Below are 57,671 nucleotides of genomic sequence, written 5' to 3' on the forward strand. Positions count from 1 at the left end.
GAGCTTTTAAAGGAATTAAGCCATAATCTTTCTATGATCATGGTGACACACAATATGCAACAAGGCAAACGCGTGGCTGATTTTGTAGCATTTTTTCATTTAGGAGAGCTTGTAGAATTTGGTGAAAGCAAGGAATTTTTTGAAAATCCAAAAGAAGAAAAAACCAAGGCTTATTTAAGCGGTGCTTTTGGGTGAGATTTTTAATATTAATTTTTTTATTCCATCTATAAACCTTATTTGACAAAGACTTTTTTATAAAATAGGGGAGGGTAAGATAAATTTCTCTTTCCTTATTTTAAAGATAAAATAATATAAATTTAAATCCTTATTTTTTGAAAAATAAAATAAACTTAAAATTTGAAATTTAAAAATTTTTAAATTAAAAATTTATTGTTTTGATGTGTTTATAATAGCATTTGTTTTTATTGTATTAAAATTATTACTTGTAGTATATAATTTTGTTACTTGGAAATTTTTCAAATATTTGGAGAAACAAAATGAGCAAAAAAAGAATTACACGAAAAGCTAATATTTGCTATTGAGTGTCAAGATGTTGAAGGTGTCATTGAAGCTATTAGAGAGGGTGCTGAAGTAAATGATAAAGTCATTAATAGAGCTTATGCATTTTTAGAAAGTTTAGAAATAGAATATGCCGATGATAAAGCCCTTTATGCTGGCCGCACTGCTAAAAATTCAGATCAAGATTATATTTATAGAATTGTTACAAGATATGCTAAGGGGCAAAAGCTTGATACTATAATAAATACCATGTTTAATAGAAAAACTAACCCTCTTAAAAGTAAAGGGGAAATAATTACACCTAAAATAAAAGAGAACTCATAAAACTAATGAATAAGAAAAGACAGTATTTAGGTGATATTGATATTTCAAATATTAAAGATTTTTCAGAATTATTTACAGGTGTAAATAGAACAGATTTTGGTGGAATAGAACTTTGGGATACAAGCCATGTAGTAAATATGTATGGTATGTTTGAAGGGTTTGATTTTAGTGAAATTAAAAGCGACAGTCCTTTATTTGACTGGATAAGCAATATGGATACTTCCAATGTAAGTGATATGGGATATATGTTTTCTAAATCAACTGGTTTTGATACTGATATAAGCAAATGGAACACTTCCAAGGTATTAAATATGAGCTATATGTTTTTAGAAGCAGAAAGTTTTAATCAGGATATTAGTTCATGGGATACTTCTAATGTATTATGTATGGTACATATGTTTGATGGGGCAAAAAGCTTTAAACAAAATATAGATAACTGGGATATTAGTGGCATAAATAAAGATTACAGGAAAACTAATGAGAAAAAATATAATTTCTTAAATAATGAACAATTATGTGACTATAAACCATATGAAAATTGCCCTACACAGCCTAAATGGCTGAAACCATGTAAAAAAGAAAATGGTAAGTATAAACCTGATACAAAACTGGAATTAATAATACTTGTAAAAGATAAAAATATAAATCTTGGTGATATTGATATATCTAATATTGATGATTTATCCCTATTGTTTATAAACTGTGAAAGAGATTTTAGTGGCATAGAATCATGGAATACAAGCCATGTGGTAAATATGAGCCATATGTTTGCATATAGCAATATGAACCAGGATATTGGTATGTGGGATACATCAAAAGTAACATATATGGACGGTATGTTCCAAAATACACCTTTTAACCAAAATATAAATAACTGGAATATATCTAATGTAAAAGATTTGAGCTCTATGTTTTATTGTGCAGAAGATTTTAATCAGCCTCTTGATAAGTGGGATACAAGCTGTGTAGAAAGTATGCATGACATGTTTTGTAGAGCTGTAAAATTTAATCAAGATATTGGCTTGTGGAACACATCAAAAGTGAAAGATATGAGTGATATGTTTAGTAATGCAGTAAGCTTTAATCAAAATATTAATAACTGGAATGTATCTAATGTTAAAAATATGTCATCTATGTTTTTCTATACAAAACAGTTTAATCAGCCCCTTGATAAATGGAATACAGGCAAAGTTACAAATATGGAGTCAATGTTTCAATCAAGCAAAAGATTTAATCAAAATATCAGCTCATGGAATGTATCACATGTTAAAAATTTTTCATATATGTTTAGCGAAACAGAAGATTTTAACCAGCCTCTTAATGGGTGGGATATAACAGGTACAACATCATTGAGATATATGTTTAGTGAGGCAAAATCATTTAATTCACCACTTAATGAATGGGATACATCTAAAATAAAAGATATGACTGGCATGTTTCAACTAACTGAGAAATTTAACCAACCACTTAGTGACTGGGATGTATCAAATGTAGAAACTATGCATGCTATGTTTTCTGAAAGTAAAAGCTTTAATCAAGATATAAGCAGCTGGAATTTAAAAAGTATAAAAGATTTAAGCTATTTTTTACATAAAGCAGAAGCTTATACATACAGCCTTAAAAGCTGGCGACTTAATAAAAGAGTTGTTGATAAATATTATATAGTAGAAGGTACAAATATAGAAGAACCTACATGGTATTGATTTTAAAATAGATTTGTTGCACATAAATATTAATAAAATAACATAAAATGAAGATTGTATAAAAATTTTTATTACAATCTTTTATTTATTTTAAAACAATGTCAAGATTGTGGTGTTTAAATAAGATAAATATTTGTAAATTTATTTATGGACTATATGCAAAATTTCAAAAATGTTGACACTATTATCATAGCATTTAAAAAAAACATTCATAAAATTCTTAAAAAATTATTATAAAATCATCACTATAAAAAATAAATTTTTAAGCTAGAAAAGATACAACAATGCTTTTTTTCTTTTTAAGTTTTTAGCACATCTTTGAGTATAAAATTTGTCTAGATAAGTTTAAATTTGATATAATCTCAGATTTTAGAAAATTTATAAAGAATAATCATGGTAAAAAAACAACTTTCTCTAACAAGACTTAGTCTTCCTATTTTTGGAGATTTACTTTCAAAGTATTTAACTATCATCATCAATACCGCCATGGTTTCGCATTATTCGAATTTTTTAGTCGGTGCTATGGGGGCAGGAAATCAAATTTTAGATCTTTTTATAACGATTTTTAGCTTTTTAAGCGTGGGTTGTAGTGTAGTGATCGCCCAAGCTATCGGTGCAAGAGATTACGCATTAGCAAGAAAAGCTATTCATCAAAGTTTATTTTTAAATGCACTTTTGGGTTTTGTGTGCGGTAGTTTGATTTTATGGCACGGAGAGTATTTGCTTTATCTTTTAAAAATTCCACAAGAACTGCTTAAAGATAGTGAAATTTATTTACATATGCTTGCAATTTGTTTGTTTTTTGATGCGATAGGCATTGTATTAGCAGCTATTGTAAGGGTTTATAATATGGCTTATTGGGTTATGTTTATAGGCTTTTTGATGGATGTAGTTGTGATTGGGGGAAATTATTATGTCTTGCATTTTACAAATTTAGAGCTTTTTGGAGTAGGGCTTAGCAATATCGCAGCAAGAATAGTCGCCATCGTTGCTTTGTTTGTGATACTTTTTTATAAACTAAAAATTCATCTTAAAATCAAAGAAATGATAGCTTTAGAAAAGGCAGTTCTTAAGAAAATTTTAAATATAGGTGGCTTTTCAGCAGGAGAAAATTTACTCTGGATCGTGCAATACACCATAGCTTTTTCTTTTGTGGCAAGTTTAGGCAAAGAGAATTTAAGTGTGCAAACGATTTATTTTCAAATTTCTATGCTTATTATGTTAATAGGTCAGGCCATTAGCATTGCAAATGAAATTATTGTGGGTAAATTAGTTGGTGCAAGATATATAAATATCGCTTATAAACATGCTTGGCGTGCTTTATATTTTAGCGTGATAGCCAGTGCTTTGGTAGCGATAGCTAATTATGCTTTAAAAGATTTTACTATGGATTTTTTAGATCTAAAACAGGTGTTTAGAGAATTAATGCTTCCATTGTTCGCACTTTCTATTTTTCTTGAAATTTCACGCACTTTTAATATAGTAATGGTAAATGCCTTAAGAGCAAGCGGGGATGCTAAATTCCCATTTTTTAGCGGACTGGTTTTTATGATGGGTGTTTCTTTACCGGTGGGTTATGTGCTTTGTTTTTACGCAGGACTTGGAATTTTAGGAGTTTGGATAGGTTTTTGTGCAGATGAGTTTTTGCGTGGGCTTGTGAATGCTTATAGATGGAAAAGTAAGAAATGGCAAGGCAAAGCTCTGGTGTGAAAAGTTTTTATTTTTTAGATAAAGAGTTTTTTTATCAAGTAAAAAATATAAAATCTTTGCGTTTAAAACTTAACGAAAAAGGCGAATTTTACTTAAGTATTCCTAAATTTTATCCTTTAGAAAAGGTAAAAGAATTTTTAGCTAAAAATGAAGATTGGATACAAAAAACTTGGCAGAATTTTGAGAGCAAACAAAAAAATATAAACGAAAATGAAATTTATTTTTTAGGTAAAAAATATCTTTTAAATTTAAATGAAAATTTCAAAAAAACACAGATTTTAAAAGGTGAAATCAAAAGTGCCTCAAAAGAGGATTTTGAAAAATTTTTGCGTATGAATGCTAAGATTATTTTTTCTTTTTATCTTCAAAAATGGAGTGAAAAAACAGGACTTCATTATACGCATTTAAGCATTAAAAAAATGAAAACGCGTTGGGGGTCTTGTAACCATAAAAAAGGCTATATTAATCTAAATTTAAAACTTTTAGAAAAAAGCTTAAAAGCGATTGAATATGTGATTTTGCATGAACTAGCACATTTAAAATTTCCTAATCACAGCAAAGAATTTTATGGTTTTATTTTTGAATTTATGAGTGATTTTAAAGATAGAGAAAAAATGTTTAAAATAAGTTTTAAATAAATAAAAAATTGTTAAAATAAGCACTCAAAAATTTAGGAAGATAATCATGAAACGAAGAGAATTGTTAAAAATTGGAGCTTTAGGGCTTGGAGCTTTGGCTTTGCAAGGTTTTAGTATAGAAGCACAACGCAATGTTATCGATAGAAGCAAGGTAAATGCTTTATTGCTTTCGAGTTTATCTTATAATGGAATGGCTTATTTTGAGCACGCTAAAACTTGGTTTATAGATTTTGTTCAAAAAAATCAACTTCAAGGTAAAAAAATTACTTTTATCCCTTATGGTGTTTTGAGTGAAAATTTTTCAGCTTATGAGAAATTTATCCAACAACAACTTGCTTTTTTAAATGTTGAAATTAAAAGTATTCATCATGAAAATCCTATACAAAGCATTAAAAATGCTGATGCTATTGCTATTGGTGAAGGAAATTTGTTTGTTTTAATGCGTGATTTATATGATAGTGATATTATCCGTTTAATTAGAGAAAAAATTTTTTCAGGAACTCCTTATATTGGTTGGGGGACGGGTGCTGCAGCAGCTAGTGATACCATTAAAACTGCTACAGATATGCCTATTGTAGAAATCAAGACTTTTAATTGTTTAAAAATGCTTCCTTGTCAAATTACTCCGCATTTTTATTCTAAAACTATGGAATCAAATAGTGGACAAAAAAAACTAGAGGATTATTTAAATCAAAAATTTTCTTACAATATTACTTCTTATGTTTCAAATTCAAACACTCAAAATAACGAGCAAATCGGTACTTTGGATTATGAAGAAAAAATAGGTGAATTTTTAGCTTTAAATCAAGATGGTAAAGTTTATGCATTAAAGGATAGCGCAGGACTTTTAATAGAGGGTCTAAATGCTAAGGCTTTAAGTGCCGAAGATGCGGGTGTATTTAAATTTGAGCATAAAAAAGAAACTCAGGCTTTAGAGAACGAACAAGATTTTGTTTATTAAAATGACTCGAAAAAAGCATAAATTTTTTATGCTTTTTCATTTTCACTTAGCTTTTTGTTATCCATAAAAAACCATTCGTATTTAAAAATCCACTCCCCGTTTTGTGAATTTCTTAAATCTTTAAAATTTACCCAGCCAATGATTTGTAAGATAAGTCCCACTATGCCAATAATAACACCAATCAACGCGATAAAAATAAATAAAGATAAAAATGCAATACTTTCATTATTGTATATGTATGTAGCTAAAAATACAAACACAGATATTGTCATCAAACCAAAACCTAAAACGCTTAATATATAACCCAAAAATAAAAATTTTTGATTAGTAATAAAACTTAACTTTTTATAAACAAAATACAAAAAAATAGTAGCCATTAACAGTAAAATTAAAGCAAACATTATATAAAAAATCAGCATCGAAAGATCAAGATTGAAGATGATTCTTTCAAAATCAGTATCAAAACTTTCAGCATCAAAAGTTAAAGTAAAAACAATTCCAAGTAAGCTTAAAAAAGCATTACAAGCAAGAACAACAAGGGCATTTCTAAACAAACTTTTGCTTTGTGAAAGTTTACTTAAATCATAACAAAACATAAATTGTGCCACCATAGCACCTATAGCAAAGATAAAGCCAAGATAAGGCGTACCCGATAAAACACTTGAGACATAAAAAATTGCAACCTTTTGTTTTACCTTTTTGATGTTTGAATACATTGTTAATTTTTCATCCATTTATACTCCTTTTAAAAATAAAAAGCAAGATTATATCAAAAAATTAAGGTTTTTTAAGCACCGCACTCACTCTTTGAAATTTATCAAATTTGTTTAAGCTAAGTCTTATTATAGAATCTTCTAAAGCACTTAAAGAATGAGGCACATTAGCATTTAGACTTATCATATCTAGTGTATTTAATTCTAGTTTTTGATTCTCTACTTCGAAAATAATTTTTCCGCTTAAAACTTGCACATGGATAGAAAATGGGGCCTTATGCTCTTTCATTATACTTCCTTTGGCAAGTAAAATTTGGATTTCTTTACCACTCTTATTATCGATTAAAACATTGATTTTAACTTCATTTGGACTAAATTCGGCCTTGCTCCAATTTGTAATTTTCATTTCTTCCCTTTAATTTTGATAAAATAGGCTAAATTTTATCAAAATGGAAAAATAAATATATAGACTTGTGTTAATATTTTTTATATTTTTAAATTTAAATGTAAAAGATTTTACTTGCGATAAAGAGTTAAAAGCACATTCGCAAGAAAATATGCAAGAACAATTTGATTTTTATAAAAATTGTTTGAGCAAAAGGCTAAATTTAGATAAACATTATTATAAAGTATTGCTTTGCAAGAGTGATGAAGAGTGCTTGCAAAAAAAGGTAGAGACTCATATCATCCTATTGTCTTTAACATTAAAAAAGTTCGTGAAAAACAAATCGATTTTAAGCTTTTAGCTACAAATTTTAAAATCAGCGAAAACACAAAAACCATCGATATTTCCAATTTAGTTGCCACTAAAGGCGATAAAGAAAGTGTGAAAATATATGTATTTGATAAAAATACCAACAAGCTCTTTATACCGCTTGTTTTTTGATGAAAATTGTTATAATCTAACAGATATGGATAGAAAATTTCGTCTTATTCAAAAGATAAAATCAAATTTAGGAAATTTTGAGTTTGATAGCATAAAACTACCCAAAAAAGCAAAAAAACACTAGCATAGAAGAAATGATAAAAGATATTCCTCTTGGAGAAATTAAAGCCAATCTTAGCTCTTTAACAAAAAATAAAATAAGCAACGCAGATAGAATAAGTATGAAAATAACTTACAAATACTACCGATATTCTATGGATTATACTTACTACATAGAAGCTTTTAATTTAGAAAATCAAATTTATCTTATATATGTGAGCTTTAAGAGTAAAAATCACTCAAGGTATCGCCTGCTCTAATTTTGCGAAAATTCTTTTTAAGTTTTTTGCCTATTTTAACTTCTCCACCAAAAATCTTGCTCAAACTCACTTCCTATTTCATAAGCTTCACCCATTTTTGGCGTGATAAGTGGTAAATTTAGGTTTTCATAAAGAAATTTTACAACTTCATTCCACGCGTGAGTTCCTGCTAGAAATCTCCCCCAATGTATAGGCATTAAAGCTTTTGCATTAAGATCTTTAGCTTCTTTTAAAATTTGCTCAGGAAAAGAATGAGAATATGGCCAAGCAGTATTAAATTGTCCGCTTTCAAGGCAGACTAAATCAAAATCACCAAAAAAGGTGCCAATTTTTTCAAAATGCGTAAAATATCCTCCGTCCCCACTAAAAAATACTTTTTTATTTACGCTTAAAAATTCTATCACAAAAGAAGCCCAAAGGCTTTTGTTTTTGCCATCACCTCTACTTGAGTTGTGCTGTGCGGGTGTTGCGGTGATTTTTATATCATTAAACTCTATCCCACTCCACCAATCAAGCTCGATGATTTTTTTCTCACTCACTCCATAGCTTTTTAGATAATTTCCCACTTTTAAAGGTGTGATGAAAAATTGTGCTTTTTCTTTTAGGGCTTTTACGCTTTTTTCATCTAAATGATCAAAATGCGAATGCGTGATAATTACAGCGAAAATTTCATCAAAATCATTTGCGCAAAAAAGCGGTGCATTTTTAAAAGCCTTGTTGATAAAAGAAAAAGGCGAAGCATGGGTATTAAAGACAGGATCGATTAAAATTTTGTATTTTTTATAACTCACAAAAAGCGATGAGTGTCCAAGCCAAGTGATGTGTGGAGTATGAAAATGACTTAAATTGGGTTTTAAAAAAGGAAGTTTAAAAGTAGCAATAGCATCTTTTGGATAAAGATAATAATACTTTAAAACTTCTTTAAAAGACACTTTAAAATTATGAGAAAGCTCGTTTTCATTAAGAAATATTTCGTATTTTTTACCTTGTATTTTTTTGGCTTTTGGGCGTTCATTGCTAGAAAGATCGAATGATTTAAAATTCATTAATAGTCCTAAAAATATAATTTTTATAATAATAGATATATTTTATTAAAAAAATCTTGATTTCTACTTCAAATCATAAATAATAATTTTTATTAAATTAAAATAATAATTTTTAAATAAAATAAATTAAAATTAAAAATTTATTTAAATAGTTAAACTCATTAATTAACTATTTATATTAATTTAATATTTAAAATGATAAAATTATCTTTATATTCTATAAAAATGCTTTAGTATAGGGGCATATAAGCAATACCCCCCCCCATATTAATGTTAATGTAAATATTTAATTTTTATTTGGAGGATTTTATGCCAAAAAAACTAAATTTAAAAAGACATCTTATACTTAGCTTTGTAGCAAGCTCTATGCTTTACAGTCAAGCACTCGCTTTACCATCAGGTGGAAAATTCGTTCAAGGTGGTGGAAGCATCACTAGTGGTGGTGGAAATATGAATATCCACGGTAACGGCAAAGATCAAAATCATGTCATCAACTGGGGTGGTGGTTTTAACATTGGCAAAGATGAAAGCGTTAATTTTAGTGGACAAGGACACCACAAATTCTTAAATCTTGACTATAGCAAAAACGCATCTCAGATTTATGGTCAATTAAACGGAAATGGTCATGATATTTTCTTAGTTAATCCAAATGGAACAATTATTGGCAACGGCGCAGTGATTAATACGGGGAAATTTGGTATTTCAACTGGAGCGATGAATGAAGCACAAATCAAAGAATTTGCAACAAGTGGTAAATTCTCTCCGGTTTTTTCTCCGGCTCAAAAAGGCACTATCACTATACAAGGTGATGCGATTTTAAATGTTAGTAACCTTCAGCTTGTGGGCAATAAAATCGTATTGAAAAGCGAAGAGCAAAAAAGCCCAAATATCACAAGCAAAGAAAAATTTGAACTCTTTGCAAATTCTATAGAATTAAACTCTGGCAATATCAAAGCAAACACAGTAAATTTAAATACCAACTATAATGAAACCTTAAACGGACAGATTCGAATCAATGGTGCAAATTTTGATACCACAAGTATGGATTTAAACTCCAAACTCATCCATCTTGGCAATAGCACAGTTAAAAACGGCGATAATTTTGCAAAAGTAAATGCTAATGCCGAGCAAATCAATCTTAACGGCACATTTAGTGCAGGCGATACAAACTTAAAAGCCACAAATATCATTGGCGATAATAAGGGAAATTTTGATATAAAAGGCACCTTAAGTCTTGATGCAAGTCAAAATATTTCTTTGCTTAGTACTACTTTAAACGCTACAAATTTAAGTCTTTTAAACGCAAATTATATCGAGCTTGAAAATGCAACACTTAAAGCAAACGCCTTAACATTAAATGCTAGTGGAGATAGTAGTCTAATTCGCGTTATAGGTTCAAATTTAGAAAGCGCAAGTTCTTTGGATTTAAATGCAAATGAAATTAGATTTGGCAAGCATGAAAATCAAAATTCCACCATTAAACTTACAGGCGATGAAACTACGGCAAATATTAAAACCAACGATAAACTTGCTTTAGATGATACGCAAATCACAGTTTCAACAAAGGCTACTTTAAACCTTGAAGCAAATAGCCAGCTTTCGTTTTCAAATTCGAGTTTTAGTGGTGGAAATAATAGTGAATTTATGGCTAAAACTGCTGAAAACGGCGTTTTGATTTTAGAAAATTCAAAATTAGACAATCTAGCAAATTTAACTTTAACAGCAAATCAAATCAAAATTTCTAATGACAACACAGCACAAAATACCATAAAAACAAAAAATGCAACCCTTAATGCCACAGATAAAATCATCGCTAATAATGCAAATTTTGATATTTCAAGTGGTTTAAATTTTAGCGCAACAAATTACATTTATTTAAATGGTAGTAATTTTACACTCGGAAGCGATGGATCTTACATTTTTAGCGCAAATCAAACTAAAATTGATAATGCGAGTTTTAGTGCCACGGGGGGGGGCAATCAGAATTTAGAATTTAAATCAAATGCAGAAAATTCGCAAGATTCTGTAATCGAAGTTAATAATATTAATTTTAAAGATGAAAATATCGCAAATGTTAAATTTAATGCCCATTATCTAAACATTAAAAGTGGTAATATCAAAGCCGCTTCAAAGCTTGATTTTATAGGCGATAGAATCGATCTTGGTTCAAATGAAACTCTTAGCCTAAAAGCAAGCGAGTTAAAAGCAGATGCTAAGCAACTTTTTATCAATAATGCGAATTTAAGCGGCACAAGCATTACTTTGGATGCAGAAGAAGTTATAAGCATTGATGGAGAAAAAACCACGATAGGAAGTGATACCACGACGACTTTGCAATTACTTTCTAAAAATTTAATCGAACTTAAAAACGGCACTTTAAAAGGCACAAATATTACTCTAAAAGCCCTTAATGATGATAACACAAAGGGCGTGATTGATCTAAAAAGCGGAAGCATTGCAGCAAATGATAATGGCAAAATCGATCTTGATGCGATGGATATTAAATTTGAGGGTGCAAATTTATCTGCTAAAGAACTTGATGCGAATGCTTTAAATTTGCTTGCAATTTCAGGGCAAGGCGAGATTAAAGCCGAGACTTTGATCTTAAAAGGCACTAATAAAATTGCCATTAGTGGAAATTTAGGCGATGAAAATTCAAATATCACTTTGGATACTAATGGACTTTTTGCAGTGAGCGGCGGTTTACTAAAAGCGAAGACTTTTGGTGTAAATGCTGGGAAAATCGACTTTAAAAATGCAAATTTAAGTGCAAGTGGCAATATCGACTTTAAAGCGCAAAATAGCATTATCATTTCACAAGATGCGAATAGTCAAACAAGTATCACTAGCACAGGCGGAAGCTTAAATTTAGGTAAAAAAAGCTCAAGTAAAGCAAATGATGAAGCTGAAGTTGGCTTTGTGATCGATCTAAATGGCGGCACTCTAAGTTCTGTGGATACTAAGATAAACGCCGATGAGATCAATATAAATGGCGCGACTATAAATGGCGGTGCTTTAGAGCTTTTAGCTAAAAGAATTCTTGCAAGCAGTGGAAATATCAATGTAAACGGCGATGCGTATTTGCTAGCTACAAATTTGATAGAACTTGGAAGCGAAGATGCCAAACTAAATTTTGTGGCTAAAAATATCAAGATCAATGACAAAACAGGTGAAGCTTATAATGCGTTTAATGGCGCAACTTCGGCTGTGATTAGTATCAAAAACGCTACTTTAGAAGCCAAAGAAAATAATACTAAAGGCGATATTATCATCAAAGGCGCGGATATTAAAACCACTCACTCAAATTCCATTTTCAAAGCTAAGAATATCACTTTAGATGCAGAAAATAAAATTGAAATTATCAAAGGCGACTTGCAAGCTGATAGGACTTTAAGTTTAGATGGTAAAAAATTGGTCCAAGTGGGCCTAAAAGATGATAGTGGGGTAACTATGCCTGTTTTAAAAGGTACTAGCATAAGCCTTATAAGTGAAAATTTAATCGATCTTCAAGGTGGAAATTTTACAGCCACAAATAATATTAATTTAACCTCAAAAAATGGTAACAAAGGCACGATTTTATTAAGCGGTGCAAATTTAATAGCAAATGGAGAAAACGACGCAATCGCCATCAGCACTCAAGATTTTCTTATGTCTGGTGGAAGCCTAAAAGCTAAGAGTGGCAATATCAAAGCCGATGCGGATAATATCATAGAAATCACAAAAGGCGCTTTAGAAGCGAAAAAAATCACTCTTGATGGAGCAAATCTTGTAAGCGTAAGCGGTGGGGAAAATGGAGCAAGCATCACTTCAAGTGATATAGAATTCATTACAAATAAATTGCTCGAACTTACAGCTTTAAGTTTAAGTGGAGAAAATTTTAAATTTGAAGCCGATCAGATTAATATCAACGGTGGAAGCATTATAGCTACTGGCAAATTAGAACTTTTAGCTACAAAAGGAAGCGAGGCAAATAAAGGCGGAAAGTTAAATTTAAGTGACGGCGTAAATTTAAGCGCCAATGAACTTAACCTAAAAGCCAGAAACGATATCATCTTAAATAATGCAAATCTAAGTGCAACAACAAGTGCAAATTTACTTGCAAATAATTACATAGAAATGACAGGTGGTAAGATTAATTCCGCTAGCATTGTTTTAAAAGGCTTAGATGAGGGTAAAACACTAAAAGAAATTAAAATAAGCGGTGCAAAATTAGCAAAAAACGATAGCGAAAATGCCACTAACATTGATCTTAGCGCAAGTCAAATTACTATAGAAAATAGCAGTGATTTAAAAGCCAATACTATAACTCTTAATGCCAAAGATAGCGATGCAAGCAAAGGTGGCGTAAAGATAGATAATTCAAGCTTGAGTGCAAATGATTTGACTTTAAAAGGCGATAATCACATTGTATTAAGCGGAATAACTTTTACCATTACCAATGCTTTAAAACTTCTTGCGGATAATTATATACAAATGAATTCAGGCAGTATTAATGCAAAAAGTTTAACGATAAAAGATAGCAACGAAGGCGAGAATTTAAAATTTGTCGAGCTTATAAAAGGAGATATTACCTTAACAGGCACAACAGATAGTAAAGGTGCTTTTGATATCATCGCAGATCAAATCAATATCGGACAAGCAAGTGCAAAAGCGCAAGATAAAATTAACTTCACTTTAGAAAATATCACAGCAAATTTAAAAGCAAAAAATCAAATTTTAATTAATAACGCAGATTTTAGCTTACAAACAAGCACTTTTGATTTAAGCGCAGTAAATAAAATCGCCCTAGAAAGCACTAAATTCCAAAATGATACAAAAGATAGCACGCTAAAACTTAACACTACAAGTCAAGAAGATGGTAAAGGTATCATCGTAGTTAAAAATTCGCAAATTAGTGGCTCAAGTCTTGAGGTAGAGGCTAAAATCGTTGATTTGCAAGGTTTAAGCATAAATGCAAACAGTTTGGCTTTAAAAGCGCTTGATAAATTACTTATTCAAGCTTCAAGTAATTTCACTATAGAAAATACCATAGCACTAGAAGCAACAAATAATCTTTTCATCAAAAATTCCAATATCACTTTTAATTCTGCTTTGCAAAATGGTGATAATGATAAGTTTGAAATCAAAGCTGCCCAAGTGCTTTTAAATACAGCAAATCTTACTTCAAAAGGTGGAAAATTTAGCATCACAGCTACAGATACAAGCGGACTTTTTAAAGCTAACAATTCGCTTATTGATGTGCAAGGGGGAAGTTTTGATTTAAGTGGAAAGCAGATAGTTTTTACTGCTGATAAATTTAGTAAATTGCATGAAACATTCAAAACAAGCTCAGGTGTTGTGACAAATATTAGCGCAAGTGATTTTATTGGGCTAACAAATGTTAAATTTACTTTAGCAGGCAATGCAACATTTAAAGCCACAAATGATATCACCACAAATAATGTTTCGCTTATGGCTGATTCTCAAACACTCAGTTTTGATACTAAAATTTTTAATGCAACAAATGGGCTTGCGGTGACTAGTGATACTTTGGAAATCAAGGGCGCTGATGTAAATTTTGATGACTCTATGCATGGAATCACTGTAAATCATTTTAATATCGATGCTTCGAATAAAATTTCTATTAATGGTGGATGGTATGTGATTAATGAGTCTTTAAAATGGCTAGCGACTAATCATATCGAGGTAAAAGGTGGCTCTAGGTATGATAATGTAGAATTTGCCTTTGGTAATACTGGAAATTATATTTTCAGTGCAAAATATCAACAATACCAAAATACAAATTTTAATGGCGGCGTTATGTCGAGCCCAGATAGCAAAAATGCTAATGTAAAATTTGGTGTTTGGAGTGAAAATGGTGGTAGTGGCACTTTAACTCAAGCTGAATACATCAAGCTTGATAGTTCAAATATTTTTGGTGATATGGCAGATCTTAGCATTAAAGCTAAAACCATAGAATTTGGTGCACAAATGGGCGAAAGTTATGATCCAGCTAATATAGGTAATGTTGATTTGGAAGCTGATAGTTTGGCTTTAAATGGCTTTGATTTTAGCGGTATTGATAATTTTACCTTTAAGGGTACAAAAATGCTAAGTCTTAGCAATATCACTTTTACGGACATTACAAGCGGTAAATTTTTAAGTGATAATCTCATTAAATTAGAAAATATCACAGCCACTAACTCAAATATTGTTTTTGATAGTGCGAGAAATTTTGAATTAACGGGATATTTGGATATTAGTGGAGCTTCAACTCTTGATTTAAAAGCGGCAAATCTTTTCAAAGCAAATAATGCTAATATTATTGTAAATAATGGAAGCACCTTAAAAATCGATGGTGGTAAGCAAATTACTTTTAATACCAGTTCTTTAGCCGGAGAAGGCACTATAGAACTTAGCACAAGCAAGGCAAGCACAAGCGATCTTATAAGTGATGGTTTGATAGAATTTGTCAATACTTTTGGAACCATAGGAACGCTTAAAGTTAGCAATGCAAATCAATTTACTATTATAGGTGATAAATTTACTACTTTTGATATCGAGAATGCAGACTGGAATTTAAGAAATAAAATCAGACTTCAAGATACTAAGTTAAGTATTGGTAATAAATTTATAGCCAATGCCGGAAAAGATTTTATTATTAATAGTTCTAATATTGAGATGAATACCAAACAAGATTCAAACTTAAACGCAACAAATATCTATATGAATGATACGGTTTTTTCTTTACAAAATAGCACAGCTAAATTTACTTTAGGTAGTGATACAACAGAGCTTATTAAGTTAGAAAATGAAAATACTGAAGGCTTTCACGGTTCAAGTGATTTAACTGAGCTTAAGGCAAAATATATCCTTGCAAAAAATATGGATTTTAGTGGCGGTATGAAATTTAATGCTAGTGAAGCCATTAGTATGGAAAATGTTGATTTGTCAAATCCAACCATTAATGGTTCTTATGATTTTTATGCTAAAAATTATATTTCTTTGAAAAATTCTACCATTACGGCGGTGAGTGTAAAATTTGAAACTATGGCGGATGGCAATACAGGTTATGGAGTTATTAATTTTAATAATGTAGGCATAGATATAAATCAAGGTGATTTTACTATGCTTGCAAATGAGATTAATTTCGAAAATACTGATAAGAGTTATTCGGTTGATACTGCTAATATAAACTGGGAAGCTAAAAATAATATGACTTTAAAGGGCTTGGATATTTATGGTAATAGCGACTATACATTAAGCCTTAAGGCAGGCTCAAAACTTAGTGCTACAGATGTAGATTTTGGTAATAGTTTTGGTACATATGGGAATTTTAAATTTGATGCAAATTATTTGGTATTTGATAAAGTGCATATTGAAAATGGTAAGGTTGCAGGCAAAGAGCCTCAGACTGCTTTTAACAATGTCGCACAGCTAGACTTTAAAAATGTAAATTTTGAATTTGCTGGTAGAGTAAGTGGGCTTGATGAAAGTATCACAATTAGTAATAATATGACTACAGCTTGGGGAAATGGCGGAAAAGACACTGATACAAACTATACTTTCAATGAGCCAACTTGGAGTGATGGTACTTGGGATAAAGAGAAAAACGAATGGAGTGGCGGAACAAACGAAGACACTAAACATATCGTTGATGATGGCAATGGCGATATAGGCGATGGTGGTAAATGGGAAGTATCAACAGACACAGGTTCTTCAAAAGGTGAAGCCATACAAGAAGGCGATAAAAATTATAGTGATAATGTAAGTGATGGTGAAAAAGATAATATTGCTAATGACTCTAAAATTTCTATAGATAGTATCGAGAAAAAGGATATAGCAAAAGTGGGCTATGAAACAGCTAAAGACACTGGCTTTGGAAAAGATATCATTGCTGGCGAATTTGATCCATTTGAAAAAGAAACTGAGTCAGGATATGAAAAAATAGAAACAATTAACATTGCTCATAATGATGAAGTTGTGCTTGATAGTAATTTTGGCGCAAAAAGGGCTTTTGATACTATTGATTTTAATAATAATATCAGCGATGAGGTGATTTTAGATGCGAGTGATTTTGATGCTGCGGTGCTTGAAGCTATTTTGGGCGATATATTAAAAGAGCTTTATAAGCTTAATATCGCCGATCTTGAAAAAGCTTGGGGCTATATCAATAATAAAGAATACGAAAAACTTGGTGCTTTATTTGGCTTTGATAAGGAAAAAACCGAAAGTTTAAGACAGAGTTTTGATTTCTTAGATGCTTTTTATGGCAAGGGAGCTGGAGATAAACTTGCTGGTTTTGGCGGAGAATTAGCTAAATTTGATAGCAAGTATCAAGAGTTTAAAAAAGCAAGAGAGAGTGTGAAGGATGATACTTTTGGAAACGGTGGCATTATGGGTGAGTATAAAAATTTCGATGAACTATATAAAGCCTTTAGTAAGCAACTCGAGCAATTTAAACAGTATATCCAAGATCTAAAAGATGGTAAATATGGAGAACCTGGAAGTGTTGAGTATGATAATGCCTACGCAAAATATGAAAATATGCATGCTAATTTAGAAAAAATGAAAAATTCTTTAGTAAGTATGTCAGATGAAATTATCAGTAATATCAATAAAGTTTATAGCAATAGTGGCAATAAGTTTTTAATTACTTATGATGGAACTCAGATTGGCAAAGTAGGAGGCGTTGATATCCCAAGTTATGAAAAAGAACAAGGTGGTGGCGATGAAGGTCCAAATTCAAGAATTTTTGCTGAAGATAATATTTATGAAGAAGATGAAAATTCGGCACAAAATAGTAAAAAGGGTGAGATTAATGAGACTGCAGGTAAGCAAAAAGCAAGAATTTGCATAGTAAGTGATAACGCTAAAGCTATGAATCCTTGCTTGGCTCTAGGAGATTAAGGCGAGTTTTTCGCCTTTGGCTTTTTGCAAAATCAGCGGTATTTTTTTGTCATTTTTATCATACTGAAGCGCTTTTTTGTTATGCTGAGTGAAATTTACTGTCATATTGAGCGAAGCGAAATATCTCTATGTAACAAGAAAGCAAATTGATGAAATTGGCAGTAAATTCAATAAAGATTTTTTCATAGAGATTCTTCGCCTATGGCTCAGAATGACAGTTTTAATGAGTTGACTTAGAATGATAGATAAACTAACTATAAAATAAATAAAACTTAAATATTAAATTAAAAATAACAAGATATATCATCATTTGAGATGATGGTTAAAAAACCATCATTTTTTAGAAATAATATTTTCTGTGATTTTTGCAATTTGTAATTCTTCATCGGTAGGAATGATAAAGATTTTAACTTTGGAATTTGGTGTGCTAATTAGAGTTTCACCGTTTGCATTGTCATTTTTTTCTGTATCGATTTCAAAACCAAGATGCTTTAATCTTTCGCAAGTTAATTTTCTCACTATACTGGCATTTTCCCCAATACCTGCAGTGAAAATCAAAGCATCAGTGTGTGGTAAAATCGCAAAATAAGAGCCTATATATTTTGCCAAACGATAGCAATACATATCTAGAGCTAGCCTTGCTAAATCATTGCCGTTTTGAATTTCATCAATAATATCTCTAAAATCATTAAAACCACAAACCCCATAAAGTCCGCTTTGTTTATTCATCACAGCATCTAATTCATCAGGATTTAAATTTCTAGCTTTAGCGATAAAAGGCATGGTTGCAGGATCAATATCGCCGCATCTTGTACCCATCATCAAACCTTCAAGTGGAGTAAAGCCCATCGAAGTATCAATGCTTTTTCCATTTTCTATAACACAAACGCTTGCTCCATTACCTAAATGTGCACTAATGGCGTTAAATTCGTTATGATTTTTACCTAAAATTTCAGCAGCTTTAGCACTCACATACGAATGTGAAGTGCCGTGGAAACCGTATTTTCTGATATTATATTCAGCATAATAATCATAAGGCAAGGCATACATATAAGCATAATCAGGTAAGGTTTTATGAAATGCTGTGTCAAAAACCGTTACATTAGGCACTTTTGGTGCCGCTTTTATCATGGTTTTAATGCCTGCTAGGTGTGCTGGGTTATGAAGCGGAGCTATAGCACTTACGCGATCAATTTCTGCTAAAACAAAATCATCTACCAAGCAATGCTCGGTTAAATTTTTACCCCCATGGACTATCCTATGTCCGCATCCATCAATATCGTTTAAATCATGCAAAATACCAGATTCTTGAAATAATTCATTAATCAGCTTTAAGCCTTTTTCATGATCTGCGATATAAGTATCGCGTCTTAATTTTGTTCCTGTTTTGGCATTTTTGAGTTCGATTTTAGATTGGTTATTGCCAATTTTTTCAACCAAGCCACTTGCTATAGCGACTTGATCTTCAAAAAGTTTAAATTTAATAGATGAAGAGCCCGAATTTAAAACTAAAATTTTCATTTTTTCTCCTTTATTCTGCTTGAATTGCGCTTAAAATTACTGTATTTACAACATCATCAATCAAACAACCGCGACTTAAGTCATTAACAGGTTTTTTAAGTCCTTGTAAAACAGGACCCACAGCCAATGCGTTTGCAGTTCTTTGAACGGCTTTGTAGCAAATATTTGCCGCATTTAAATCTGGGAAAATATAAACATTTGCTTTTCCTGCTACTTCTGAATTTGGCATTTTGCTTTTGCCTGTTTTTTCATCATAAGCAGCATCAAATTGTATCGGTGCTTCGATTTTTAAGTCTTTATAGCGTTCCGTTGCGATTTTAAAAGCTTCTTTAATTGCATCTACACTTGGCCCACTTCCGCTATCTCCGCTTGAGTAAGAAAGCAAGGCGACTTTTGGATCTATACCGAAAGATTTGGCGGTATTTGCGCTCACATAGGCAATTTCTGCGATTTGTTCTGGTGTAGGATTTGGTGTTACAGCACAATCTGCAAAAACCAGTACCTTATCTTCTAAACACATAAAAAATACCCCAGAAACTAAGCTTACACCTTGTTTGGTTTTAATCAGTTGCAAAGCAGGACGCACAGTTTCAGCTGTGGTTGTAGAGGCCCCACTTACCATAGCATCAGCTTTTGCAGTATGTACAAGTAAAGTGCCATAATAAGTTCTATCACAGACTAATTTTTTTGCCTCTTCTTCGCTCATACCTTTTGCTTTTCTTGCTTCATAAAGGGTTTTAGCAAATTCATCATTATAGATAGAATTTTTAGGGTTTAGAATTTGCGCTCCTGTGATATTAAGATTTAGCACTTTGCATTTTTCTTTGATTTTATTTTCATCGCCAAGTAAAATGAGATTTACCACTTCGCTTTTAAGTAAAATTTCACTGGCTTTTAAAATTCTTTCATCATCACTTTCAGGTAAAACGATGGTTTTTTTATTTTGTTTTGCTTTGCAAATGAGTTCATAGCGAAACCTTGAAGGGGTTGTAAATTGATAGCTTTTTTCTAGCAAGTTCAAATTCTCATCAACGAAAGCAAAATTTTCATTTTTTAAAGCATTTTTAAGATAATTACTAAGCATTATTTTGTTTGAAATTTCGCAATCAACAACGATAAAAGCGTTAAATTCTTTTGCAAATTTGATATTGAGTTCTAAAGTTCCTAAAACTCCAAATTCATTAAGTCCTAAAACCACGACGCAAGAATTTTCTTTTTTAAATTTTTCAAAATCTTGTAAAATTTTATTAAAAAAAGCATTTTGATCTGTATTGTAAAGTTCAAAAGCTTGGTTTTGTGTTTCAAAACTACAAGAAATTTTATGCTTTGAAGAAAGGGTTTTGAGTAAATCTGAAACTACGACAGAGTAAAAATTTACCGAAGAATATTTCTTTTCAAGATAGTCCAAAAATTTTTGACTGACCGATTTTTCTTTATCTTGGATAAGATAGAATTGCATATTTTCTCCTTTATTTAATTTTGGAACTATAATTGCTTAAATGAAGCAGATTATTTTAAATTATAACCGAAAGAATAAAATATCATATGATAAAGGAGTTGATATGAAAAAAATTATATATTTTGCGTTACCTTTTGTATTTTTTGGTTGTAGTGCGAGTTTAGATCCTGAAATTTCTATGAAGCCGCCTGCTTATGTAGAGGAATTAGCGCCTAAGCAAAGCAATAACACTCAAGTTGCGCCAGGATCGCTTTTTGGTAAAGGTGATAATCCTTTGTTTTCTGATAAAAAGGCGATGAATGTTAATGATTTAGTCACTGTGGTAATACAAGAAAATACAAGCCAAAACACTCAAGCCGCAAGAACAACTGCAAGAACAAATAACGCAGCTTTAGGCGGTGGAACGCTAACTGGTGGTGCGGGGTTTGGCGGTGCTGTGGGAGAAATTAATAAATTTTCAAATTTGGGATTTCAAACTAATAGCACAACAAATTATAATGGTACCGGCACACAAAGTAGAAGTGAGAGTTTTAATACAACTATTTCTACACGCGTGATTAAAATTCTTTCCAATGGAAATTATTTCATAGAAGGCTCAAGAGAACTTTTAATCAATGGAGAGAAGCAAATCATACAATTAAGCGGTGTTATAAGACCTTATGATATAGGACAAGATAATACCATAGATAGTCGCTATATCGCTGATGCAAAAATTCTTTATAAGACTGAAGGCGATGTTGCAAAAAGCACTAAGAAACCTTGGGGAACAAGTTTATTTGAAAGTATTTGGCCTTTCTGATAATTTAAAATGCCTTTAAAAAAGGCATTTTAAATTTTTACTACTAAAAATTGATAATGTATCAAAATCACACAATAAAAGTGAGAAAGAAATGAAAAATATTATTTTACTTGGTGGAAGTACTTTTTTATGTTAAATGGTTTTTTAAAGGCATAAAATAGAAAGCCATATGGGTGGAGGCATTTAGAAGTTTATAATTTTGTTTTAAGGGGGAACTTCAAGCATACAAAATTTGTATGAAATCAAAAGAATATGCAATCAAGATATCATTTCAAACACAGAACTTATCATAACAAATTCAAATGTCAATAATATTCATATTAATCACTGTCAAAAAAGTGAGCTTTCATTAGATATGGTTCATAGGGATGCTTTTTGGCTGTATCAAGAGCTTTATTTTTTAAATAAAAAAGTTTTGGTTATTTTGCTTCCGTGCGAAATAGGGAATTTTAAAATTGTTAATAATATCCACAGAAGTTTTTGTCAAAAATTTGGTTTTAATATAATTGATATGCAAAAATACTATGAAAATAAAGATTTAAATTATTTTGATTTTACTTTTGATGGGGCTCATCAATTTCATTTTATCACTCAAGAATTAGCCAAAAATATCATTCAAAATATTGATAATTTTTATTTACCCAAAAAACTTCATATAAAAAATAATAATCCTAAAATTAAAATTTGTACTCCTAAGGAGATGAAATTTCAAGGACTATTACAGGAAAATCATCTTAAAAATTCAAAATACGATGAATCGTGTTATAAATTTTTATGATGGCACTAAACTTTATTTTAACGAGCAATTTAAGGACTATTATCTTATAGCTTTGCATACTTGGAATGATTATGATGTTGATCGGGTTTATTGTAATTTAGAAATTTACAATGCAGGCGTGGTAATTGAGAAAGAATGTGGCTTTCGTAATTTTGTTTTTAGTTTTTTTAATAAAATTAAAATCGATGATAAAACGATGCTAAGTCTTTCTAAAAATCAGCATGCAAAAATAAAAGAGTATTGCAGAGGCGTTTCGAGCGATGAAAAGGCTATGAAATTAAGCGAATGTAATCTCATCGCATTTTTCTTAGCTTCTTCGTATGGGCTTAGCAGTACGCAAAATTTTAGTTTTGAAAAATTTGTTAATGAAGAATTTATTATTTCAAAAGAATATGATTTTGACTTTCTTATACCACCCATTGATTTTTATGCAAGGATTATAGATACTTATATAAAGACACAAGAATTTAGAAATAAAGGTTTAAGTATCAAAACGAGGCAAGATTACATTAAGGCTTTAAAAAGAACTTACACTCTTATAGAATGGCTAGGAATTGCATTGATATATTCAAAAAGAATATGGTATAAAGGTGGTTTTATTTGGATATGGTTTGAAGCAAAAAGATTGAAAAGAAAATTCAAAAAAAGCTCCAAATAGAGCTTTTTTATTTTTAGCAAGAATAGCAGGTTTTGAATTCATAAGCTGTAGGTCTTGCTTCTACAGGCCAAACTTGGGTTTCAAATTTCATGTGCTGATAATCATCGATGAAAATATCAGTCATTACAGGTTTTAAGTAAGTATTGTGACGGATCAAAGCTTCAAGACTGCCTCTTAGAGTGTGTGGCAATTGTTCTATACCTTTTTCACGAATTTCATCTAAAGTAAGATCAAATAAATTTTCATCCATAGGTCCAACAGGAATGGTTTTGTTTTTAATGCCATCAAGTCCTGCCATTAAAAGAGAAACAAAAGCTAAATAAGGATTTGCAGTGCTATCTGGGAAACGAATTTCAACGCGAGCCGAGTTTTTACCTATGCCATAAGGCACGCGACAACTTGCGCTTCTGTTTTGGCAAGAATAGGTTAAAATACAAGGTGCCTCAAAGCCCGGAACGATTCTTTTGTATGAATTTGAACTAGGATTTGTAAAAGCTGCAACTGAGCGAGCGTTTTTTAAGATCCCACCTATATAATGTATAGCGCTTTGACTAAGTCCGCCATAGCCGTCTTTATCATAAAACAAATTTACTCCATCCTTCCATAAACTCATATGCACATGCATTCCGTTTCCATTATCCCCATAAAGAGGTTTTGGCATAAAGGTTGCGGTTTTGCCGTTTAAATGTGCTACCATTTTTACTACATATTTATAAATTTGCACATTATCAGCCGCTTCTACAAGAGTGCCAAAATTTACTCCAATTTCTGCTTGTCCTTGTGCGACTTCATGATGATGGACGAAAGTTTTAAGTCCTACTTTTTCAAGAGTTTGCACTATTTCGGAGCGAATATCCACTAAAGAATCAATTGGCTGGACTGGAAAATATCCCCCTTTATTCCTAGGACGATGACCGGTATTGTAGCTATCAACAAAGTCTTTATTGTCATTCCACTCACCTTCTTCGGTATCGACTTCATATTTGGAGCAATTAGAACTATCAACAATTTTTACACTATCGAAGATAAAAAATTCATTTTCAGGACCAAAATAAGCAGTATCGGCTATACCACTATTTTTAAGATATTCCATTGCTTTTTTAGCTATACTTCTTGGACATTTTTCATACATTTGTCCTTTATAAATATCATACACATCGCAAAATACTACAATAGTTTGGTCCGCAGTAAAAGGATCTAAAAAGGCACTATTTGCATCCGGTTTTAATATCATATCGGATTTTTCTATAGGTTGCCATCCATGAATTGAACTTCCATCGAACGGAATTCCATTTTCAAAACTCTCTTGATTGATAGCGTGAAGATTATAAGTAATATGATGCCAAGCACCTATCATATCCGTAAAGCGAAAATCTACAAAAAGCACTTCATTGTTTTTACAAAAATCAAAAAAATCATTAATACCATTGACAAATTTTCCCATTTTTTCTCCTTGGTTTAAAATAATTTTATTATTCTATCAAAAAATTATTAATTTAAGTTTTAGTTAATAAAAAAAAGTTAGTCAAATAAAAAATATAATATTTAAGCAAGTTTTATTCTATATTTGGCATTTTTTAAATATAATAAGCGAAGTTTTTATATTATTAAGGATAAAAAATGACTCAAGAAGAGCTAGATGCATTGATGAGTGGTGATCTTGATTTGGATGATGTCCAAGAAAATGAGCCAAAAACAGAGGAAGTTTCAAAAGATCAAGAGGATAGTCAATATGGAGAAATAGTAGATGGAATAAAGTCAAATGATTACACTCCATCACCAAATATCGCATGGCCGCCTCCACCGCCTAATAAAGAGCATAAAGTTGTTCATCAATTAGATGATGTAACAAGAGATAGTGAAGAAAAAGCTACTGAAATGATCGATAAATTAGAGTCTATAGGAGGAAATTTTTCAGATTCTGAAAAGATGATTAAGGAAGTAAATTTAGGTGTTGACAGAAATATAGAAATTTTTACTACTTTAAAAGAAAAATTTCCGCATGTAAAGACTTTTGAAGAAATTTTGGAAGCTAATCTTGAAATCAAGAAAAAAAATTCTCAAATTATAGAAAATTTACAAATAGGACAAGATGAAGTGATGATGGCAATGGATGCGATGCAATATCAAGATATTCATCGTCAAAAAATAGAACGCGTTATTAATGTTATGCGTGCTTTAAGTCGTTATATGAATTGTCTATTTGAAGGTAGGATTGATGATAAAAAACGCGTGGGTTCTGCGGTGCATATAGAAGGCGACACCACAACTGATGTGGTGAGTAATGATGATATCGAAGCTTTAATAGCAAGCTTAGGAAAAAAATGATTGTTCCTGAAATTGTGGCTCCTGCGGGAAATTTTACAAAATTAAAAATTGCTTTGGCTTATGGGGCTGATGCTGTTTATGCAGGAGTGAATAATTTTTCCTTGCGCTCTCGCACTGCTAGAGAATTTAATTATGAAACTTTTGAAGAAGCGATTAAATACACTCACGATAAGGGTAGGAAAATTTATGTTACCTTAAATGGTTTTCATTTAGGTGGGCAAATTGAAGGCTTAAAAAAACACATTTTAAAACTTAAAGAAATGAAGCCTGATGCTTTTATCGTGGCTTCTGTTGGCGCGATGAGCTTGGTAAGAGAATTGGCTCCTGAAATTGCTTTGCATGTTTCAACCCAAGCTAATGTTTTAAATTATCTTGATGCAAAAGTTTATAAAGATATGGGTGCAAAACGCGTAGTTATAGCTAGAGAATTAGGGCTTAAAGATGCAAAAAATTTAAAAGAAAATTGCGATATAGAATTAGAAGCTTTTGTGCATGGATCAATGTGCTTTGCTTATTCTGGGCGTTGTTTAATAAGTTCTGTTCAAAGCGGTAGAATGAGCAATCGTGGCTCTTGTGCGAATGATTGTAGATTTAATTATGAGCTTTATGCCAAAAATCCTGAAAATGGCACATTATTTCGCTTAGAAGAAGATGAAAATGGCACACATATATTTAATTCCAAAGATTTAAATTTGTGTTCTTATATAGAAAAAATTATGCAAGAAAATTGCATTAATGCTTTTAAAATAGAAGGACGCACAAAAAGTGAGTATTATGTAGCGCTTACAACAAGAACTTATAAAATGGCTATACAAGATGCTTTAGCAGGAAAATTTGATGCTATTAAATATGAAAAAGAGATTGCTACGCTTAAAAATCGTGGTTTTACCGATGGTTATTTGGTTTCTCGCCCTTTAGAAAAAACTAATACACAAAATCACGCTACGAGCATAGAAGAGGGCTCTCATCAAGTGCATGCTATTGTTGAAGATGGTGAGTATTTTAAATGCAAGGGCAAAGTTGTGTTAAATACTGCTTATGAGATTTTAAATCCTCTAGGAGAAGAGATTTTAGAATGTGATAATGAAATAGGTAAAATTTATCGCAAAGACAATAAAAATTTTGTGGAATTTAAAAAAATTATTGCTAAAAATAATAAAGAATTCAGCGAAATTCACAGTGGTAATGAAAATGAGATAAAAATGCCAAGTAAAATTAGTGAATTTAGCTTTTTAAGAAAGGAAATTTAAATGAAATTTGTTTCAATTTTAATGGGAAGTAAAAGTGATTATGATGTGATGAGTGAGTGTGCTAAAACTCTTGAAAAATTTGGTGTTCAATATGAGTTAATTATCACTTCAGCACATCGAAGTCCAAAGCGTACTAAAGATTATATTAAAGAGGCTGAGAAAAAAGGTGCGAGAGTTTTTATTGCAGCAGCGGGTATGGCGGCACATTTAGCAGGTGCGGTAGCAGCTTATACGACTAAGCCTGTTTTAGGAGTGCCTATGGCTGGAAGTAACTTAGCAAGTATGGATTCTTTATTTTCAACCGTACAAATGCCAAGTGGAATTCCTGTAGGAACTTTGGCTATAGGTAAAGCAGGTGCACAAAATGCGGCTTATTTGGCAATGCAAATTTTGGCCTTAGAGGATGAAAAATTATCTTTAGCACTTAAAGAAGATCGTAAAAATAAAGAAGAGAAATTAATCGCTGATTCTAAAAGCGTGGAAGTTTTATTATAAGGCGGAATTATGCAGACTTTTTTAGAGCTTAAGGAATTTTGCAAACTTGTGCATTTAAATGAAGATGTGGTTAAAGGTATGATGGCAAATGGTGCTTTAAATTTTAAAGAAGAAGAAGGTAAAATTTACATTGAAGCTAATCAAGGTACCTTTAGCGTTGTCCCAAGTGCTGTTAATTCAAAATCTGCCATGATAAATTCAATGACTTTAGCTGGCGAGAGTTTTATAGAAAAAACTATAGGAACCATTTTAAATTTACATGAAAAAGTTTTAGATGCAAAAGATGAGACTTTAGAAGCTTTAAAAAATGAAAATAAATTTTTAAAAGATGCACTTTATTCGATGCAAGAGCTTTATGAGCAAGATAGAAAAACCATAGAAGTTTTAAATGAGCAATTAAAAAATGCACGCGAAGATGCTGAATTTATGAAAAGAAAATATAAATTAATGTGGAACAAAACCATAGAAACTTTTGGTGATGCACGCAGTCAAAAAATTAATCAAGATAATTCACAAAAAGTAGATTAATAAGGATTTGAAATGACTTTTTCAAAAATGATTTTAACTTTACAAGAGTATTGGCAAAAACAAGGTTGCGCCATTATGCAGCCTTATGATATGCCAGCAGGAGCAGGAACTTTTCATCCGGCAACTTTTTTAAGAAGTTTAGGTAAAAAGCCTTGGGCGACAGCTTATGTAGCGCCAAGCAGAAGACCAACCGATGGAAGATACGGCGAAAATCCTAATCGCTTGGGGGCTTATTATCAATTTCAGGTTTTGATTAAACCAAGTCCTGATAATATCCAAGAGCTTTATTTAAAAAGCCTTGAAAATTTGGGTTTTGATTTAAAAAGCCATGATATCCGTTTTGTTGAAGATAATTGGGAAAGTCCAAGTTTAGGTGCGTGGGGGCTTGGCTGGGAAGTTTGGCTCGATGGTATGGAGGTGACTCAATTTACTTATTTTCAGCAAGTGGGCGGAATTGCAGTGGATTTAGTAAGTGCAGAGATTACTTATGGGCTTGAAAGAATTGCCATGTATCTTCAAAATGTTGATAATGTGTATGATATAGTTTGGAATGAATTTAATGGAGAAAAAATCAAATACGCTGATGTTCATAAACAAAGCGAATATGAATTCAGTAAATATAATTTTGAAGTAAGCGATGTGGCGGTATTAAATTCTCAATTTGAAAATGCTTACAAAGAATGCAAAAATATTTTAGAACAAGGTTTAGCTTTGCCAGCATATGATTATTGTATGCTTGCAGCACATACTTTTAATTTGCTTGATGCAAGAGGTGCAATTTCGGTAGCGCAAAGACAAGATTATATGCTAAAAATTCGCGAGCTTTCTAAGACTTGTGCTCAAATTTATAAGAAAAATTTAAATGAAACTGAGTGAAATTTATCATTTTTTAGACAAAATTAGTCCATTTGATACTCAAGAAAGTTGGGATAATAGTGGTCTTTTACTAGGAAATTTAAATGATGAAATCAGCAAAGTTTATGTGAGTTTGGATGTAGATAAGGATTTACTTTTAAACGCAGAGGAAAATTCTTTATTTATCACTCATCATCCACTTATTTTTAAAGGTTTGAAGCATTTAAGTGGAGAGAAATATCCTAACGAATTAATCACTTTGATGATTAAAAAAAATATAGCTTTAATTTGTATGCATACTAATTACGACTTAAGTCATTTAAATACTTATTTTGTTGAAGAAATTTTGGGTTTTAAAATCACTTATAGGGATAATTTTATTGCTTATGTAGATATGAATATTGATTTTTGGGATTTAGTATCTTGTATTAAACAAAGTTTGAAATTAGATGTCATAAAAACAAGTTTTTGTGGAAAAACACAAATTCAGCGTATAGGAATTTGCACTGGTAGTGGTGGAGATTTAATTTGTAATGTTGATGCTGATTGCTTCATAAGTGGAGATTTTAAATATCATCAAGCTTTTGAATGCTTGCATAATAATTTAAATCTTATTGATGTAGGACATTTTGAAAGTGAGAGATATTTTGCAAATTCTTTAGCAAAAGAGTTGCAAAATTTGTCGTTAAAAGCTATAATATCAGTTTCAAAAAATCCATTTCAATATTTTTAAGGAAATACCCCATGAATAAATATTTAGAACAAGTTGTGCTTTTATCAAAAATTGATCAAGAGATTGATAGTTTTGAACCAAAAATTGAAAATATTACCAAAACTCTTAAAGAAGCAGAAGGTAAAATTGCTAAATTAGAAGAGGAATTACGCCGTTGTGATAATGAAATTTCAGAGCTTCAAACCCAAAGAATGCAAAACAATGCTCATATTGCCGAATTTTCAGCAAAAATTAAAGAATTATCCAAAAAAACAAGTGCAATAAAAACAGAAAAAGAAGCTAATGCATTAAAAATAGAAGAAGATATTGCAAAAGAACAATTAGATTCTGCTAATGATGAAGTGATTAGGCTTGAAAAAATTTTAGATGCCAAAGAAAATTCCAAAAAAGAATTTCTTGAAGAAAAAGAAAAGCAAGAAGAAGCCTTGGTGGAAATTAATACTCAAATCCGTAAAGAAATGGAAGTTTTAGAAAAAGAAAGAATGGGTGTATATGATAAAAAGTCTAAGCTTGTTTCAGAAATGAATCAAAAAGTTTTAACTTTTTATGAAAAAATTCGTAAATGGGCTAAAAATACAGCTGTTGTTCCTGTGAAAAAACAAGCTTGTTATGGTTGCTTTATGAAAATTTATGATAAAACTTATTTAGCCATTGCTCGCGGTGAAGAGATTGTTACTTGTCCGCACTGTGGTAGAATTTTATACAAAGAGTTGCAAGAAGCGCAAAATTGATCATTTTATATTATTGTTTAGCTTGGATGATTTATCTCATTCAAGCTCTTCCTATTTTTATCCTTTCTTTTATTAAAGCAAAATACAAAATATCTTTAAAATCGAGATTTTTTTTATATAAAAATTTCTATCAAAAACCAGCTGATGTGCATTTTCATGCCTGTTCTTTTGGAGAAGTTAGAAGTATTGAAAATTTGGTTTTAGAATTTGATTCTAGAATTTCAGTGATTACTCAAACAGGCTTTGATGAGGCAAAAAAATATGTTTCTAAGGTTAATTTTTTGCCCTTTGAAATATTTTTGCCCTTTTGGTTTTCTCCTTGTAAAGTTTTGGTTATTTGCGAGGCGGAATATTGGCTTATGCTTGTTTTTATGGCAAAATTAAAAGGAGCAAAAGTTTTATTTATTAATGCTAGAATTTCGGATAAATCGTTAAAAAAATACCAGAGATTCGCTTTTTTTTATCGCAAAGTTTTTTCTTATGTTGATGAAGTTTTTGCACAAAGTGAGCAAGATAAGGAGCGTTTGAAAACTTTGGGTGCAAAGAATATACAAGTATGTAAAAGCACAAAAAGTCAGCTTATTATTAAAGTAAATAAAAATTATTCTAAACCGCAAGGGAAGTTGATTATTTTAGCAAGCACTCATGAAAAAGAAGAAGAGCTTTTATTGTCAAATTTAACACTGAAAGAAGACGAAAGGTTGATAGTTGCACCAAGGCATCCAGAGCGATTTAGCGAAGTTGAAAAAATTATTCATTCTTTTTGTGCGAAAAATCAATGCGATATGCAAAAATTTAGTGCAATGAAAGATAATGTAAATTTTAATGAAGAATTTAAAGCAAAAGTTTTATTGCTAGATATTTTGGGAGAACTTATAAATTTTTATGCTATTTCTGATATTGTGGTGCTTTGTGGATCTTTTGTTGAAAATATAGGCGGGCACAATCCCATTGAACCTGCAAGTTTTTGTAATAAAATTATTTCAGGTGTATTTATCCACAACCAAAAGAGTCTTTATCAAGAAGTAGAAAATATTGAATTTTGCGACGATGTAAGAAAAATTGATGAAAAAATTCATTTAAAAGACAAAATTTCAAAACTTAAAAATAAAAAAGAAAATTATATGATTTTAAATAGCATAAAAAGGGGTATTGATGCAAGAAAAAGCTTATAAACTGCTCGCTTTGCAAGAAAAAATTTCTAATAATCGTGCCAAAGAATTAATTGATCAAGGCTGTGTTTTTGTTTCAGATAAAAAAGTATTGCTTGCCCGTGGTATGTTGGATACTAAAACTAAATTTAATATTATTTTTCCTAGAAAAAGCCATATTTTATTTGAAGACGAGAATCTCATCGCGGTAAATAAATCTTTTGCTACAATAAGTGAGGGTTTGGAAAAACAATTCAACGCAAAGCTTTTAAATCGCTTAGATAAGGGTACGAGTGGAGTATTGCTTTTATGTAAGAATGAGGAATTTCGTTTAAAATGTATTGAGGAATTTAAAAAGCAAAGGGTTTATAAAAGTTATTTGGCCATAGTAAGTGGAATTTTGGCTGAGGAAGTAGAAGTTAATGAGCCTATTTTAACTCTGAAAAACAAGCACGGTGCTGTGAGTAAAATCAGTAAAAATGGTTTAAGTGCAAATACTTTAATTACGCCTTTAATGGTGCAAGGTAAAAAAACCCTAGTTAAAGCCGTTATCAATACAGGTAGAACGCATCAAATTAGATTGCATTGTGCCCATATAAAACATGGTATTATAGGGGATGATAAATATGCTAAAATTGCAAGCAATAGAATGTTTTTGCATAGTTATGAAACACAGATTTTTAATTATTCTTTTAAGGCTTCATTAGATGAAAGTTTTAATCAATTTGGTTTTGATATCAAAAATTTAATTTTTTAAAGCCATTTAAAGAAAATATTTTATATAATTAGCATTTTGAAAATGATTTTGGGAAAGGATTCTAAGTGTTTGAGCTAGTTAGCGAGTCATTTAAAACAGCTGTTAATAAACTCCGTTTTGTTGATGATGAAAAAGCTTTAAAAAATGCTTTAGAAACCTTGAAAAAAACATTATTAAAAGCTGATGTGCATCATAAAGTTACTAAAGATTTACTTCTTGCAATTGAGGAAGAAGTTAAGAATGCAGGTATAGGACAAAAACAGTTTCTAAATGCTATCAAAAATAATTTAGAGAAAATTCTTATTGCACCAGGTAATCAAGGCTTTGTTTTTTCTTCTAAGCCTCCTACAGTTGTTTTAATGGCAGGACTACAAGGTGGTGGTAAAACAACGACTACGATGAAGTTAGCTAATTATCTTAAAGTTCGTAATAAAAAAGTTTTAGTTGCAGCTTGTGATTTGCAGCGTTTAGCTGCTGTGGAGCAATTAAGACAGCTTTGCGAAAGTAATGAAATAGAGCTTTTCTATATAGAAAATGAAACCAATCCTATTAAGGTAGCTACTGCAGCATTACAAAAAGCTAAAGATAGTTTATGTGATGTTTTGCTTGTGGATACTGCAGGGCGTTTAGCAATTGATCAAGCCTTAATGGAAGAGTTAAAAGAAATTAAAAATGTTTTAAATCCCGATGAGATTTTTTATGTTGCCGATGCAATGAGCGGACAAGATGGTGTGAAAACAGCGGCAAGTTTTAATGAAGCTTTGGGAATTACTGGAGTTATTTTATCTAAATTTGATGCTGATACTAAAGGTGGTATTGCTCTTGGCATTGCGAAACAAATTAATATTCCTTTAAGATTTATAGGAGTGGGCGAAAAAATTGCTGACTTGGAAGCTTTCATTCCTGATAGGATAGTAGGTCGTATCATGGGCGAAGGTGACTTGGCAACCTTGGCTGAAAAAACGGCTGCAATCATAGATGAAAAAGAGGCTAAAAAAATAGGACAAAAAATCAAAAAAGGCGAATTTAATTTCAATGATTTTTTATCTCAAATGGAAAGCATTAAAAAACTAGGAAGTATGAAATCCATCATTGGAATGATACCTGGGCTTTCTAATATGGCTTCTGCGGTTAAAGATCTGGATATGGAAAATTCAAAGGAAATTATCCATATTAAGGCCATGATTTCTTCTATGACTCCAAAAGAAAGAGAAAATCCAGATTTATTAAATAATTCAAGAAAACGCCGTATAGCTGAGGGAGCGGGTTTATCGCAAATGGAAGTCAATCGTTTTTTAAAGCAGTTTTCTAACGCTGCAAAATTAGCCAAAAGATTTTCAGGAAAAAAAGGTATGGAAAGTTTGACGCAGATGATGAATCAAGCTAGAAGACAATTTTAAATTTTATTTATGGGTATTAAAGAATATCCATAGCTAAAATTTAATTTTTTACAAGGAGATAAAAATGACAGTAGTGAGACTTACGAGAATGGGTCGTAAAAAAAGACCATTTTATCGCATAGTTGTAACAGATAGTAGAAAACGCCGTGATGGTGGTTGGATCGAAAGTATTGGGTATTATAATCCTATGTCAGAACCAGAGATGATTAAATTTGATGCTGAGCGTTTGGCCTATTGGAAAAGCGTAGGTGCTAAACTTAGCGATAAAGTTGCTTCAATTACTAGTAAATAACAAAAATGGTTGAAAAATTTTTAAAAGAATATGCAAAGTTAATCGCGGAGTATCCTGATAAAATTCAAATTCAAAGAAATGATTTGGGTGAGAATTTTTCTGAAATTATTATTTTTGCAGATAAAATTGACGCAGGAAGATTAATAGGAAAAAATGGAAAAATGATTAGTGCAATTAAAACCGTTATATTGGCTTGCAAGGTCAAAGATTCAACCTCTTATCGTGTGAGTATAAAAACTATTGAATAAAAATGAAACAAGTTTAGTCCAAGTTGCAAAACTTGGAAAAACTTCAGGTTTAAAAGGTTTTGTAAAATTACATAGTGTTAGTGATTTTATAGAGCAGTTTAAAAAAGGAGCCGAGTTTTTTGATCATAGGAGAAATATTTATAAAATTAAAAATACAGATTTGAAGAATTCTTTGGTTTTATTTGAGAATTATGAAAGTATAGAATTGGCTAAAAAACTTACAAATTTAACACTTTTTCAAAGTATTGAAAATACTCGTAAAACTTGTAAATTAAAAAAAGATGAATATTTTTATTTTGATATTTTGGATTGCGATATTATTGAAGATGAAAAAAAATTAGGCAAGGTAATAGATATACTTGAAATTGGAAAAGGATATTTATTTTGTATTCAAACTGATGAAAAATTAGAAAACTTAAGTCATGAATTTTATATTCCTTATAATGATTATTATGTAAAAAACATCGATATTAATTGTAAGTGTATTTATACTCAAAATGCTTTTTTGATTTTAGAAAATTCATGAAAATTAGTTTTGTTACTTTATTTCCAGATCTTGTTAAATTTTATTTTAGTGAGTCTATACTTGCTAGAGCAATCGAGAAGCGATATATCGATATTGCTTTTATTAATCCAAGATTATATTCTACCAATATTTATAAAAAAGTTGATGATTATAAAATAGGTGGTGGAGCAGGACTGTTGATGCAGGCACAGCCTCTTTTTGACGCTTTAAATGAGCTTCAAATTCAAGATAAAGACATTCATTTTGTTTTTTTAACTCCCAGTGCTAAGACTTTTAATCAAATAGATGCTAAAAGATTAAGTAAAAAAAAGCACATTTGTTTTGTATGTGGAAGATATGAGGGGATAGATGAGAGGGTTATTGAAAATTTTGCGAATGAGGTTTTTAGTATAGGAGATTTTGTTTTAACAGGTGGAGAATTACCCGCTTTGGTAATGTGCGATGCTATTGCTCGTAATATAACAGGAGTCTTGGGAAATCCTCAGAGTTTAGAGGAAGAGAGTTTTGAAGAAAATTTACTCGAAGCTCCTTCATTTTCCAAGCCTTATGAATTTATTGCAAAAAATAAAAAAAAATATGCACCTTCAGAGTTTTTAAAGGGTAATCATGCTAAAATCACATCTTTAAAATTTATTTTGGCGTCTTGCAAAACGAAATTTTTTCGTCCTGATCTATATTTAAAGCATGAACGCAAATTGAGGAAAAACAATGAGAAATAAATACATAGAGCAGTTTGAAGCTAAGCAAATGGAAGGTAAAAGTGTTCCTGATTTTCGTGCGGGAGATACCATAAGACTTGCTATCCGCATTAAAGAAGGGGATAAAACGAGAATTCAAAATTTTGAAGGTATTTGTATTGCGCGTAGAGGAACAGGTGTTGGAGAGACTTTTATTGTTCGTAAAATTGGCGCTAATAATGTTGGAGTTGAGAGAATCTTCCCTATTTATAGCGAGAGTTTAGAAAGTATTACTCTTTTAAGAAGAGGTCGCGTTCGTCGTGCAAGATTATTTTATCTTAGAGATAGACGCGGTAAAGCTGCTCGTATCAAAGAACTTAAAAAATAAAATTTTCAAGTTCTTTAACTTAACTACAAAAAACCTTTGTTTTAGCAGAGGTTTTTAATCATCGTATCTTTCTTGAATTATTGTCCCATTATTATCGATATAAAGTTCCAAGCCATTTGAGAGTTTAATTTTATAATGATTAATTTTTCTTTCAATTTCTATTAAAAAAGCTTGAGGATATCTGTTTGTAATAATTGAGGCAATATGCGTTGGTAGTATTTTGAAACTTAAAGCTTTGTGTTTGCTTTCAATTTCTTTCCATAGTCCATCAATATCAAATTCAAGTTCTGTTCCATCACTTAAATATACTTCATAAGAATTTTTATCCTGCTGAACTATACCTATAGAAACTTGCTTGAAATGTTCTTCGAGGAAAGCCTTAATGGTTGTAGGTAAAGAATCTGGCGATACAATAATATCAGCTTTTAGTAAATTTGCAAGTAAAAGACTTAAGAGTAAAATAGAAAAATTTTTTTTATTCAACGATATTTCCTTGTTTTCTTTAGATTTTATTCTTTTTGTGTGAATTGTATGTGAATTTTATAATCATAAAAAGCTGGGTGCATCATTGGAAAATAATATTAAGTCACCATTTTTGGTATATTTACTCAAGACAGAAACCAATTCAGTTTTATCTTTGATGATGATTTTTTCCAAAACAATATGTCGATCTAATACATTTGCGTTACTTTGGCTTGTGATAATGACAAAATCAAAACATTCATTTATAATATCAGCAAGTTTTTGATTTTCTTCCTCACTTACTTCTAAAATTCCAGGAGTTACTAAAACTTTGCGTCCTTTGTAGTTTTTGCAAAGTTTATAACTTTGGCTCATTCCTTGAAAATTACCATTAAAGCCATCATCAATAATAAATTTTGGCTCCTTGGATATGATTTGTAAGCGATGTTCTACAGCTTTAAGTTGGGATATTCTTTGTTGAATTTTTTCTAAATTTATATTTAAATATAAAGCACATTGGATACATGCCGCTAAATTTTGTGCATTAAAAATTCCCAATAGCGGACTTTTAAAATGCTGCTTAGAATCATTTAATAAAAGTTCAAATTCTATGCCTTCAAGACTTTGAGAGCTTTGCGATAGCTTCTTGTCATAGATAATTTGATTTTCATTATCCTTTTTAAGCGTGCTACTATGCAAAAAAGCCTTTTGTAATCTGTTTGAATTCAATGCTTCTAGTTTTGTATTTCTAGTATTTTCTATATTTTTAAAATACTCTAAATGTGCATTCCCTATCTCTCCAATGATACAAATATGAGGATTTAAAAGCTCGGTAATTTGTAAAATGTCTCCTTTTTCTCTAGCACCTGCCTCGGCAATATAAATTTGCGTATCAGCTTGTACATTATCATTAATATCTTGTATGATACCCATAAGAGTATTAACGCTTCTTGGTGTTTTATAGCTTTTATAATCTTCTTTTATGAGCCCATATAAGAAATTTTTAATGCTTGTTTTTCCAAAACTTGCCGTAATAAGAATGATTTTAAGATCTTTCATATTTTGAATTTTATTTTTTGCTTGTTGATAGAAAAGATTATTTCTGTATTTTTCATAAGCAGATAGAATTATCAGACTAAAAAACAAGGCCAGTGGAGATAAGTTGTATAAATTATACAGAGATAAAATCCCAAAAACAATACTAAGAAAACTTAATATTGCAAAAAATTTTTTAATTTTAGCGGTGAAAACAAGTTTTTTATCTAGCTTTTTATACCATAAATACAAGGCGACAAGATTAAAAATGGCAAAAATTAAAAAATATTTTCCAAGAAACCAAAAAGCAATTAAAGGAATAAGAATAAAATAAATATGCCATAAAGGTTTAGCAAAATGAAACAATACGCGATTAATCTTATAAGAATACCATTGCAATGCACTAATGAGGTAAAATCCTAGACAGAAATTAATCAAAAGAGTGTTGATAAAAAATATTAAATTATTTAGCATGGTTATTCCTTATGATTTGAGTGATTTTTTGGGCATTTTGCAGAAAGAAAAAATGATCTCCTTCAAAAGTAAAAAATTGACTGTGGGAGATAAGTTTGTAAATTTTTTTCCCGCTTTCAAGAGGAGTTGCTTTATCTTCTATGCCCCAAAAAATCAAAGTTGGATTTTGAATTTTAGCAAAATCTAACTCACAATTTTCATCTACAACTTTTTTAAAAGTTTCATACATTAAAGGACTTAGATTTGCCCCGTCTTTACTGGCAAAATATTTATAAAGATGAGCAAAACCTAGTTTTTTAAGTATTTTAAAAAGCTTAATCTTACAACGAGTTTTAAAAGATTTTTTCGCTACTATACCTGCACTGGAAAGTAAAATGAGTAAAGAGCTTGGGTAAATATTTTTATTTAAAAGTAAAGTGCAAATTTTGCCACCAAAAGAATGCCCCATAAAAATATCTGGATGTAGGTTTTTATTTTTTAAAAAAGAAAGGACGATATTTGCATAATCTTTACTGTTTAAAATTTCTTCAATGGTTGAATTTCCAAATCCTGGAAGATCAAGATAAATTTGGTTAAAGTCTTTTAAGACTTTAGAAAAAGTTTGCTTCATTAATTCTTTATTAGCGCCCCAACCATGCAAAACTAAGATGCTTTTTATTTGATTGTTGTTGATGAGCTCATAAGAAATTTGATAATTTTTATTATTATAAGCAAGTGTGGTAAGTGCCATTTTTAAGCCTTTTGATTTTTATAAATGCTTTCTAAAAGCTGCACGGCATTTTGCAAACGCTCAAATTCTTGCATACTAAGCAATACGGCTTCAAATTTATTGTTTTTTAAAATCACTATTTTTCCGCTAGGACTTTTTTTGACTTTTTCAACTATGGGGCTAAAATTACGCACTACTTCAGTAGCAGTATAAATTTCATCTTGACTGAAAGATAACATAAAATTTTGTTTCCTTAAATACGCTAAATTTTATGTAAAATTTAGCGTATTAAGACTTAAAAAAACTTATAATTTCCCTTTTTGTCCATTGATGGAGTGTAAAAAGCTATAATTTATATTAATTTGCTTTTCATGTGGTAGATTTTGTGCAAGATTTTGAATGATTGAAGAAAAATCTTTAAATAAATAATTTGCTAAAGATCCGGGATTTGGATTGATTTCATTAAGGTAAATTTCATCATTATGTATGAAAAAATCACAGCGAATCAATGCGCCTTTAAATAAAGGATTATAAATTTTTTTGAAATTTTCTTTTAATTTTTCCTTTAATTCTTCGCTTAAATCTGCTTCTTGTACTTCTGAATGAGAACTAAAACAAAGATATTTTTGCTCAAAATCTAAAAATTTATTTTTATTTGGCTCTTCAATGATAGAAAAAACAAATTCATCTTTAATCATACAACCTGCTAGATTATACTCTTTGATATTGTCTATAAAAGGTTCTACTAAAAGTTCGTCATCAAATTCGAATGCCACATCCAAAGAATAATCTAATTGACTCGCTTCGCTTAAAATTTGTATGCCTATGCTACTACCCAGTCTTGTGGGCTTAAAAATGCAAGGATAATCTAATGGGCTTAATAAAGAAGTGGCGTCGTAGTTTTTTAATATTTTATATGGTAAGGTTTTAACACCAACTTTTTGTGCGTAAAGTTTTGTAAATTCTTTATTGTATGAAATAACGCTTGCTTCGAGTCTTGGGCCTATGTATTCAATATTAAAAAAATCAAATAAAGCTGCTATTTTCCCATCTTCTCCGTCTTTTCCATGCACGAGATTGATACAGCAATCACATTCTATCTTTTTGTCTGAAAATAAGGTTTTTTCGTAAAATCCACCTTGTTTTAAAATTAACCTTTTTTCTTTTTTATAAGCTAAAGAACTAAAGGTTTTAGCATTCATTTTTGCATTATCAATAAGATAAAAATCTCTATTTTTATCACAAAAAATAAATAAAAGTTTTGCTTTTAAAACTTTTTTTAAAACAATAGCACTCACTATACTGATTTCGTGTTCGTATGAATTTGCTCCAAAAATTATTGCGTAAATCATTTTTATCCTTATGAAAGTTTTTTTAATGCTTCTTTGATTAGCTCGCTTGTCTCATTGCTTTGGCATTGACTTAGAGCTTGCAAAGCTTTATCTTGCTTAAAGCCAAGCGAAATAAGAGCAGCAAGAGCCTGACTTTTACTATCATCTTGAGTATTTTCTAGTAGAATTTTATTATCACTTAATTCCACAATGATGCGTTTTGCACTTTTTGGCCCAATTCCAGGGATTTTTTTAAAGACATTTTCGTCATTAAGTTGCAAAGCTTTGTAAAAAGAATTTACATCAAGACTGGAACAAATTGCCATTGCGGTTGTTGCTCCTATACCGTTGATTTTTAACAATAATTCAAACATTTTTTGCTCATTTTTATCCAAAAAACCATAAAATTTATTTGAATCTTCTTTGATGATTTGAGAAATAAAAAGTTCTATTTTTTCATTTTTTTGCAATTTTGCGCTACAAAATAAGGAAACATAAATTCCATAACTTAAACCCGAATTTGTTTTAATGGTAATAAAAGTAGGTTCTTTTTGTGTAATCATTCCTTCGATTGCAACAACCATTCTAAATCCTTTTCGTTGTATTCATCCAATCTGTCGATTTTTGCGACTTCTTCGTTGTTTTCGACAGTTGTTCTTAAGGTAAAAACCTTAGTGTGTTCATCAAGCAGTGTTGAATGCAAAAGTTCTTGTTTGGGATAAATGAATTTAAATTTAATTTCATTCATATCAGTCCAAACCCCTTTTTTATTGATGATTTTTGCTTTAAAAAGTTCTTCTTGTGCAAGCTCAATTTTGTCTAAAATTTCTCTTTTTTCTAAAGTTAGATCTTTTTCTTTCTGGTTTAAATTTTCGTAAAATTCTAAATGATTTTGGTATTCTTTAACTTTTTCAAGATAACTTGCAGGAATTTGTTGTTTATTTTGCTTAAAATTATCAATTTCATTTAAGAGTAAATTTATACCCTCTTTGCTATTTTGCATACTTGTTTTCAAAGGTTCTAATTCTAAATTTAATTCATGAATTTGTTTAGTGAGTTGATTTAATTGTTCTTCAAAATCCACTTCATTTTTTGAAATTTGTGCTAAAAATTTATTATTATTGCCTTCGCAAATTTCAAAAATAACACTTTTGTTGAAAGCAATCGTATTGTTACTCATTAAGGTAGTAATAAAAATATTTTCCGCTTCTATAGTGCCTCCAAGGCTTTTGTTTATTTTAACGGTTTTGGCTTTAATATGTCCATTTTCCAATAAGTCTATTTCAACATTTTCCCCTTCAAAATAACCTCTATGTGTGTTGATTTTTGCATCTTTTGCAAAAATTTTAGTTTGAGTATGGGTTGTACCTCTAAGGGCAAGTTTTTTGGCGTTTAAGATCGTATTTTGCGCGACGCTTCCGTCAATATTTAATTCTTCGCATTTTATGCTAACTCCTGATTTTACAGCATCGTCTAATTCAGAAAGATTTTTAATATTAATGGTAATTTTGCTATCAATTCCCACATTGATACAACCTACATTTTTTAAATCCACTGTATTAAATTCAGCTACATTAGCTATATCGAATTTATCACCGTTTTGTATTATGTAACCTTTTTGTTTAGCGATATATTCATCAGCAAATTCTTTTTCTCTTAATTCAAATTTATCCGAGCAGGAGAAGTGAATTTTTTTCTTTTTCTCTTCTTCTTTGATTTCGATAAAATTTAAATGCAAATCCCTTCCTCTTCGACCTTGTTTTGCTTTAAGATGCCTAAGCGCAATTTCACCTTCATTAATGGCAATAATAGGGGTATTTTGAGTCAAGGGGCTATTTTTTAATTTTTCTTTATAAGTTAGTTCTAATGTTTCGTTTTGTGGAAAAATTGCATTCACTCCTTTACATACAATCAATTGAAATTCTTGTTGTTTTTTGTTTTGAATTTGTTTATTTATTAAAAGTAATTGTTTTTTAAAATCAAAAATTCGAATTCCTATAAATAGGTTATTTTTAAGCAATTTTTTATAGATGGTTTGAAGCATCTGCATAGGTAATTTTTCGTGATATTCCAAATTTTTTGCATCAATATTAGCAATGATTTTTGTGAGATTTTTATTGGCAATGAGTTTAATTTTATCTTCCAAAGTATTTTCTTTTTTTTGAAAAATTTCAATTTTATATTCTTGGGTGATTTTTAAATTTGGGTTTAAAAATATTTCATCTTGATCAAAAATATTTAAATCTTTCTCGTTAAGTCTTTGCCATTCCGTATTATCAATAGAATAAAGGGTAGAAAAATAAAGTATATTAAAATCTAAATTTGTCACCTCCAGTGAAGTTCTTGAGGCAACATTAAGAAGTTCTTTATAAGGGTGATTGGTTTGGGTGATAATTAAGTCTTCATTCATCCTTAAAGCTCCTTGTGTTATTAAATTAAAAAGCTAATTATAATCGAATTTTAATCAAAATTAGTTAAAATAAAACTCCAAACTTCAAAAATACAACTTTTCAAGAGAAAAAATGAATAAAAAAAATATAATTTTTAAAAATTTTATTGTCAATGCTTTGGGGATTTTATTTTCTAGAATTTTAGGTTTAGCTAGAGATATGCTTTTGGCTTTGTTTTTGGGAGCTGGGCTTTATAGTGATATTTTTTTTGTAGCTTTAAAAATGCCTGCTTTTTTTAGAAGGATTTTTGCTGAAGGGGCTTTTGGACAAAGCTTCTTGCCTAATTTTGCTAATTCGAAGCAAAAAGGTGCATTTTGTGTTGTGGTTTTTAGTCATTTTACTTTAATTGTATTTTTGCTTTGTCTTTTAGTAAGCTTTTTTTCATCTTTTTTTACTAAAATTTTTGCCTTTGGTTTTGATGCTAAAACTATAGCTTTAGCATCTCCTTTGGTGGCGATAAATTTTTGGTATTTATTTTTTATTTTTATCGTAACTTTTTTAGGGGCTATTTTAAATTACAAGCAAAAATTCTTTATTACTTCCTTTTCGGCTTCTTTGTTTAATTTATGCATTGTAATTGCTGCGTTTTTTGTGGATAAAAATGATCCAGCTACAACGATGTATTATTTTTCTTACGCTACGGTTTTAAGTGGTGTAGCTCAACTTATCTTGCATATTTTTGCCTTGAAAAATAACAAAACTATCAAAGCAATGTTTGCAAGTATTAAGCTCAAAAGAGCTAAGGTTAAACTGGATCGTTTTTATAGTAATTTTTTTCACGGAGTTTTAGGCTCTTCTGCAACACAGATTAGCTCTTTGTTAGATACTACAATAGCGAGTTTTTTAATTACAGGTAGTATTTCTTATCTTTATTATGCTAACCGTGTTTTTCAGCTTCCTCTAGCACTTTTTGCCATTGCTTTAACTCAGGTTTCTTTTCCTAAAATTTTAAAGCATTTAAAACTCAACGAAGAAGAGCAAGCTTTAAATTTTATGAAAAAAGCTTTTGAGCTTTTGACTTTTTTGTTGTTAATATCTAGTATTGTAGGCATTATTTTTTCAGTAGAAATTTCAAAACTTTTATTTGAACATGGAAATTTTACTCATCAAGACAGTGTAATTACCGCTTATGTGTTAATTGCTTATTTAATAGGACTTTTGCCTTTTGGTTTGCAAAAATTATTTTCCCTTTGGCTTTATGCTAAATTTAAACAAAAACTTGCCGCCAAAATGGCGTTTATCGCCTTATTTATCAGTGTTGTTTTTTCTTTATTATGTATTTATCTTATAAAAGAAGATTATTTTAAAGTTTTAGGAGTGGCCTTATCTTCATCTTTATCTGCTTTTTATCTGCTTTTTGCCAATATCAAAGAATTTGGTTTTCGTAAATTTTTACTTTTATTTTCGCCTAGATTTTTTGTTTTTAATATCCTTGTGTTAGGAATTTTTACTTTAATTTTGCTAGAATTCAAAGTTTATATTGTTTTATTTTTTAATAATATTTATCAATTTATATTAGGGTTATTTTGATGATGAAATTATTTGATAGTGTTAAGAAAGAAAAATTAGATTTTATTCCAAAAAAAGAAAATGAAGTTTGCATTTATCTTTGTGGTCCTACAACTTACGATGATGCTCATTTGGGACATGCAAGAAGTAGCGTGTGCTTTGATTTATTACACCGTGTTTTTATAGCGCTTGGTTTTAGGGTTAAATTTGCTAGAAACTATACCGATATCGATGATAAAATTTTAAAAAAAATGAAAGAAAGTGGTAGAAATTTAAGTGAGCTGACTGACTTTTATATCGCTGCTTATGAAAGAGATATGAAGGCTTTAAATGTTTTAGATCCTGATTTTAAGCCAAGAGCGACGCATTTTATTAGAGAGATGATTTCTTTGATTGCTCATTTACAAAAGCAAGGTTTTGCTTATGTTTTAGAAGATGGGGTGTATTTTGATACGAGCAAAGACAAGTCTTATTTGTCTTTATCCAAAAGAGGTTTAGAGGAAAATATCACAAGGCTTGAAAATGAGGTAGCAAAGAAAAATGAAAGCGATTTTGTGTTATGGAAATTTGATGAAAACTTTTACGATGCGCCTTTTGGTAAAGGAAGACCAGGGTGGCATACTGAATGTGTTGCGATGATAAATTCGCTTTTTAACGAAGGTTTGGATATTCATGCTGGGGGTATTGATTTGCTTTTTCCTCATCATGAAAATGAAGCTTCGCAGTGCCGATGTGCGAACAATTATGAGCTTGCAAGTTATTGGCTGCACAATGGTTTTGTAAATATTAATGGTGAAAAAATGAGTAAAAGTTTAAATAATAGTTTTTTCATTAAAGACGCGCTGAATGAATTTCATCCCGAACTTTTAAGATTTTATTTGCAAAGTTCGCATTATAGGGCTCATTTTAATTATTCTTTAGAAGATTTAGCTTTGAGTAAAAAAAGATTGGATAAATTTTATCGTCTTAAACAAAGACTTGATTTGAAAGAATTTAGTGATTTTGATAAAAATAAAATTTATTCTTTTGAAAGCGAGGTTGCAAATAGGGCTTTAAAAGATTTAAGCGATGAATTAAATATCTCAAAGGCCTTAGCAACTTTAGATGAGTTTATCGTAGAAGCAAATTTAGAACTTGACAAAGAGCCTAAAAATATTTCTTTAAAACTTGATTTAAAACAGGGTTTAGAAGAACTTGCCTTGCTTTTTGGTTTTGGCTTTTTGGCGTGGAACGAATATTTTCAATTTGGTGTGAGTAGGGAACAAAAAGAATTAATAATGCAAAAAATTCAAGAAAGAAATGAAGCTAAAAAAATGAAAGATTTTAGCACAGCAGATAAAATCAGAGCTGAGTTAGCGCAAATGAATATCGTGCTTTTAGATACCCCACAAGGCACTATTTGGGAAAAAAATAATGCATAAACAAATGAGTTTAAAAGATGTTTTAATCCGCTTTAAACCCTTTTATAAAAAATACAAAAAAGAATTTGCCATTGCTATTTTTGGAATGATGCTTACTAGCGTTGGAACTGCAGGAAGTTTTGCGTCTTTGAAGCCTATTTTGGACTATATTTTTGTAGAAAAAAACGAAACTTTGCTTTATACTTTGCCTTTTGTATTGGTAATAATTTATATTTTAAAAAATTTGGGCTTTTATTTGCAAACTTATTATTTAAGTTTTATTGGTACTGATACGCTAAGAATTTTGCGTTTTAAGGTTTTGACAAATCTTTTAAGACTTGATATGGATTTTTTTAAACGCAATAGAAATGGAGAGCTTATAAGCCGTTGTACCAATGATATTAACGCCCTTCAAAGCATAGTATCAAATATCATTCCTGATTTTTTTAGAGAATTTTTAACCATTGTTGGATTGTTAGCGGTTGTACTTTATCAAAGTCCAAAACTTGCTTTTTTCGCTTTAGTGGTACTTCCTTGTGCGATTTTTCCTTTGGTATGGTTTGCAAGAAAACTCAAAAAATATGCAAAAAGTATTCAAGAAACAAATTCAGATTTGCTTTCGAGACTCAGTGAGATTTTTTCAAATATCGAGCTTATTAGAGCAAGTAATAGTGAAAAAAAAGAAAGTGGTAAATTTGCCAAGCAAAATGATGAGCTTTGTCGCCTTAATTTAAAATCCACTCGCATTGATGCCCTCATTAGTCCTTTGATGGAAATTATTGGTTCTCTTGGGGTGGCTGCAGTGATTATTATAGGTGGGCGTGAAGTTATTCATGGAACGATGAGTGTGGGGAGTTTTTTTGCTTTTATTACCGCGCTTTTTGCGATTTACACACCCTTAAAAAGACTTTCTTCGCTTTATGGTAAATTGCAAGGCGCTATAGTGGCAAGTGAAAGGACTTTTTATTTACTTGATCTAGAACCGCAAATTAAAGGCGGAGATAAAGAGCTTAAAAAAATCGATCACATAGAATTTCAAGATGTATATTTTTCTTATGAAAATCCACATAAAAATGTTTTAAATGGCATTAATTTTGACTTTCAAAATGGGCAAATGCTTGCACTTGTTGGAACAAGCGGGAGCGGAAAATCATCTATTATCAATCTTTTGATGTATTTTTACGAAAAACAAAAGGGTCAAATTTTATTTAATGGTTTAGATATTAGCGAATTTAATATTCAAAGTTTGCGTGATAAAATAGGACTCGTAACACAAAATATTTATCTTTTTAATGATAGTTTTGCTCAAAATATAGCTTATAGTGAAGAATTAGATGAAGAAAAAATCATTAAGGTCTTAAAGTTAGCCAATGCTTATGAATTTGTTGAAGCAATGGGTGGAATTTATACAGAGGTAAAAGAACACGGTAAAAATTTAAGTGGGGGTCAAAAGCAACGCATTGCTATCGCTAGAGCTTTGTATAAAGATCCTGATTTACTCATTTTTGATGAGGCAACTTCAGCACTTGATAATGAGAGTGAAAAAGCCATTGTTAAAACTATAGAAAATTTAAAGCAAGATAGGCTGATTTTAGTGATTGCACACCGTTTAAGTACTATAGAAAATGCTGATAAAATCGCAGTTATAGATCAAGGAAAGGTTTTGGCAATAGGCAAGGACGCTCAGTTAATGCAAGAATGTGAATTGTATAAAAAATTCAAAGAAAAGAGTTTAAAGCATAAATAAAAGTTATTTTGCTAATATTTTACAAAAATTAAGGATATTCATGCTTGGTTACGAACAGATTAAACCTCTCTTGTTTAAATTAGATCCCGAAAATGCTCATTGGCTAGCCGAGCATAGTTTAAGGACTTTAAATACTGTTTTTCCTGGAGCTTTAAGTTTTTTAGCACATCAATATATCGTTAATGATGAGAGTTTAAAGCAAAATTTATTAGGACTTGATTTTCATAATCCTGTGGGCTTAGCAGGTGGCTTTGATAAAAATGCTACTATGATACGCCCTCTAGCAGCACTTGGTTTTGGCTTTTTAGAATTTGGTACTTTTACACCCAAGGCTCAGGAGGGCAATGAAAAACCAAGGCTTTTCCGTCTTGTAAAGCAAGAAAGTATACAAAATGCTATGGGTTTTAATAATGAAGGTGCTCAAAAAATCGCTTCTCGTCTAACTCAAATTTATCCCTTTGCCATCCCTTTGGCCGCAAATATAGGAAAAAATAAAATTACTCCTAATGAACAAGCTTTGGAGGATTATTTAATTTTATTAAAAGAGTTTGAAAATTTATGTGATTATTTTGTTGTGAATATTTCATCGCCAAATACTAAAAATTTAAGAGCTTTGCAAAGTGAAGATTTTATTAAAGAGCTTTTTAATAAAGCCAGAGAAATCACTCAAAAACCCATCTTGTTAAAAATAGCTCCTGATATGAGTGTAGATGCGGCACTTTCTTTGTGTGAGGTAGCTATAAATTCTAGCGCTAATGGCCTTATCATAGCCAATACGAGCGTGGATTATTCTTTACTTGATAATAATCGCACTTTTGGTGGCATTAGCGGAAGGCTTATTACAGAAAAAAGTGGAATTTTCTTTAAGGAGCTGGCTAAGGTTTTATTTGGTAGGACTTTGCTTATTGCAAGTGGGGGAATAGATAGTGCCGAGCTTGCATATGATCGTATTAAAAATGGAGCGAATTTAATACAGGTTTATACGGCTTTGATTTTTAAAGGTCCTTCTTTGGTTAAAAATATCAATGAAGGTCTTATAGAGCTTTTAAAGCAAGATGGATTTTTACACATTAGTCAAGCAGTGGGAGCTAATTTAAAATGATAAATTATGAAAAGATAAGTTTAAAAAATAAACTCGAAGTTTATGCTTTTGAAGTTAATAAAAATAGCGATGTGATTAGCGTTGATATTTTTTACAAAGTGGGTTCAAGAAATGAAGTGATGGGAAAAAGCGGTATAGCTCATATGCTCGAACATTTAAATTTTAAAAGCACCAAAAATTTAAAAGCAGGTGAATTTGATGAGATAGTAAAGGGCTTTGGTGGGGTTGATAATGCTAGCACGGGTTTTGATTATACGCATTATTATATAAAATGCTCTAAGAAAAATTTAGATAAAGCTTTAGAGCTTTTTGCTGAGCTTATGGCAAATTTAAATTTAAAAGATGAGGAATTTCAGCCAGAACGAGCTGTGGTTTTGGAAGAGCGCAGGTGGAGAACAGATAATAATCCTTTGGGATATTTGTATTTTAGACTTTTTAATCATGCTTTTATGTATCATCCTTATCATTGGACACCAATAGGTTTTTTTAAGGATATAGAAAATTGGAGTATTGAGGATATTAAAGAATTTCATAGTATTTATTATCAACCAAAAAATGCTATTTTGGTAGTGAGTGGAGATATTGAAAGCAAAGAAGTTTTCGAGCTTTCAAGGAAACATTTTGAAAAAATTAAAAACACAAGAGCTATTCCTAAAATTCATACCAAAGAGCCAAAACAAGAAGGAGCAAAGCGTATTTACTTAAAGAAAAAAACCGACACAGAGTTTTTGGCAATAGGCTTTAAAATTCCTGATTTTAAACACAAAGATATGCCGAGTTTAAATGTTTTAGGAGAGCTTTTGGGAAGTGGAAAGAGTTCTTTAATTAATGAAATTTTAATTGATAAGCTTAATTTAATTAACGATTATTATTCTTTTGCAAACGACTCTATTGATGAAAATTTATTTATACTTATTTTTAATTGCAATCCAGAAATCAAAGCCGAAATTGTAGAAGAAGAAATTTGGAAAATTCTTCAAGATATAAAAGATGTTAAAATTTCGCAACAGGATTTGCAAAAGGTTAAAAATAATATAAAAAGTGATTTTATTTTTTCTCTTGATACAGCTAGTGCGGTTTCAAATACTTATGGTTCCTATCTTGCTAAGGGCGATTTAAGGCCACTTTTAGAGTATGAAGATAGAGTGCAAAAATTACAAATGCAAGATTTGGTAAAATGTGCTAAAAAATACTTTACTAAGCAAAATTCAACCACTGTAATTTTAAGAAAGGATTAAGAATGGATAATCATACTATTATTGGAGCAATGACAGCACTTATCACTCCTTTTAAAAATGGAAATTTAGACGAGGAGTATTATTATAAACTCATACAAAGACAAATTAAAAATGGCATTGATGCCATTGTTCCTGTAGGCACAACAGGTGAAAGTGCAACCTTGACACATGAAGAGCATAGAATTTGTATAGAAATAGCGGTAGAAGCTTGTAAAAATACTAAAGTAAAGGTTTTAGCCGGAGCAGGAAGTAATGCAACCCATGAAGCAGTGGGTCTGGCAAAATTTGCACAAGAACATGGTGCTGATGGAATTTTGAGCGTGGCGCCTTATTATAATAAACCATCTCAAGAAGGACTTTATTTACACTATAAAGAAATTGCGCAAAGTGTGGATATTCCGGTGCTTTTATATAATGTGCCAGGAAGAACGGGTTGCGAGATTGCAACTGAAACCATTATCAAGCTTTTTAGAGATTGTAAAAATATTTATGGGGTAAAAGAAGCAAGCGGAAACATAGACAGAAGTGTTGATTTACTCGCACATGAGCCAAGAATGGTTTTGATTTCTGGCGATGATGCGATCAATTATCCAGTGCTTTCTAATGGTGGAAAGGGAGTGATTTCAGTAACTTCGAATTTATTGCCGGATATGATTAGTGAATTAACCCACTTGGCTTTAGAGGAGAATTACAAAGAAGCTAAAAAAATCAACGATGAGCTTTATAATATCAATAAAATTTTATTTTGTGAGGGTAATCCTATTCCTATTAAAGCAGCTATGTTTATTGCGGGTTTAATACCGACTTTAGAATACCGCTTACCTTTATGCCCTCCAAGTAAGGAAAATTTCGCTAAAATTGAAGCGGTGATGAAAAAATATAATATTAAAGGATTTTAATGAATACAGAATTTCAAGGAAAAACTCTAGTTATTAGCGGTGGAACGCGTGGAATTGGCAAGGCTATAGTTTATGAATTTGCAAAAGTGGGTGCAAATATAGCTTTTACTTATAATTCTAATGCAGAAATTGCTAATGAAATGATTAAAGATTTAGAAAATAACTATAAAATCAAAGCAAGAGCCTATGAATTTAATATTTTAGAACCAGAAAATTATAAAGAGCTTTTTGAAAAAATCGATGCCGATTTTGATAGGATTGATTATTTTATCTCAAACGCTATTATTTCAGGCCGTGCGGTTGTGGGTGGTTATACTAAATTTATGAAATTAAAACCAAAAGGGATTAATAATATTTTCACAGCTACAGTAAATGCCTTTGTTGTAGGAGCTCAAGAAGCAGCCAAAAGAATGGAAAAAGTAGGGGGTGGAAGCATTATTTCCATCTCATCTACTGGAAATTTAGTTTATATAGAAAATTACGCAGGGCATGGCACAGCAAAAGCTGCAGTGGAAGCTATGGCAAGATATGCAGCAACGGAGCTTGGAGAGAAAAATATCCGTGTGAATGTAGTAAGTGGTGGGCCGATTGAAACTGATGCTTTGAGAGCTTTTACAAATTATGAAGAAGTTAAACAGGCTACGATAAATTTAAGCCCTTTAAATCGTATGGGACAGCCTGAAGATCTAGCTGGTGCTTGTCTTTTTCTTTGCTCAAGCAAAGCAAGCTGGGTAACAGGTCATACTTTCATCGTTGATGGTGGAACGACTTTTAAATAATCATGGCAACGCTTTTTATATGCGTTGCTAAATTTTTGTGATTTTAAGTATTAAATTTGATATTTTTCTTTATCCAATTTACTATACCATCGCTAATTTTTAATCCCGATAAATCTTCTATCCATAGCCACTGTCCGCTATAATTAATTTCTAAAAAAATCCATTCATTTTGCAAATTTACTATAAAATCAAGTGCCCCATATTCTAAATTCATAATTTGTAGTAATTTTTCAACTTTTTCTTTGATATCTTGTGGCGGAGTTAGAGCTAAATGTGGTGTTTTGCCTAGATCATACCTTCGTCAATCTTCACAAGCGATTTTAGATTTTTGCGAATCTATCTTGCATGCAAAATGCTCTTTGCCAACCACCGTATAGCGCACTTCAAAGGATTTTTTAATATATTCTTGCAGCATAATGGGATTTTCACCTTTTAAAGCAAAGTTTTTTAAATGTGTATTATTAATACGATTGGCATATATGCCTTTGGCTTAATCTTGGTCTAATTTGTAAATTTCTTGATTTAAAAATCACATCTGATTTACATATTTTGCAAAATTGAAGTAGTTTTTCTTTTTCATTACTTACAATAGTTTTTGGTATTTTTAAACCCAGTTGTTTTGCTAAACTCATTTGATAATATTTATTATCGCCTTTAAAAGCGTGTGAAATAGGATTTAGCCAAGGTAGATCTTTTAAAGAATGAAAAAGACCTAAAAGAGTGGCGTTAAATTCATTGCGCCAAATTTTAAAGTCAATATCTTTTTCTTTACTTTCTTTTTCCTCTAAGCTTAATTCAACAAAAGATCTTCTAAGCCAAACGCAAGAGATATCATCGCTTTTTATGTTTGAAATTTCATTTTTTATATGCCAAGAATGATTTTGAAAGCTTATGAAAGTATTGTAAAGAGATTTTGTATCTAAATTTAATCTAAAATAGAGCAATTTTAAAGCATTTAATTTTTCCAACTACCCTATTTGCATGTGCATCAAAGCTATCGCTGAGTATGAGTAGCATTAGATAGCCATCAAACCTTCATTAGGTCTATCCGAATCGCTTCTATTGTCTCTTCCGTCAGCATAGGTGCTTTGCTGTGTTGAAGTAGGTGCTCCGCTTGCGTAAATTTCATATGCATTATTGCTTGCAGGTTGCCAATCCCAATTATTTTGATTTGGATGATTTTTATTCATTGACTCTAAAAATCTACTTGCAAATACTTTATTTTTTTGCATTTAAAACTCCTTCAGTTATTGAATTTGCGTCGGTATTATATATAAATTCTAACTTAATTGTGAGATAATTAAAGATGAAAAATTAAAAAATTCCAAAATAAAAGATAACTAAAATAATAATAGGTACTACAAATTTAACATAGTGATACCAAATATTTATCCATATGCTTTTAATTTTTCCATTATTTGAAAGTTCTTTAATGGCATCTTTTTTAAGTATCCAGCCCACATAAATGCAGCACAAAAATGCCGTTAAAACAAACAAAATATTTCCACTAACAAAATCAAAACTATCAAAAATATTTTTACCTCGAATCAAAGTCACATCTCTTAACGGCCCATAGGTTAAGATGCAAGGTAGATTTCCTAAGATGAAAATTGTTCCTAGAGTAAGATTAATGGCTAAATTTTTAGAAAGCTTGAATTTTTCCTCTAAAACGCTAATGATAACTTGATAGATTGGCAAGCTTGTAGTTAGTGCTGCAATGAGTAAAAGCATGAAAAATAAAGCACAAATAAGTCCGCCAAAATGAATATGCGAAAAGGCTATAGGTAGGGTTTCAAAAACCAAAGATGGTCCTTTATCGGGTTCAAGTCCAGCTGAAAAAAGTGCTGGAAATATCATAAAACCTGCCATCACAGCGATAACTGTGTTTAAAATTCCGGTATAAGTTGCAGTTTTGATTAAATTTTCTTTTTTATTGAGGTGAGAAGAAAGGGTGATCATCACGCCAAATCCCAAAGAAAGTGCAAAAAACACTTGTCCTAAAACATCAATAAAAAGTTTAGGGGTGATTTTCTTAAAATTAGGGTTTAAATAAAACTTAACTCCTTCTATTGCTCCATCTAAAGTGATATTACGCATCACAACAATGATAAGGCATAAAAAAAGCATAGGCATTAAGAATTTCACAGATTTTTCTATGCCATCAATTATGCCTTTTTTTAGTATGATCCAGTTGATAATCACAAAAATACTTGTAAAAATTCCTACAAATAGGGCATTGTGCTCTATATTTTGCGTATAAAAAGAATTGGTGTATTCTTTGCTCACAGGACTTGAGAGGTCAAAATTTCCAAATAATAAGCCAAAAATATAAACCAACACATAGCCGCCAAGCACCATATAATAAGCCATAATTCCAAAACTGCCCAAAAGTCCCATATAGCCAACGCCTTGCCATTTTCCTTTAAAGGCATCGACACTATTTTTCATCGCCCGTCTTCCTATGACATTTTCAACCAAAATAACAGGAATTCCTATGCAAATCATCGCAATGCAAAAAACTAATACATAGGCTCCACCGCCATTTTCTCCTACTAAATAAGGAAAACGCCAAGTTGCACCAAATCCTATGGTTGCTCCGGCGACAGTTAGGATATAGGTTAGGGTATTGCTCCATGTTTGTCTTTGCATTTATAAATCCTTTTTTAAGCGAAATTTTAAAAATTTAAATTTTGTCAAGAAAAGCTTAAATAAAAATTATAATTTTCTCATATATTCATCATCATAAGTTTGATTTAATCTTTTTTCTATGCTTTCAATCCAATTTTTGTTAATATTTTTGCAAGCAAGAAGTTTGTTAAATATGGTAAGATTTTCTTTGGGTTGATAAAAAAGCTTATTGAGTTCTAGCACACTTAAATTTGCTGAATCTTTTTGTAAAATTTTTATTCCATCTCCTAAGTTTATTGTTCCTTTTTGTAACACTTTGTAATACCAACCGCTCAAACCACTTTTGAAAATTTCGCGAGTAAAATTTTTATTATCATGCACAAGTGAAATTTTTACACAAGGTTTTCTTGGTTCGCTCACTTGTAAAATCGTATCTCCAATTTTGTGAATATCACCTATACAAACATTGCTTTCATGTAAATTGTCAATACTTAAATTTTCTCCCATTGTGCCAAAATTTAACTTTTTATTAAGAAAATTTTCCCATAAAATGTAATTCTGACAAGAATTAGCAAAAATCGCCTTATCTTTTCCGCCGTGGTGTTTTAAATCTGCAATTCCATCATCAACAATTCCTGAAATTTCAACCTTAGCAGAATTTAAATATATATCCTTAATAAAGCCACTTTTAAAATGAGTGTAATTTTTAACTTGCCCTATTTGCAAGCTTTGAATTTTCATTGATCTAACCTTTGCAATAAATCATTAGTATTTATGTAACCTGTGATTTTTAAATTTTCTTTTTGATTATCAAGGAAGATCAAAACTGGTGGTCCAAATACGCTAAATTCTTTCATTATTTTAATTTGTTCTTCATTATTTTGACTTACATCAACCTTAATGAGTGTGTAATTTTTAAGTTTTTCTTGAACTTTTTCATTGCTAAAAGTATATTCATCTAAAAGCTTGCAATTTTCACACCATGAAGCCGTAAAATAGACTAAAACTTTTTCGTTATCATTAATGATATTTTTTAAGTCACTAAGTTTTGTTATATGGTTGAAATTTAAATTTTTGTTTTCTATGGTTGAGGTTATATTAAAGGGTTTTAAGAAGTATTTTCCTCCAAATAAACCTCCTAAAAATAAGGCTAAACTATAACTTAAAATTAAAATCAAACAAGCTTTTTTGATTTTATTTAAAACCCCCAAGTCATTATCAAAAAGTCCCATAAATACACTAAAAAATACTCCCAATATACCAAATCCTATCAATATTAAAGAAGCGTCAAGAATGCGAGAGAGTATCCAAAGAGCCATTGCAAGCATTAAAAAAGCGAAGAAAAATTGAATTTTTTGCATCCAAATTCCAGCTTTTAAAAAACTTACTCCAAAACCTACTAAAAATAAAGGCAAACCCATGCCAAAACTCATAGTAAAAAGTGCTAATCCACCCAGCAATGCATCTTTTGAATTTGCGATATAAATCAAAGCTCCAGCCAAAGGAGCGGCGACACAAGGACCTACAATTAAAGCAGATAAAAAACCCATTGAAGCAACCCCTAAAACACCTTTGCCTTTATTGCTTTTTTTCTGTATAAAATTTTGGAATTTCAAAGGCAATTCGAGTCTAAAAAGTCCAAACAATGAAAGCGATAAGAACACAAAAATTAAAGCAAAAATGATCAAAACCAAAGGTTTTTGCAATAAACCTTGTAAGCTTGCACCTAAAAAACTTGCTATAACACCAGCTACTCCATAGGCTAAAGACATAAAAAATACATAGATAAAACACAACCATAAAGCGTATTTTTTAGAAGGCTTATATGTGCTTTTTGATAGGATTAAAGAGGATAAAATGGGGATCATTGGCAAAGTACAAGGCGTTAAGGATAGTAATAAACCGTATCCAAAAAAACTAAGTAAAACTAAAATAAAGGATTTTTTCTCCATATTATTAGCAATGTTTTGTTCTTCGCTTACATTGGTTTGGATATTTTGGGTTGCTGGTTTTATTTCATAATTTTGCTGATTTTTTTGAATTTCAAAATGTAAAATTTGAGGTTTATAACATAATCCTTGCTCGGAACATCCTTGAAAATAAATATCCAGCAAGGCTTTATCTTGCATTTCGTGCTCGAGTAAAATTTTAGGTAAAGATAAGTTAAGCTGATGATAAAAAACTTTTTCACCGTTTTTATTGATAGCTTTTGGCAAAGAGATTAAATCTGTAATATCTTGATTTGCTAAGAGTATTTTTAATTCCTTTTGATAAAGATAGATATCTTTTCCTAGTGTGATTTTAACGCTAACGCCTTGAGAATTAAAATTATAAGTATGCTTAAAGGCTTGCTCTAAACTAAGAGGATTTGCAAATAAAAAATTGATAAAAATAAACAAAAATAAACAAATGCGCATAAGTGTTCCTAATTTTAGAGTGAAAATTTTCGAAATTATATTTTATTTATGGTAAATTTATGGATATTTTTTAAGGGGATATTATGGATGCAATGACTTTAGAGCAGGTTAAGGAAGAAAAAGGTTGCACTTATATTAAGGTTAAAAAAAGTCTTATTGAATACGAGAAAGAATTGCAAATGCTTCAAATTGAGCTTTTGAAATTTCAAAATTATGTAAAAAAAGAAGGATTAAAGGTTTTAATCATAGTCGAAGGACGCGATGCGTCGGGTAAAGGTGGTTCAATTAAAAGATTGGTTGAGCATTTAAATCCAAGAGGGTGTCGTGTGGTAGCACTTGAAAAGCCTAGTGAAGTTGAAAGGACACAGTGGTATTTTCAACGCTATGTAGCACATTTGCCAAGCGCTGGTGAGATAGTGATTTTTGATAGATCGTGGTATAACCGTGCAGGAGTAGAGCCTGTGATGGGTTTTTGCACTCCAAAAGAGCACGAGCGTTTTTTAAAAGAAGTGCCTTTGTTTGAGGAAATGGTAGTAAAAAGTGGAATTATTTTTTTCAAATTTTATTTTTCTATTTCCAAAGCTGAGCAAGAAAAGCGTTTTGAGGCAAGAAAAAATGATCCTTTAAAACAATACAAGCTTTCGCCAGTAGATAAAAAATCTCAAGAATTATGGGATGAATATACAAAGGCAAAATACACTATGCTCCTTGCCTCAGATACACTTTTGTGCCCTTGGACTATCATTGCAACGGATAATAAAAAACAAGCAAGGCTTAATATTTTTAAATACATTTTATCTCATGTGGATTATCCAGATAAAAAGCGCTTTAAAAAACTTGCTTTTGATCCAAAGATTGTGAGAAATGGCAAGGAAGAGGTTGAAAGAATGAAAATTAAAATGGAGCAAAATGCTAATGCAGCAAGTAATTAAAGATTTAACACAAAAATACTATCCTAAAATCAAAGAACTAAGACATCAAATTCATATGTATCCTGAGCTTGAATTTGAAGAAGAAAATACAGCAAAATTGGTGTGTGAAATTTTAGATGAATTTGGCATAAAATATCAAAGAAATATAGCAAAAACTGGAATTTTAGCAATCATAGAAGGCAAAAAGACAAGTGATAAAAAGCCAAAATGTGTGCTTTTGAGAGCAGATATGGATGCTTTGCCTGTGCAAGAAAAAACCGGACTTTCATACGCTTCAAAAATCGATGGGAAAATGCACGCTTGCGGGCATGATGGACATACGGCTGGACTTTTGGGGGCTGCTTTGATATTAAATGAATTAAAAGAGTATTTTAGTGGAAGTGTTAAATTTATGTTTCAACCCGCTGAAGAAGGAAGTGGGGGTGCAAAGCCTATGATAGAAGCAGGGGTACTTAAAAATCCTTGCGTAGATGCAGTTTTTGGTTGTCATTTATGGGGCCCTTTGCTTGAAAATACTGCTCAAATTGTAGATGGCGAGATGATGGCAGGGGTTGATGTTTTTGAGCTTGAATTTGTCGGTCATGGTGGGCATGGAGCGCATCCACATACGACTATTGATCCTATTGTAATGGCGGCAAAATTCATCACTGATGTTCAATGCATTGTTTCAAGGAAATTAAAACCTGTGGATGCAGGAGTAGTTACTATAGGAAAAATCGAAGCAGGGACAACCTTTAATGTGATACCGCAAAATGCCATATTGCAAGGAACGGTGCGTTTTTTAAGCGATGAAAATCAAAAATTAATGCAAAGCTCAATAGAAAACATTGCCAAAGCTGTTGCATTAGCATTTGGTGGAGAATATAGACTTGATTATAAAAGAGAATATCCGCCTTTAATTAATGATAAAAATGCTGCAAATATAGCCAGAAAAGCTTTTGCTAAAGTTTTAGGTGAGCAAAATATTATTAACACAGCTAAGCCTGATATGGGCGCTGAAGATTTTGCTTTTTTAACGCGCGAAAGAATGGGAGCTTATGTTTTTGTAGGAATTTCAAAGGATTTAAAAAATCCCACCTTACATCATAGTTCTACCTTTTGTTGGGATGATGAGAATTTAAAGGTTTTGATGCAAGGTGATGCGATGATGGCTTTGGAATTTTTAAATTCTTAAGAGCGTTTTTTTGTTTTATGTGCTAAAGCTTGTTGATTATTTTAAAGAAATATTTTTTATTTT

Annotated in this window: 53 protein-coding genes and 1 pseudogene; 35 read left to right on the plus strand and 19 right to left on the minus strand. The window is 30.8% G+C overall.

Annotated features, from left to right (window positions below; translation table 11 throughout):
• From ELQ16_RS07075 to pepE, 5 genes and pseudogenes are all read left to right on the plus strand, one after another.
• Positions 1-195 (plus strand): annotated as a pseudogene (locus ELQ16_RS07075) (phosphate ABC transporter ATP-binding protein); the annotation flags it as partial.
• A gap of 653 nt (positions 196-848) precedes the next feature.
• On the plus strand, positions 849-2,546 hold the full coding sequence (locus tag ELQ16_RS07080; protein ID WP_134238851.1) for a BspA family leucine-rich repeat surface protein: 1,698 nt from the start codon (positions 849-851) through the stop codon (positions 2,544-2,546).
• Between the two features lie 393 nt (positions 2,547-2,939).
• On the plus strand, positions 2,940-4,256 hold the full coding sequence (locus tag ELQ16_RS07085) for an MATE family efflux transporter (RefSeq protein WP_134238852.1): 1,317 nt from the start codon (positions 2,940-2,942) through the stop codon (positions 4,254-4,256).
• Positions 4,232-4,894: a M48 family metallopeptidase gene (locus ELQ16_RS07090; protein WP_134238853.1), complete on the plus strand. Its 663-nt coding sequence runs from the start codon at positions 4,232-4,234 to the stop codon at positions 4,892-4,894. Before ELQ16_RS07085 ends, ELQ16_RS07090 begins: the two co-directional genes overlap by 25 nt.
• A 46-nt stretch (positions 4,895-4,940) precedes the next feature.
• Positions 4,941-5,855, plus strand: coding sequence for a dipeptidase PepE (gene pepE / locus ELQ16_RS07095; protein ID WP_134238854.1), 915 nt, complete (start codon positions 4,941-4,943; stop codon positions 5,853-5,855).
• Positions 5,856-5,881: 26 nt separating this feature from the next.
• Here the strand turns inward: pepE and ELQ16_RS07100 are convergent, their stop codons facing one another.
• Together ELQ16_RS07100 and ELQ16_RS07105 are read right to left on the minus strand one after the other, a co-directional pair.
• Positions 5,882-6,589, minus strand: coding sequence for a hypothetical protein (locus ELQ16_RS07100; RefSeq protein ID WP_134238855.1), 708 nt, complete (start codon positions 6,587-6,589; stop codon positions 5,882-5,884).
• 43 nt (positions 6,590-6,632) lie between these two features.
• Positions 6,633-6,974, minus strand: a complete 342-nt coding sequence (locus tag ELQ16_RS07105; protein WP_134238856.1) for a cupin domain-containing protein — start codon at positions 6,972-6,974, stop codon at positions 6,633-6,635.
• A 249-nt stretch (positions 6,975-7,223) separates the two neighbouring features.
• Here ELQ16_RS07105 and ELQ16_RS07110 point away from each other — a divergent pair, with 249 nt between their 5' ends.
• Both ELQ16_RS07110 and ELQ16_RS07115 read left to right on the plus strand, forming a co-directional pair.
• Positions 7,224-7,454 carry a hypothetical protein gene (locus tag ELQ16_RS07110; protein ID WP_134238857.1) on the plus strand — a complete coding sequence of 77 codons (231 nt, stop codon included), beginning with the start codon at positions 7,224-7,226 and terminating at the stop codon, positions 7,452-7,454.
• A 134-nt stretch (positions 7,455-7,588) separates the two neighbouring features.
• Complete coding sequence (locus tag ELQ16_RS07115) at positions 7,589-7,813, plus strand: hypothetical protein (RefSeq protein WP_134238858.1); 225 nt, start codon at positions 7,589-7,591, stop codon at positions 7,811-7,813.
• Between the two features lie 35 nt (positions 7,814-7,848).
• On the opposite strand, the gene ELQ16_RS07120 is transcribed toward ELQ16_RS07115, so the two are convergent.
• Positions 7,849-8,859 (minus strand): MBL fold metallo-hydrolase, encoded by a 1,011-nt coding sequence (locus ELQ16_RS07120; protein ID WP_134238859.1) that lies wholly within the window; start codon positions 8,857-8,859, stop codon positions 7,849-7,851.
• Between the two features lie 309 nt (positions 8,860-9,168).
• Between ELQ16_RS07120 and ELQ16_RS07125 the strand changes: the two genes are divergently transcribed.
• The gene (locus ELQ16_RS07125; RefSeq protein ID WP_134238860.1) at positions 9,169-17,748 is read left to right on the plus strand and encodes a filamentous hemagglutinin N-terminal domain-containing protein; all 8,580 of its coding nucleotides are present in this window, start codon (positions 9,169-9,171) and stop codon (positions 17,746-17,748) included.
• Between the two features lie 333 nt (positions 17,749-18,081).
• On the opposite strand, the gene ELQ16_RS07130 is transcribed toward ELQ16_RS07125, so the two are convergent.
• Both ELQ16_RS07130 and pta read right to left on the minus strand, forming a co-directional pair.
• On the minus strand, positions 18,082-19,269 hold the full coding sequence (locus ELQ16_RS07130) for an acetate kinase (protein WP_134238861.1): 1,188 nt from the start codon (positions 19,267-19,269) through the stop codon (positions 18,082-18,084).
• Between the two features lie 10 nt (positions 19,270-19,279).
• Entirely contained in the window at positions 19,280-20,728 is a 1,449-nt protein-coding gene (pta, locus tag ELQ16_RS07135) for a phosphate acetyltransferase (protein WP_134238862.1), read from the minus strand.
• 103 nt (positions 20,729-20,831) lie between these two features.
• Here pta and flgH point away from each other — a divergent pair, with 103 nt between their 5' ends.
• From flgH to ELQ16_RS07150, 3 genes are all read left to right on the plus strand, one after another.
• Positions 20,832-21,527: a flagellar basal body L-ring protein FlgH gene (flgH, locus tag ELQ16_RS07140; RefSeq protein WP_134238863.1), complete on the plus strand. Its 696-nt coding sequence runs from the start codon at positions 20,832-20,834 to the stop codon at positions 21,525-21,527.
• A 232-nt stretch (positions 21,528-21,759) separates the two neighbouring features.
• Positions 21,760-22,305 (plus strand): hypothetical protein, encoded by a 546-nt coding sequence (locus ELQ16_RS07145; RefSeq protein ID WP_134238864.1) that lies wholly within the window; start codon positions 21,760-21,762, stop codon positions 22,303-22,305.
• The gene (locus tag ELQ16_RS07150; RefSeq protein WP_134238865.1) at positions 22,280-22,963 is read left to right on the plus strand and encodes a hypothetical protein; all 684 of its coding nucleotides are present in this window, start codon (positions 22,280-22,282) and stop codon (positions 22,961-22,963) included. The genes ELQ16_RS07145 and ELQ16_RS07150 overlap by 26 nt, the downstream gene beginning before the upstream one ends.
• Positions 22,964-22,976: 13 nt before the next feature.
• On the opposite strand, the gene glnA is transcribed toward ELQ16_RS07150, so the two are convergent.
• Positions 22,977-24,407 (minus strand): type I glutamate--ammonia ligase, encoded by a 1,431-nt coding sequence (glnA, locus tag ELQ16_RS07155; protein WP_134238866.1) that lies wholly within the window; start codon positions 24,405-24,407, stop codon positions 22,977-22,979.
• 176 nt (positions 24,408-24,583) lie between these two features.
• On the opposite strand from glnA, the gene ELQ16_RS07160 reads away from it, so the two are divergent.
• From ELQ16_RS07160 to rplS, 15 genes are all read left to right on the plus strand, one after another.
• Positions 24,584-25,291 carry a chemotaxis protein gene (locus ELQ16_RS07160; RefSeq protein ID WP_134238867.1) on the plus strand — a complete coding sequence of 236 codons (708 nt, stop codon included), beginning with the start codon at positions 24,584-24,586 and terminating at the stop codon, positions 25,289-25,291.
• A complete protein-coding gene (locus tag ELQ16_RS07165) occupies positions 25,288-26,541 on the plus strand; it encodes a peptidase U32 family protein (RefSeq protein WP_134238868.1) in 1,254 nt (417 codons plus the stop codon). The genes ELQ16_RS07160 and ELQ16_RS07165 overlap by 4 nt, the downstream gene beginning before the upstream one ends.
• Positions 26,542-27,036: a 5-(carboxyamino)imidazole ribonucleotide mutase gene (purE, locus tag ELQ16_RS07170; protein ID WP_134238869.1), complete on the plus strand. Its 495-nt coding sequence runs from the start codon at positions 26,542-26,544 to the stop codon at positions 27,034-27,036.
• 9 nt (positions 27,037-27,045) lie between these two features.
• Positions 27,046-27,564 (plus strand): DUF3972 domain-containing protein, encoded by a 519-nt coding sequence (locus tag ELQ16_RS07175; RefSeq protein ID WP_134238870.1) that lies wholly within the window; start codon positions 27,046-27,048, stop codon positions 27,562-27,564.
• A 12-nt stretch (positions 27,565-27,576) separates the two neighbouring features.
• Complete coding sequence (glyQ, locus tag ELQ16_RS07180; RefSeq protein WP_134238871.1) at positions 27,577-28,440, plus strand: glycine--tRNA ligase subunit alpha; 864 nt, start codon at positions 27,577-27,579, stop codon at positions 28,438-28,440.
• On the plus strand, positions 28,427-29,152 hold the full coding sequence (locus ELQ16_RS07185) for a Nif3-like dinuclear metal center hexameric protein (RefSeq protein ID WP_134238872.1): 726 nt from the start codon (positions 28,427-28,429) through the stop codon (positions 29,150-29,152). The genes glyQ and ELQ16_RS07185 overlap by 14 nt, the downstream gene beginning before the upstream one ends.
• An 11-nt stretch (positions 29,153-29,163) precedes the next feature.
• Positions 29,164-29,883, plus strand: coding sequence for a zinc ribbon domain-containing protein (locus ELQ16_RS07190; protein ID WP_134238873.1), 720 nt, complete (start codon positions 29,164-29,166; stop codon positions 29,881-29,883).
• Positions 29,880-31,058 (plus strand): lipid IV(A) 3-deoxy-D-manno-octulosonic acid transferase, encoded by a 1,179-nt coding sequence (waaA, locus tag ELQ16_RS07195; protein ID WP_134238874.1) that lies wholly within the window; start codon positions 29,880-29,882, stop codon positions 31,056-31,058. Before ELQ16_RS07190 ends, waaA begins: the two co-directional genes overlap by 4 nt.
• A complete protein-coding gene (locus ELQ16_RS07200; protein ID WP_134238875.1) occupies positions 31,039-31,791 on the plus strand; it encodes an RNA pseudouridine synthase in 753 nt (250 codons plus the stop codon). Before waaA ends, ELQ16_RS07200 begins: the two co-directional genes overlap by 20 nt.
• A gap of 65 nt (positions 31,792-31,856) precedes the next feature.
• Complete coding sequence (ffh, locus tag ELQ16_RS07205; RefSeq protein ID WP_134238876.1) at positions 31,857-33,191, plus strand: signal recognition particle protein; 1,335 nt, start codon at positions 31,857-31,859, stop codon at positions 33,189-33,191.
• A gap of 64 nt (positions 33,192-33,255) precedes the next feature.
• Positions 33,256-33,483, plus strand: a complete 228-nt coding sequence (gene rpsP / locus ELQ16_RS07210; protein ID WP_134238877.1) for a 30S ribosomal protein S16 — start codon at positions 33,256-33,258, stop codon at positions 33,481-33,483.
• A 5-nt stretch (positions 33,484-33,488) separates the two neighbouring features.
• Positions 33,489-33,731, plus strand: a complete 243-nt coding sequence (locus tag ELQ16_RS07215) for a KH domain-containing protein (RefSeq protein ID WP_134238878.1) — start codon at positions 33,489-33,491, stop codon at positions 33,729-33,731.
• The gene (rimM, locus tag ELQ16_RS07220; RefSeq protein WP_134238879.1) at positions 33,724-34,257 is read left to right on the plus strand and encodes a ribosome maturation factor RimM; all 534 of its coding nucleotides are present in this window, start codon (positions 33,724-33,726) and stop codon (positions 34,255-34,257) included. Before ELQ16_RS07215 ends, rimM begins: the two co-directional genes overlap by 8 nt.
• On the plus strand, positions 34,254-34,976 hold the full coding sequence (gene trmD, locus ELQ16_RS07225; RefSeq protein WP_134238880.1) for a tRNA (guanosine(37)-N1)-methyltransferase TrmD: 723 nt from the start codon (positions 34,254-34,256) through the stop codon (positions 34,974-34,976). The genes rimM and trmD overlap by 4 nt, the downstream gene beginning before the upstream one ends.
• Complete coding sequence (gene rplS, locus ELQ16_RS07230) at positions 34,966-35,322, plus strand: 50S ribosomal protein L19 (protein WP_134238881.1); 357 nt, start codon at positions 34,966-34,968, stop codon at positions 35,320-35,322. Before trmD ends, rplS begins: the two co-directional genes overlap by 11 nt.
• 54 nt (positions 35,323-35,376) lie before the next feature.
• Here rplS and ELQ16_RS07235 read toward each other — a convergent pair whose 3' ends face one another.
• The 7 genes from ELQ16_RS07235 to ELQ16_RS07265 form a co-directional block, all read right to left on the minus strand.
• Entirely contained in the window at positions 35,377-35,805 is a 429-nt protein-coding gene (locus tag ELQ16_RS07235) for a PepSY-like domain-containing protein (RefSeq protein WP_243832609.1), read from the minus strand.
• A 63-nt stretch (positions 35,806-35,868) separates the two neighbouring features.
• Positions 35,869-37,293: a UDP-N-acetylmuramoyl-tripeptide--D-alanyl-D-alanine ligase gene (locus ELQ16_RS07240; protein WP_134238882.1), complete on the minus strand. Its 1,425-nt coding sequence runs from the start codon at positions 37,291-37,293 to the stop codon at positions 35,869-35,871.
• Positions 37,283-38,023, minus strand: a complete 741-nt coding sequence (locus ELQ16_RS07245; RefSeq protein WP_134238883.1) for an alpha/beta fold hydrolase — start codon at positions 38,021-38,023, stop codon at positions 37,283-37,285. The genes ELQ16_RS07240 and ELQ16_RS07245 overlap by 11 nt, the downstream gene beginning before the upstream one ends.
• A 2-nt stretch (positions 38,024-38,025) precedes the next feature.
• Positions 38,026-38,241, minus strand: coding sequence for a type II toxin-antitoxin system Phd/YefM family antitoxin (locus tag ELQ16_RS07250; RefSeq protein WP_134238884.1), 216 nt, complete (start codon positions 38,239-38,241; stop codon positions 38,026-38,028).
• A gap of 66 nt (positions 38,242-38,307) precedes the next feature.
• Positions 38,308-39,354: a D-alanine--D-alanine ligase gene (locus ELQ16_RS07255; protein ID WP_134238885.1), complete on the minus strand. Its 1,047-nt coding sequence runs from the start codon at positions 39,352-39,354 to the stop codon at positions 38,308-38,310.
• Positions 39,355-39,362: 8 nt separating this feature from the next.
• Complete coding sequence (ruvA, locus tag ELQ16_RS07260) at positions 39,363-39,917, minus strand: Holliday junction branch migration protein RuvA (protein ID WP_134238886.1); 555 nt, start codon at positions 39,915-39,917, stop codon at positions 39,363-39,365.
• Entirely contained in the window at positions 39,893-41,743 is a 1,851-nt protein-coding gene (locus tag ELQ16_RS07265; protein WP_134238887.1) for a DUF342 domain-containing protein, read from the minus strand. The genes ruvA and ELQ16_RS07265 overlap by 25 nt, the downstream gene beginning before the upstream one ends.
• 112 nt (positions 41,744-41,855) lie before the next feature.
• On the opposite strand from ELQ16_RS07265, the gene murJ reads away from it, so the two are divergent.
• From murJ to ELQ16_RS07300, 7 genes are read left to right on the plus strand one after another with little or no spacing between them, the layout of a single operon-like run.
• Positions 41,856-43,313 (plus strand): murein biosynthesis integral membrane protein MurJ, encoded by a 1,458-nt coding sequence (gene murJ, locus ELQ16_RS07270; RefSeq protein WP_134238888.1) that lies wholly within the window; start codon positions 41,856-41,858, stop codon positions 43,311-43,313.
• A 2-nt stretch (positions 43,314-43,315) separates the two neighbouring features.
• Positions 43,316-44,713, plus strand: coding sequence for a cysteine--tRNA ligase (cysS, locus tag ELQ16_RS07275; protein ID WP_134238943.1), 1,398 nt, complete (start codon positions 43,316-43,318; stop codon positions 44,711-44,713).
• On the plus strand, positions 44,706-46,439 hold the full coding sequence (locus ELQ16_RS07280; protein ID WP_134238889.1) for an ABC transporter ATP-binding protein: 1,734 nt from the start codon (positions 44,706-44,708) through the stop codon (positions 46,437-46,439). Before cysS ends, ELQ16_RS07280 begins: the two co-directional genes overlap by 8 nt.
• 40 nt (positions 46,440-46,479) lie before the next feature.
• Positions 46,480-47,541 (plus strand): quinone-dependent dihydroorotate dehydrogenase, encoded by a 1,062-nt coding sequence (locus ELQ16_RS07285; RefSeq protein ID WP_134238890.1) that lies wholly within the window; start codon positions 46,480-46,482, stop codon positions 47,539-47,541.
• Positions 47,538-48,779: a pitrilysin family protein gene (locus tag ELQ16_RS07290; protein WP_134238891.1), complete on the plus strand. Its 1,242-nt coding sequence runs from the start codon at positions 47,538-47,540 to the stop codon at positions 48,777-48,779. The genes ELQ16_RS07285 and ELQ16_RS07290 overlap by 4 nt, the downstream gene beginning before the upstream one ends.
• A gap of 2 nt (positions 48,780-48,781) precedes the next feature.
• Positions 48,782-49,678 carry a 4-hydroxy-tetrahydrodipicolinate synthase gene (gene dapA, locus ELQ16_RS07295; protein ID WP_134238892.1) on the plus strand — a complete coding sequence of 299 codons (897 nt, stop codon included), beginning with the start codon at positions 48,782-48,784 and terminating at the stop codon, positions 49,676-49,678.
• Complete coding sequence (locus tag ELQ16_RS07300; RefSeq protein ID WP_134238893.1) at positions 49,678-50,457, plus strand: enoyl-ACP reductase; 780 nt, start codon at positions 49,678-49,680, stop codon at positions 50,455-50,457. The genes dapA and ELQ16_RS07300 overlap by 1 nt, the downstream gene beginning before the upstream one ends.
• Positions 50,458-50,500: 43 nt before the next feature.
• On the opposite strand, the gene ELQ16_RS10035 is transcribed toward ELQ16_RS07300, so the two are convergent.
• The 6 genes from ELQ16_RS10035 to dsbD all read right to left on the minus strand — a co-directional run bounded on the left by ELQ16_RS10035 (position 50,501) and on the right by dsbD (position 55,502).
• Entirely contained in the window at positions 50,501-50,671 is a 171-nt protein-coding gene (locus ELQ16_RS10035) for a hypothetical protein (protein WP_166739672.1), read from the minus strand.
• A gap of 247 nt (positions 50,672-50,918) precedes the next feature.
• Complete coding sequence (locus ELQ16_RS07305; protein WP_134238894.1) at positions 50,919-51,401, minus strand: MvdC/MvdD family ATP grasp protein; 483 nt, start codon at positions 51,399-51,401, stop codon at positions 50,919-50,921.
• A 72-nt stretch (positions 51,402-51,473) separates the two neighbouring features.
• Complete coding sequence (locus ELQ16_RS07310) at positions 51,474-51,689, minus strand: hypothetical protein (RefSeq protein WP_134238895.1); 216 nt, start codon at positions 51,687-51,689, stop codon at positions 51,474-51,476.
• An 82-nt stretch (positions 51,690-51,771) separates the two neighbouring features.
• Positions 51,772-53,106, minus strand: a complete 1,335-nt coding sequence (locus ELQ16_RS07315) for a sodium-dependent transporter (RefSeq protein ID WP_134238896.1) — start codon at positions 53,104-53,106, stop codon at positions 51,772-51,774.
• A gap of 66 nt (positions 53,107-53,172) precedes the next feature.
• Entirely contained in the window at positions 53,173-53,826 is a 654-nt protein-coding gene (locus ELQ16_RS07320) for an MOSC domain-containing protein (protein ID WP_134238897.1), read from the minus strand.
• Entirely contained in the window at positions 53,823-55,502 is a 1,680-nt protein-coding gene (gene dsbD, locus ELQ16_RS07325; RefSeq protein ID WP_134238898.1) for a protein-disulfide reductase DsbD, read from the minus strand. The genes ELQ16_RS07320 and dsbD overlap by 4 nt, the downstream gene beginning before the upstream one ends.
• An 83-nt stretch (positions 55,503-55,585) precedes the next feature.
• On the opposite strand from dsbD, the gene ppk2 reads away from it, so the two are divergent.
• Together ppk2 and ELQ16_RS07335 are read left to right on the plus strand one after the other, a co-directional pair.
• Positions 55,586-56,434 (plus strand): polyphosphate kinase 2, encoded by an 849-nt coding sequence (ppk2, locus tag ELQ16_RS07330; RefSeq protein ID WP_243832610.1) that lies wholly within the window; start codon positions 55,586-55,588, stop codon positions 56,432-56,434.
• Positions 56,418-57,608, plus strand: coding sequence for a M20 family metallopeptidase (locus ELQ16_RS07335; protein WP_134238945.1), 1,191 nt, complete (start codon positions 56,418-56,420; stop codon positions 57,606-57,608). The genes ppk2 and ELQ16_RS07335 overlap by 17 nt, the downstream gene beginning before the upstream one ends.
• The last annotated feature ends 63 nt before the right edge of the window (positions 57,609-57,671 follow it).

The organism is Campylobacter sp. US33a (assembly GCF_004378855.1).
Taxonomy (GTDB): Bacteria; Campylobacterota; Campylobacteria; order Campylobacterales; family Campylobacteraceae; genus Campylobacter_D.

What these genes read in the sequence shown, in the direction of transcription:
- ELQ16_RS07080 (WP_134238851.1), top strand. Translation starts at nt 849, where the DNA reads ATGAATAAGAAAAGACAGTATTTAGGTGATATTGATATTTCAAATATT.
- ELQ16_RS07085 (WP_134238852.1), top strand. Translation starts at nt 2,940, where the DNA reads ATGGTAAAAAAACAACTTTCTCTAACAAGACTTAGTCTTCCTATTTTT.
- ELQ16_RS07090 (WP_134238853.1), top strand. Translation starts at nt 4,232, where the DNA reads ATGGCAAGGCAAAGCTCTGGTGTGAAAAGTTTTTATTTTTTAGATAAA.
- pepE (WP_134238854.1), top strand. Translation starts at nt 4,941, where the DNA reads ATGAAACGAAGAGAATTGTTAAAAATTGGAGCTTTAGGGCTTGGAGCT.
- ELQ16_RS07100 (WP_134238855.1), bottom strand. Translation starts at nt 6,589, where the DNA reads ATGGATGAAAAATTAACAATGTATTCAAACATCAAAAAGGTAAAACAA.
- ELQ16_RS07105 (WP_134238856.1), bottom strand. Translation starts at nt 6,974, where the DNA reads ATGAAAATTACAAATTGGAGCAAGGCCGAATTTAGTCCAAATGAAGTT.
- ELQ16_RS07115 (WP_134238858.1), top strand. Translation starts at nt 7,589, where the DNA reads ATGATAAAAGATATTCCTCTTGGAGAAATTAAAGCCAATCTTAGCTCT.
- ELQ16_RS07120 (WP_134238859.1), bottom strand. Translation starts at nt 8,859, where the DNA reads ATGAATTTTAAATCATTCGATCTTTCTAGCAATGAACGCCCAAAAGCC.
- ELQ16_RS07125 (WP_134238860.1), top strand. Translation starts at nt 9,169, where the DNA reads ATGCCAAAAAAACTAAATTTAAAAAGACATCTTATACTTAGCTTTGTA.
- ELQ16_RS07130 (WP_134238861.1), bottom strand. Translation starts at nt 19,269, where the DNA reads ATGAAAATTTTAGTTTTAAATTCGGGCTCTTCATCTATTAAATTTAAA.
- pta (WP_134238862.1), bottom strand. Translation starts at nt 20,728, where the DNA reads ATGCAATTCTATCTTATCCAAGATAAAGAAAAATCGGTCAGTCAAAAA.
- flgH (WP_134238863.1), top strand. Translation starts at nt 20,832, where the DNA reads ATGAAAAAAATTATATATTTTGCGTTACCTTTTGTATTTTTTGGTTGT.
- ELQ16_RS07150 (WP_134238865.1), top strand. Translation starts at nt 22,280, where the DNA reads ATGAATCGTGTTATAAATTTTTATGATGGCACTAAACTTTATTTTAAC.
- glnA (WP_134238866.1), bottom strand. Translation starts at nt 24,407, where the DNA reads ATGGGAAAATTTGTCAATGGTATTAATGATTTTTTTGATTTTTGTAAA.
- ELQ16_RS07160 (WP_134238867.1), top strand. Translation starts at nt 24,584, where the DNA reads ATGACTCAAGAAGAGCTAGATGCATTGATGAGTGGTGATCTTGATTTG.
- ELQ16_RS07165 (WP_134238868.1), top strand. Translation starts at nt 25,288, where the DNA reads ATGATTGTTCCTGAAATTGTGGCTCCTGCGGGAAATTTTACAAAATTA.
- purE (WP_134238869.1), top strand. Translation starts at nt 26,542, where the DNA reads ATGAAATTTGTTTCAATTTTAATGGGAAGTAAAAGTGATTATGATGTG.
- ELQ16_RS07175 (WP_134238870.1), top strand. Translation starts at nt 27,046, where the DNA reads ATGCAGACTTTTTTAGAGCTTAAGGAATTTTGCAAACTTGTGCATTTA.
- glyQ (WP_134238871.1), top strand. Translation starts at nt 27,577, where the DNA reads ATGACTTTTTCAAAAATGATTTTAACTTTACAAGAGTATTGGCAAAAA.
- ELQ16_RS07185 (WP_134238872.1), top strand. Translation starts at nt 28,427, where the DNA reads ATGAAACTGAGTGAAATTTATCATTTTTTAGACAAAATTAGTCCATTT.
- ELQ16_RS07190 (WP_134238873.1), top strand. Translation starts at nt 29,164, where the DNA reads ATGAATAAATATTTAGAACAAGTTGTGCTTTTATCAAAAATTGATCAA.
- ELQ16_RS07200 (WP_134238875.1), top strand. Translation starts at nt 31,039, where the DNA reads ATGCAAGAAAAAGCTTATAAACTGCTCGCTTTGCAAGAAAAAATTTCT.
- rpsP (WP_134238877.1), top strand. Translation starts at nt 33,256, where the DNA reads ATGACAGTAGTGAGACTTACGAGAATGGGTCGTAAAAAAAGACCATTT.
- ELQ16_RS07215 (WP_134238878.1), top strand. Translation starts at nt 33,489, where the DNA reads ATGGTTGAAAAATTTTTAAAAGAATATGCAAAGTTAATCGCGGAGTAT.
- trmD (WP_134238880.1), top strand. Translation starts at nt 34,254, where the DNA reads ATGAAAATTAGTTTTGTTACTTTATTTCCAGATCTTGTTAAATTTTAT.
- rplS (WP_134238881.1), top strand. Translation starts at nt 34,966, where the DNA reads ATGAGAAATAAATACATAGAGCAGTTTGAAGCTAAGCAAATGGAAGGT.
- ELQ16_RS07240 (WP_134238882.1), bottom strand. Translation starts at nt 37,293, where the DNA reads ATGCTAAATAATTTAATATTTTTTATCAACACTCTTTTGATTAATTTC.
- ELQ16_RS07245 (WP_134238883.1), bottom strand. Translation starts at nt 38,023, where the DNA reads ATGGCACTTACCACACTTGCTTATAATAATAAAAATTATCAAATTTCT.
- ELQ16_RS07250 (WP_134238884.1), bottom strand. Translation starts at nt 38,241, where the DNA reads ATGTTATCTTTCAGTCAAGATGAAATTTATACTGCTACTGAAGTAGTG.
- ELQ16_RS07255 (WP_134238885.1), bottom strand. Translation starts at nt 39,354, where the DNA reads ATGATTTACGCAATAATTTTTGGAGCAAATTCATACGAACACGAAATC.
- ruvA (WP_134238886.1), bottom strand. Translation starts at nt 39,917, where the DNA reads ATGGTTGTTGCAATCGAAGGAATGATTACACAAAAAGAACCTACTTTT.
- ELQ16_RS07265 (WP_134238887.1), bottom strand. Translation starts at nt 41,743, where the DNA reads ATGAATGAAGACTTAATTATCACCCAAACCAATCACCCTTATAAAGAA.
- murJ (WP_134238888.1), top strand. Translation starts at nt 41,856, where the DNA reads ATGAATAAAAAAAATATAATTTTTAAAAATTTTATTGTCAATGCTTTG.
- cysS (WP_134238943.1), top strand. Translation starts at nt 43,316, where the DNA reads ATGAAATTATTTGATAGTGTTAAGAAAGAAAAATTAGATTTTATTCCA.
- ELQ16_RS07280 (WP_134238889.1), top strand. Translation starts at nt 44,706, where the DNA reads ATGCATAAACAAATGAGTTTAAAAGATGTTTTAATCCGCTTTAAACCC.
- ELQ16_RS07285 (WP_134238890.1), top strand. Translation starts at nt 46,480, where the DNA reads ATGCTTGGTTACGAACAGATTAAACCTCTCTTGTTTAAATTAGATCCC.
- ELQ16_RS07290 (WP_134238891.1), top strand. Translation starts at nt 47,538, where the DNA reads ATGATAAATTATGAAAAGATAAGTTTAAAAAATAAACTCGAAGTTTAT.
- dapA (WP_134238892.1), top strand. Translation starts at nt 48,782, where the DNA reads ATGGATAATCATACTATTATTGGAGCAATGACAGCACTTATCACTCCT.
- ELQ16_RS07300 (WP_134238893.1), top strand. Translation starts at nt 49,678, where the DNA reads ATGAATACAGAATTTCAAGGAAAAACTCTAGTTATTAGCGGTGGAACG.
- ELQ16_RS10035 (WP_166739672.1), bottom strand. Translation starts at nt 50,671, where the DNA reads ATGAATTTAGAATATGGGGCACTTGATTTTATAGTAAATTTGCAAAAT.
- ELQ16_RS07310 (WP_134238895.1), bottom strand. Translation starts at nt 51,689, where the DNA reads ATGCAAAAAAATAAAGTATTTGCAAGTAGATTTTTAGAGTCAATGAAT.
- ELQ16_RS07315 (WP_134238896.1), bottom strand. Translation starts at nt 53,106, where the DNA reads ATGCAAAGACAAACATGGAGCAATACCCTAACCTATATCCTAACTGTC.
- ELQ16_RS07320 (WP_134238897.1), bottom strand. Translation starts at nt 53,826, where the DNA reads ATGAAAATTCAAAGCTTGCAAATAGGGCAAGTTAAAAATTACACTCAT.
- dsbD (WP_134238898.1), bottom strand. Translation starts at nt 55,502, where the DNA reads ATGCGCATTTGTTTATTTTTGTTTATTTTTATCAATTTTTTATTTGCA.
- ppk2 (WP_243832610.1), top strand. Translation starts at nt 55,586, where the DNA reads ATGGATGCAATGACTTTAGAGCAGGTTAAGGAAGAAAAAGGTTGCACT.
- ELQ16_RS07335 (WP_134238945.1), top strand. Translation starts at nt 56,418, where the DNA reads ATGCAGCAAGTAATTAAAGATTTAACACAAAAATACTATCCTAAAATC.